Source organism: Anabaena sp. CCY 9910 (assembly GCF_963920875.1).
Lineage (GTDB): Bacteria > Cyanobacteriota > Cyanobacteriia > Cyanobacteriales > Nostocaceae > Trichormus > Trichormus variabilis.
The window spans coordinates 1-57671 of the sequence record NZ_CAWUDJ010000015.1 but is presented as its reverse complement, the minus strand read 5'-3'; the positions used below and the strand labels follow the sequence as shown (position 1 = coordinate 57671).

The window sequence follows — 57671 nt, the reverse complement described above, 5'->3', positions numbered from 1 at the left end:
AATTGCGCTAGGGCATACTCTACAGCAAATATCGCAGGTTGGGTATAAGCGGTTTCATCGATGCAGCTGCTTTCTGTGTCAGGATACAAAACTGACAGCAGTGGTTGATCTAAGTATGACCGCAAAATTTGATCACATTGGTCAATGGCAGCGCGGAAGGTCGGCTGGGTTGCATACAGTTGGCGACCCATGTTGATATATTGAGAACCTTGACCTGTGAATAAAAAGGCGATTTTCGGTTGCTGTTTGTTTTCGATTTTACCACTGACTAATTGTGAGGTTTTCTTCCCAGCCGCGTAAGCACCTAGTACGGTTTGTAATTGGATATGAGATTGAGCGATCGCCACTAAGCGATGATCAAAATGCGATCGTCCAGTATTGGCGGTGAAACAAATGTCTGTTAATGAAGCGTCAGGGTGGTTACCTAGATAATTCTCATAGTCTTTTGCTAAATCACGCAAAGCATTTTCACTTTTAGCTGAGAGTGTGAATAAATGCAAGGGACGTTCATCACTGACTGTCTCTTTAGGACTAACTAGAGGAGCTTCTTCTAAGATGATATGGGCATTAGTACCACCAAAACCAAAGGAAGATACACCAGCCAACCGCCGTTTATTACCTCTATTCCAAGGTAACAGTGTAGTAGCGATAGATAAATTCGTATCAGCTAAGGAAATGTGGGGGTTAACTTGTTTGAGGTGCAGATGGGGCGGAATTTCTTCATGGTGTAGTGAGAGGACAGTTTTAATTAAACCAGCAATGCCGGCGGCTGCTTCTAGATGTCCGATATTGGTTTTGACTGAACCAATCACACAGGTATCTCCAGGTGTGCGTCCTGGTGCGAGGACTGTTTTCAGGGAGTTAATCTCGATGGGGTCACCTAAAAATGTGCCTGTACCATGCGCTTCTACATAGCCAATTTCATGAGGTGCAACACCAGCATTTTGCATAGCTTGCCGAATTACAGCTTGCTGGGCTAGTCCATTGGGGGCGGTGAGTCCGTTGCTGCGTCCGTCTTGGTTCACGGCTGAACCTTTAATCACTGCCAAAATGCGATCGCCATCACGATAAGCATCACTCAGACGCTTGAGTACCACTACACCACAACCTTCGCCCCGCACATAACCATCTGCATCAGCATCAAAAGTCTTACAACGACCATCACCAGCCATCATTCCAGCTTGGGAAAATGTCACTGTCAACTGTGGGGTGAGAATTAAGTTCACACCAGCAGCTAAAGCCATTTCGCATTCTCCCTGACGCAGACTTTGACAAGCTTGGTGAACTGCAACTAAGGATGAAGAACAAGCTGTGTCTACTGCCCAACTTGGCCCGTGTACATCTAATAAATAGGATATGCGGTTAGCGGCAATACTAAAAGCGTTACCAGTTCCACTATACGCATCTAATCCAGACACTTGTTTGGCTAGCAATTGGGAGTAATCAAAATTACTAATACCAACAAATACCCCTGTGTTGCTTCCGGCTAACTTACTCGGTGCTTTACCTGCATTTTCTAATGCTTCCCAGCAAACTTCTAGAAGTAACCGTTGTTGGGGATCGAGAGATTCTGCTTCCCGTGGAGAAATGCCAAAGAATGGGGCATCAAATTGATCTACTTCCGAGATGAAGCCACCCCAGCGAGTATTCATTTTGCCTGGTGTAGCACGGTTGGGATCATAAAAAGCATTCACATCCCAGCGTTGTTGAGGAACTTCACCAATAGCATCTACACCATTGCGGAGTAATTGCCAAAAGGCTTCCGGATTATTTGCACCAGGATAACGGCAACTAATACCCACGATCGCGATGGGCGCAGCCCCGCCAGAGGCGATCGCATGATTGTCTGTTGGTTGCTGTGAGACTACCTTGGGTTGTGGCACTCCGTCGCCTAAATATTGAGCTAAAGCAGCGATGGAAGGATAGTCATACAACAGCGTTGTTGGCAATTCCCGTCCTAACCATTCCTGCAATTCTCCGGAAATTCTCACTGCTGCTAAAGAACCCAAACCATATTGTGCTAGAGGTTCGTTAACGTTGATTGTTTGAGCAGGAACTTGTAATTGTTCGCTCACTTTTGTTAACAACCAAGTTGCAACTGCTTCGGTATTGACTGTTTTTTCTACCTGTGGAGCAATTAATTTTTCTGATGGACTATGATTTTGAGCATCTGCACTCCACTGTGCAATTATGTCGAGACTTCCAGCTTCTAACTCAGCTTTACAGGTACTACGTCTGACTTTCCCAGAAGAAGTTTTCGGCAAACTGTTCGTTTTAATTAAAGCGATGGTATGAGTTTGTAAATCATGATGTTCGGCTACAGCCTTACGAATAGCAGCTATGACTTCATCAGCATTTAGCTTGCGGAGATAGCTACGTTCCACTTCTTGAACAATCACCAATTTCTCCACGTTGTTAACTTCAACTGCAAAAGCCGCACCACCTGCTGGACGTAGTGCTGGGTGACAATTTTCCACTGTAAATTCAATATCTTGGGGATAATGATTGCGTCCCATAATGATAATTAAATCTTTGAGACGACCAGTAATAAATAACTCACCATCCTGTAAAAAGCCCAAATCTCCAGTCCGCAGAAAAGGGCCAGTTGTATTATCTGCTAGGTAAGCATGAAAGGTATGTTGTGTTTGTTCGGGGCGATTCCAGTAACCTTGAGCAACACTAGACCCCGATACCCAAATTTCTCCTACCTGTCCATCTCCACAAGATGTCAATGATTCAGGATTGACAATCAGTACTGTTTGGTCTGGGCTACTTTTACCGCAACCCACAATGGCTTTACCACCAGCCGCCGTAGTCGTATCTATGACTTGGTTTTGTAACAAAGCTGTGGTATCTATATGTCGCACAATGGGAGCTTCAGATTTCCAACCCCCAGAGACAATTAAAGTAGTTTCCGCCATCCCATAGCAAGGATAGAAAGCTTCTCTCCGGAAACCGCAAGGCGCAAAAGTTTCTGCAAATCGGTCTAGAGTTTGTGCGCGTATTGGTTCAGCACCGGTAAACGCCACTTCCCAACTACTCAAATCCAGGCTTGCTAGTTGTTCGGGAGTAATTTGACGACAGACTAAGTCATAAGCAAAATCAGGGCCGCCACTGGTAGTTGCTTTGTAATGAGAAATGGCCTGCAACCAACGAAAAGGCTTTTGCAAAAAGGCGACTGGGGCCATCAAAGTCACCGGAAAACCACCATACAGAGGTTGCAGAACCCCACCAATTAATCCCATATCGTGGTACGGAGGCAACCAAATTACACCTTGGCTATTGGGTGTGTGTTGGTAAAAGTTATAAATGAGTTGGGAATTATGCAATAAATTGCCGTGGGTAATCATTACCCCTTTGGGTGTGCCGGTTGAACCTGAAGTGTATTGCAGAAAGGCCAAAGTATCACTATTAATATTGGGTTGTTGCCAATCTTCAGCTATATTTGCATTGAGATTATCAGTTGTGATCCAGGGTATCGCTGTCAAGGTAGGATTTTCTGCTAACTGTAAGGCCATCGAAGTTAATTCTGTAGATGTAGTCAGTGCGACTACAGCCTCGGCATCTGATACGATCGCCTGTAGCCTAGACATTTTTTGGTTACGTCGGGGTGGATAAGCCGGAACAGCAATAAAGCCAGCATATAAACAACCAAAAAAGGCAGGGATAAATTCCATTCCTGGTGGATAAAGTAACAAAGCTCGTGAACCTGGTACTCCCCGTTGCAAAAGTTGAGTTGCGATCGCCCGTGCTTTTTGATCTAATTCTTGATAAGTTAAAGAGATGCTTTCTGTTTCCCCATCAACAAGAAATGTATAAGCTGTTTGTGTAGGTTGATTTTGCGCTCTGTATCTTAATAAGTCTACTAAAGTAGAAAATTCAACATTATTGTTAGTAATCATTGGGTTTTTCCTCAAAATAAATCAAGTAAAGGTAATGAACAGAATTGATAATTAATAATAAAGTTAAGAAACTTTGAACTGTGCTTGCTGAACATACATTTGTACGTTCTCTAACAAAGCATTTACATCTATTTGTAGTTGCTGCAAATCCTGTTGAGGATTTATTGTCCAAGTATGTATCGCATCCCAACTAGCATTGAGAAAAGCACGCTGACAAGCATGACGGTCAATCTTTCTATCTGATTTCTTGGGTAAACTACCTGTCTTCAGAAGTACCACAGCATAAATTTGTAATCCATATTCTTCTAAAAGAGCAGTGCGAATAGCTTTAATTACTTCATCGACATTGAGAATCCGAGAATAGGTTTTCTTTACTTCTTGAACAACTACTAATCGTTCTTGATCATTAACTTCCACAGAAAATGCCACTCCAGCATTTGGTCGTAGAGATGGATGGCTTTGTTTCACACATTGTTCAATAGTTTGAGTACAATGATTGCAACCTCGAATACTAATTATGTTCTTGATAGATTCTTGTTTGAGGTTACTTTCATTAACCAGGTTAGGTAATTCTTTTTGGGCATTCTCAATTAATACTAAATAATTCATTGTTTCCTACTTCATTGTGAAAATAACTCCAGAAAATTCATTTGAGAATTTAAATCAGCGATATTATATATTACGGATCAACATCGTGAAATTATGCACTAGAAAAAGAATCTTCTCAAAAAATAATTCCCAATATCAAACAATAGATTTACATCTAGAAATAAACACAGGTAAATACAGATAAAAATAGACTTATCTGTATTTACCTGTGGTTTTTTAGCTGGTAATTAGCCTAATTTAGTATTAAATATTAAATCGATATAAGAAAGCTATTCATTAGTTTTTACGATATACAAGTTTGATATAATGAGTTTACGTGTATCGGTTTGAAACCGTTCTGCTGTTATTTTGTCAGGAATTGATGCTGCTAAAATTTCTATAAGTTGATTGGCAGAACAATCTGGAAAAGTTACTAATACCTTATTCATAATTAAGTTGGCGATTGGGCCAATAAAATTGGTAAATTCTTTTTTAATAACTTCCAAAATCTGCGAGTTACGATTGATAGATGTTTTTTCTAAAAAATCATGCGTATTAATATGAATATAATTTACGTTAGTAGCTTCACTTTTTCTTGCTATATGTCTGTTAACTTTTCTAGTAAAAATATTAATAATTTTTGCAGCTATTTTAGAAGTTTTTTTAAAAGCACAACCAGAAGATTCACTAGCAGGAGTTGTGTGTTTCTCCATATACTGTGGTAAATCTAAGTTGAGATAAATAGGTTTTGGCAATTTATCATGATATTGTCTCAGGGTGCGTTCTAGATTTTGTAAAATTAATAACTCTTCTAATGCCTTGTTGGTCTCTTTTTCTTGTTGACGAGTTTTAATTGCTTCTATGGGAGATGTAATTTTGAATTCAACCTGAGTTACAGTAGGGGAATTATTATGGAGCTTATTTAACTTCAGAATAATTTCTTTAGCTGATTGGAAGCGTGCCGTGGGTGATTCTATCAGCATTCTGTCGATAATTGCTGCTAAATCATCAGCAATATTGACTTGCGATCGCCATTGCCAATTTAGTGATTCGTCTAAGAGCAAATGTGGCATTTTTCCTGTTAATAGTACAACTGCACAAACACCAAGTGCATAGATATCACTAGAAGGATAGGAAATTCCTAAACGCAACTGTTCAGGCGGAGAATAGCCATACTTACCCACGACGGAAGTGTGAATGGAGTTATAAAAATTTATGGAATCAGGAGACATAAGTTGAGTTACATTCTCTTTTACTGCGCCAAAATCAATTAGCACAGGTTTCGATTGATGATGAGGTAGCATGATGTTCTCCAGTGAAATATCTCTGTGAATGATCTTGCGATCGTGGAGATAATCTAAAACTGGTAAGACATCTGTCAACCATGTTCTCACTTCTATTTCCGAAAAGGGCTGACCTGTTTCTGAGACACGCTCAAATAAAATTTCAGAATAAGTTCTCCCATCAATATATTCCTGCACAATAAAAGTGCGATCGCTATCCGTAAACCAAGCTAAAAATTGAGGAACTTGAGGATGCTTAAGCTTATATAAAACCTTTGCTTCACGCTCAAACAACTCTTTCGATTTACAAACATTTTTTTCTTGTGATGCTGTGGGGACAAACTCTTTCAACACACAGGGTTCATCAAATCGCTGATTATCTAATGCTAGATAAGTTCGTCCAAATCCTCCCTTACCAAGCAACTTCTGAATCTGGTAACGACCGTAGATTAAAGTTCCTGGCTCGATTTCGGTAATCATCTCTAATACGTTATTCATTTGGCGTAAACATGATTTTTTATTTAATAGTGTTGCATCCTCAAGAATTATGCAGACAATATACAGTGGGCGAATGTCTAAGTAAATCAATTAAGCAGCACGGACATCATTCTTTAAGTAACCATCTTCCATATAAATGATGCGATCAGCCATATCCAGAATGCGATTATCATGAGTGATTAAAAGAATGGAACAGCCTTGATATTTGGCACGTTCTTTTAATGTCTCAACGACTATCTGAGTGCTATTTTTATCTAGCGATGCTGTTGGTTCATCAGCTAGAATTAATTGGGGTTGAGTAACTAATGCTCGTGCAAATGCTACACGTTGTTTTTGTCCTTCAGAGAGTTGATCTGGATAATAATGAATACGGTGATTTAAACCCACTAATTCCAGCATAGCTTCTGCTCGACGGCACATTTCTTTACGAGACATATTACGAGCTAATTCCATAGTCATTTGTACATTTTGGCTAGCAGTGAGAAAGGGAACTAAGTTATGTTTTTGAAACACATATCCAATTTGACGACGTAGTTGCAGTAACTTTTTATTACCAGCTCGATATACTTCTTTACCAAAAACTTTAACGCTACCTTCTTGTACACTCCGTAAACCAGCCATCAGGCTTAACAAAGTTGTTTTTCCAGAACCAGAAGGGCCAGTCAAAATTACAATTTCACCAGGATTAATTGATAAACTAATATCAAATAAAACCTGTTTTCGTAATGAGCTTTTACCAAAGTAGTGGTTAAGGTGCTGAACAGATATGATAGAAGATTGAGACATAATTATGACCTAAAAATTCAATTACACTGCATCATTATTTGTTATGGCGATAAAGCAAAAAACAGCAGAAATTTAGATTTTAGATTCTGCGTTAGTGTAGCGATTCAGAGACAGAGTTAACTTTTAAAACAGGATTTTAGCTTGAACAGTATAATCTAAAATTGACAATTTCAAATCCAACATTGAAGGGAAAGCAGGATTTGAATTTAGCCAAAAAGTTCGGCTGGATCGGCAGAACGTAGTTTATTCATCGCTAGCATCCCAGCAATAGAACACATAATAATTGTGAGTAACATCACCATCACACCCCTAGTGATAGTCATAATCATCGGTAGACGAGTAGCTTCTTGAACAAAGCTATAGAGATACATACAAATAGCGAACCCAGGGATATATCCAATCAAGGACATTAAAAATGCTTGTTGTAAAACTACCTTTACTAGATATGAATTTGCATATCCAATAGCTTTAAATGTAGCGTAGATAAATATGCTATCGGAAATTTGTGTGTAGAGAATTTGATAAACAATAATCCCACCGAACACACAACCAATAACTGTTCCCATATTAAAAATAAATCCAATGGGTGTGGATTGTGCTAAAACATCTTTTTCTAGTTGGATATAATCTGCTAGAGTCATAATTTTTAGCTCTTGAGGTAAGTCTTGTGAGACTTTTTTGATGATGCTTTGTGGATCAACACCAGGGTTAACTTTAATCACTCCCATCTGCACTTTTTCTAATGGGTGATTTAAAATTTCAGAAAAAGTTAAATCACTGGTGATAATCACACCATCTGCTGTCATTACCCCACCTCCTAGAGAAAATAATCCTCTCACTTTAATTTGGCGATTGGATACATCTGTTGTTACTTCGCCATGTTTCTCTAAATTCTCAACAATGGGGCCAAATTCAGGTCGAGATAGTCGGTCAAATAATATGGTGTTAGCGGCTTTAATTACTTCTGCTTGTTGGTTGACTTCTGGTAAATTAAACACAGGTTGATCAGGTGTAAAACCAGCGATCGCAATTGGCCTGCTGACAAAAGTTTCAGGATTTTTGAAGTTAGTAACCGAAAAATAGAAAGGATTAACCGATTCTATCCCATCCACAGATGAGATGTTATACAGATAGCGTCGCGGAAACACCTTCATATCAAAAAAACGCTCTGTATCACGATGCAGTAATACTAAATCCGCTTGAATTTGTTTATGAAATACAACAGCATCTTCAAAAAGTCCGTCTCTAAAACCCAATTGAATAAACATCAACATTACTGCAAAAGTAACGCCAGTAATGGTAACTAATAAACGAGGTTTACGATGAATTAGTTGTAACCAAGCAACGGGAGTAATAGCAGCCATGATTTAAGATTTTTATATAAATTTAAACGTTAGTAGTGGTTTTAATTTTGACATCAACTTGCAGATTAATAAAATTAGCAGCTTCCTTAGTATCAGCCGGGTCTAAACGAATTTTGATTTCTGCAACTCTTGAGTCTATATTGATTGAAGGGTCATTGTTGACCACATTTCTCTTACCTATTTGAACACCGATTTTTTCCACAGTTCCAATCATGCTTTTAGGTAGTGCTTTACTCGATATTTCTGCTTTTTGACCTATTTTAATTTTGCTAACATCAGTTTCATAAATTTCTGCAACAACATACATCTGTTGAGTCTGAGCTAACTCAACTATGCCCTTTTCGCTAATAGTTTCTCCTGGAAAAGTATTGACATTTAAAATTTTTGCATTCATGGGCGATCGCACATAAGCTAGGGCTAAATTAGCTTTTGCTTCTAAAACAGCAGCTTTGGCTCTTTCTAACTCACTTTGAGCCACCTGTACATCTACAGGACGAACTTCTTTTAACTCTGCCAAACTAGCTTTAGCTTCTTGAATCTGTTTGGGAAACGATGATAAAGTTTGGTTGAGGGAACTTTGAGCTTCCTTGAGTTGTGCTTGCAAAGTTTCTACGGCTAGTAATTTAGTATCTTTTGTGACCGCAGATATAGCACCTTGCTCATACAACGACCGAAAACGTCCATATTCCGTTTCAGCATTTCTCAATTGTGCTTCTAAGCCAGCAATCTTAGACTTTTGAATGTTAATATCCCCTTGAAACTGGGCTTGTAAACTGGCAATGCGTGCTTGTTGAGCAGCAATTTCTCCTTGTTTTGTAGTTCCTGCTTGGGCTTGGATTAGTTGTGATTGAGCAACTCGAACACCCATTTGGGCTTTTGCTAGAGTTGTTTGCAGTTGACTGACGTTATCCAACACAGCAATGAGTTGTCCGCGACGAACATTATCGCCTTCTTTGACCAAAACCTGATCTAATCTGGCAGTCTGCAAAGCTGATGGCCCAGATAAGTTAATAATTTTATCCTTGGTTTGAATGCGTCCTAAAGCTGCCACTGTAGGGATTACAGGCTTTTGAACTACAACTGTTGGGGTAACATGACTCTGCTTTGTAGATTGCCAAGTAAAATTTGAGCTAGTAGCAAAAATATATGCTGGCACACCAATAGCCGCTAATCCTATAGGAACTATGAAAGCTAGTGTCAATTTTTTGGATTTTGGATCAAAGTTTATTGGTTTGCGAAAAATGTCCATTGGAGGTTAACCTCAATTAATATGCTTGCGATTGTGGGTAATTCGTGATTATTCTGGTTATTCGGCTAATTTTCTGGAGCATTAATTAACTTGATTTGCTCCTTTATCTTGATAGGGGGTAACCCAATTGTTTTATGCAGTTGCTTGACTAGATACTTGAGAAATGGAACAGGAAACAGAGAGAATTAGCCTGGTTATGCCATTTCACAAAAATCCTGAGAGACTATTTATAAAGTAAATATTAAGTAGGGTGTGTTACGGCTATGAAAGGATTTGGGACTCAGAGACAAGAAAATTTAGCCGTAACGCACCATCCGGCGGTGCGTTAGGCGCGAGGATAGTTATTTTGTGACCAATCATCAGGGAAATGAGCGCCTAACACACCCTACAACAATCTTATTTTTGCTTTATAAATAACCTCTGAGACGACTAACTCCCTCTGCTTGTTATGCTTTCTCTGCATCCCCTAAAAGTGAAATGGTATGACTTGCACTATTCCCTTGGAAGATTCATTTTGAATTTACGCTGGTACTAGCAACTGGGATTCATAGCATCGGGCAGTTGCCTTTCCACAAGTCTCAATGGTTTATACTGATAGGCGATAATCGTCGCCAACACGGTGAGTATTCCCATCACGATAAACATCAGACCGATACCACGTCCTTGACCAACACCAATAATTTTTCCCATACTTTCTGCTAACAGACCATTCTGAGCCATTAACGGCTCGAAGATTTTATCCGCTAATGGCCCAGCGACAGTGTAAGCCAAAGGCTGTGATGCGTTAGCGATCGCTCCTATTGTCGCAAAAACTCGACCTTGCAGACTAGAGGGTACTTTCTTTTGAAAAATAACTTGGGCTGAACTGTTAATAATTGGTAGACCAAAGAAAAACAGGAAAGCTATTAGGGCTAAGGCTAAAATCGATTGGTAAAACCCTGCACAGGTAATGCAGATCCCACCTAGCAGCATAAAAGTAAAGATACTGAGAGCTAAATACTGTGGCATTCTCACGGTACTCACAAGGATGCTGCTTACTAGCATTCCGATACCGCCAGTAGTCATAATTGTCCCCAAGTCTGTAGCCGAACCGAAGGACAATACTAGCGGCGTAATTAGCATCTGCACAATTCCCACCAGGAAATTGTTCACAGCAAAGAACAGTAGTAGTGCAAACAGTCCTCTTCTGTTAACTAGATAGACCAAACCGGAAGATGCTTCCTTCAACCAAGGAGTTTTTTCAGCGCGATGTCTATCAATGTACTGTTTGGGAAACGGAGCTAGTAACAGAGTACTCAAAGCAAACAGAAATGTCGCAAAGTCAATAAAGAGAATGCCATCAATTTCCAGAAACAGCAGCAGTATACCTCCTAACATTGGTGCAACTAACCGACCTGCGGCTTCCCCCACTTGCAACATACCGTTAGCTCGTGCCAGTTTTTCTGGTGGGACAAGCAAGGTAGTAGCTGCTGTATAAGCTGGCCATTGAAAAGCACCAAAACAAGAACTAATAGCAGCACCCACGTATATATGCCAAGTAGCCAAATCGCCTGTAGCTAACAAAATTGCAATTACCCCCGTAGAAATACCTGCTCCTAAGTCACTAAATAACATCATCCAACGACGGGGGAATTGGTCTACCAGCGTGCCAGCTACGGGAGAAATCAGAATCATGGGCAAGCTGGTAAAGAGGGAAATCAAGGCGAACTGTGTGACTGAGCCAGTTCGCTGGTATACCCATACACCCAAGGCAAAATTAGTTAGCTGCGAGCCGATGAGGGAAATCATCTGTCCAAACCAGATGATGGTAAAAGTTTGCATTCCTGTATTTTTTGGATGTTGGGTCATTTCGATACTCCTCATGAACCTACATTTGCTTGCTCAATGCAGATTCTTAGTTGTTTGGCAACCGATGAGATGTGGGGTTGAGTCATCATCGTCATATGATCGCCTGGAACAACGTGAATATCGACTTTTTCAGTCGAAAACTGACCCCATCCCCAGGCGGGATCTTGGCGCAACTCAGTTAATAGTGCCGCATCCTCTGCGTTCACTTCCCTCGCCCGCAGCAGTGTCAGGCGATGGGGATAAACTTCCTGTGGTGAATATTTGATACTAGCTTGTAGATTGGTCTCGAACACTTGCACCAACCCACGCACTTGCTTTGTCTCAGTACCAGCCGGGAGCAAACCAACCGCAATTAATTGTTCTTTGAGATATTCCAATTGTGCGTCGAGTTCTAGTGGCTGGAGTATTTCATAGCTGATATTTAAGCTTTTACCTGCCCAACGTTCAATCAGGCGAGCAGTTTCGGTCAATCGGGTTGCATCATCAACATCAATATATATAGGTTTGTCACTAGCAACCGGGGCTGGAGCGTCTAAAATCGCCACTAAAGCCACCTCATGTCCGGATTTGACTAACTGTTGAGCTATTTCATAGGCCACAATACCCCCAAAGGAGTGACCACCGAGAAAATATGGCCCTTCAGGCTGCACGCTTTGTATAGCCTGGATGTAATAAGCCGCCATCTCTTCAACACTGCTCAAGGGGTCTGATTCTCCATTTAAACCTGGTGCTTGTAAACCATAAAATGTTTGCTCAGAACCTAAATCACGCGCCAACTCATGTAAATAAAGGACATTACCACCGCCTCCAGGTAAGCAGAAGAAAGGATACTGGGAATTACCTGTTTGAATTTCTACTAAGGGAGACCAAGATGAGATTTCTGATGTTTGGCGAAGCAGATTAGCCAATTTTTCGATTGTGGGGTTTTGGAAAAGTGTGGCTAAGGCTAAGTTTTTACCAAACTCTTGGTTAATATGAGCCATCAAGCGCACAGCCAGCAGAGAGTGACCACCGAGTTCAAAAAAGCTATCTTTGATACCTACAGGATGGACGTTGAGTAGATTTTCCCAAATATTGGCTAATTTTAGTTCTAGGCGATCGCGTGGTGCGATAAATTCTACTTTGAGTGTATCTAGACGGGATGTATCGGGTTGCGGTAGGGCTTGGCGGTCTACCTTACCATGAGTAGTGAGAGGGATGACCTCTAGCATCACAAAGGCAGAGGGTATCATGTATTCGGGTAACTTAGACTGTAAAAATTGGCGCAGTTCGCTACTGGTGGGAGCTTGCTCTTTCGGTACAATATAGCCTACCAACCGTTTATCTCCAGGTTGGTCTTCTCTCGCAATTACAGTGACAGCATTTACTAGGGGATGTTGGGCTAGTAAGGACTCAATTTCTTCTAATTCAATACGGAAACCACGAATTTTCACTTGATGGTCAATGCGTCCCAAGTACTCAATATTACCATCGGGTAAATATCGCGCTAAATCTCCTGTTTTGTATAGGCGAGAATTAGGTTCATCGCTAAAAGGATTAGGGATAAATCGCTGTTGTGTTAATTCTGGACGATTGAGATAGCCCCTAGCTACTCCTGCACCACCAATATATAATTCGCCAGGAACACCAATTGGTACAAGTTTTTGCTTGTCATCCAGCAAATAAAGTTGAGTATTTGCAATGGGGCGACCAATTAAAATTGCACCTGATAAAGAAGTTTGCTCATCAACCTCATAAACACAACAACCAACAACAGTTTCGGTGGGGCCATATTCGTTAATGATTCTGGTCTTTGGGGCATTATCGCGCCAAAAGTTCAAGCTTTTACCCAATAATGCTTCGCCACCGATAATTAATGCTCTCGTTTCCGTGACACCTTCGTGATTAGGTAACATTTGATTGAGCATTTCCAGGTGCGCTGGTGTAATTTTCACCAAGCTATAGTTTTTATCAGATTGCAACAGTGCTGACAAAGCTTCAATTTCTTCCTTCTCAGGCAATAATACAACCCTTTTTCCGACTAATAACGGTGAGAATAAGCTGGTAATTGTCGCGTCAAACCCGATGGAAGATTGTACTGGCGCACCATAACCTTGGGCTAACGCATAAGCATTTGTACACCAACTCAGGTAATTAACTAAGCCTCTGTGGGGAATCATCGTTCCCTTGGGTTTTCCTGTAGAACCAGAGGTGTAAATGATATAAGCTAAATTTTCTGATGTAACATTGCTGACAGGGTTGTCAATGCTGAGTGTGGCATTTTCTGGTAAGTCTCGATCCAGACAAATTATCTGGGTTTTATGTTCAACAAATTTATCTACCAGTCTTTGTTGCGTTAACAGGATGGGAATTTGAGCATCTTCTAACATAAATCCCAGTCGTTCTTGGGGATAGGTGGGATCGAATGGTATATATGCACCACCAGCTTTGAGAATACCCAGGATACCAATCAGCATATCTAAGGAACGTTCTACACAAATTCCCACCAATACTTCTGGTTTTACTCCTAACTTTTGGAGGTGATGCGCTAGCTGGTTGGATTTGGCGTTTAGCTGTGCATAAGTAAGAGATTCGTGATTGAATTCAACGGCGATGTTGTTGGGGGTGCGTTCTACTTGTGCGGCAAATAGTTCATGAAGACATTTATCTTGGGGAAACTCTATTTTTGTATTGTTAAAATCAATCAATAATTTCTGGCGATCGCTTTCACTGATCATATTTAAATCAATGATTGCTGCTTCTGGGTTAGAAGTTACACTTGCGATTAATGTTAGATATTGTTCGGCGAGAATTTTGATACTATCCTCCGAAAATAAGTTGGCATCGTAATCAAAATTCACCACCAAATTATCTTGGCTATAACCGCTAGATAGCTTAATTTGGAATTTGTCGATGTTGGCAGATTTTTTATATTCCGAAAAGGCAATATTTCCATTTACATAGCTCTGTGACTGTTGTGTAAAATCAAAGCAGAAGGGGAAAAAGGGGCGAGCAGCAAATTTCTCATTAGTAGAGATGAAATTCTCCCAGTTAAAATACTCTTGCCATTTTTTTACAAACCGCAAAGACTCAGAAACTCTTTCCATCAGTTCTGAGAATTTTAAAGCATCCTCTAAGCGGGAGTGAATCGGTAAATATTTAGTTAAAAGTCCAAAAACTCCTTTTAATTCATCATATTCGCGTCCATCGCCAGCCGCCCCAATCACAATTTCCGACTGACCGCTTAACCGCCACAGTAGCACTTGCCAACAAGCTAATAAAATAGCTTCTGTTGAAGTATGATAACTTTCTTGCAGAATTTCTAGTTTTTCTACTGTATCGCGGTTCATCGCTAAACACAGCGACTGAGGTGCAAAGCTAATTTCTCCTGATGACTGATGATCATTTTTGATTTCAAAAGGAATTCGCAAATTTAACACAGAAGAAATATCTTGTTGTTGCCAATAATTTCTAGCTGTTTCTGTATCCTCAGATTCTAATAATTCATTCAGCCATTCAGAGACATCTGCATATTGCATTACTTCCTCTGAAATTTCTTCACCATCTAAACAAGCTGTATAAGCACGACCAATTTCACATATAAGATAGTTGAGTGTTATCTTATCTGCATATAAAGCAGGCAAGCTGATAAACAGTATATGCTGATCTGTCGCTAGCTTCCCTAAGACAAAATGTAAATTTGTCGCTTGTTCAAAATCAAAAACTCGGAGGCTGGCATCTTGAAAAAGTGTATCAATTTTGGCTTTTTGTACCTGAGAACTTAAACGACTCCAATCATATTCTGCTAGGGAAATATGGTTGTAAGTCGGAGCATCGCTAATTGATTGGAATGGGATATTCATCCCTGGTAAAGAATGAAAAGCAGTACGAAATATTTCATAGCGATCGCTAAGCTTTGCTAAAGCTAATTTCAGAATATCTGAGTTCAGATTCCCTATGATATTAATGGCAATTTGTGTATAGTAAGCTTGATAATTATCTTTTTGTTGTAACCATAAATGCTTTTGCTGAGGAGAAATACGAATCAGATTAGTCATTTCAGTCTGCATAAAATTGAAATCCTTTGTGAGAGTAAAACGTCAATTAAATTAATAAATACTGGTGATACAAGTTATGTAAATTGAAGCAAAACACCTGCATCAATGTTTTAATAGGAGTAGGAAAATCAATTTATGCTTTCATTCGCCGAATTTTAAATAAAAACTCCCAAATACTTACTGAATAAGCATTTGGGAGCATAATAAGTAGGGTGTTAACGCACCTAGAATGATCAGCAAGGTTCCGCCATCGCCACTACAATCTTTCGTTTTCCGACGAATGGCATCCTTCCATGTGCAGCCAACATATTGTCCAGCATTAACACATCTCCTTCCTGCCAAGGATAAATTACTGCTTCTTGACGATATATTTCCCGGATTTCGTCTAAAACCGAGACTTCAATAGGAGAACCATCACCATAATAGGCATTGCGGGGAAAATTGTCTTCTTTGAGTAATGCAGATAATGATTCGCGCACTTCTGTTTTCAAACTGGAAATATGGAACAAATGGGCTTGGTTAAACCATACCATTTCACCAGTTTTCGGGTGTTTGGCAACAGCTGGACACACTTGGCTAGTTCTGAGAGTATTGTTACCTGTCCATACAAAAGAAATACCCAACTGGCGACAATGACTTTCTACCTCAAATTTATTCGTGGTTTGAAAAACTTCTTGCCAAGGCAAATCGACATCGCCATAATTTCGCACATACATGACTTGCTTTTCCATAAACCGTTTTTTGATGGACGGGTTAATGCGTTCAAACACTTTACGGCTATCAGCGATTGGTGTTTCTCCGCCAATCTCTGATGCTTTCACACAGAAAAACCATATCTTCATGGGATAAACGGGAGAGTAAGCATTTTCGTTATGTAGTGGAATGATTTCATCTGCGGGATATTCAGTTGAAGTATAGATTTTATCGGTGACTTCTGTACGTGGTGTTGAGCGATAGGTGTAATCTAAGAGTTCTCCGGCGGATACTACTTTCACAAACTGTTGGAAATCTTCAACTGTATTGACATGGAAATTGCGAAAGAGTATGCCACCATTTTTCAGTAAGTTAGTTTCAATTAAATTACGGTTCTGCTGTGTCCAGTTGATTAAATTCATCCCATCTACAGCCGGGGAAATAACTAACGGTAGAGGATTATCTGAGTTGAGGGGTTCTATATTAACTAGTTTTTCAACTACTTTGCGTTTGCCAATTTGTAGTTTTTTAATGCTGTTTGTTGGTAATTCTACGTTGTTCATTTTGATTCGTTTGAGTTAATAGATTTGTTGGTTTTACATTCTAGGCACAGATGCTCAGATGAAAAGAGTGTCAGAGATATAAAGAATTAAAGTTCAAGATAGGAACATATTCTTTGCATCTCTGCTTTGGTAAAAATCATTCTTGGTCAGTAAATACGGTAAATTAAGCTGATTTACGCTTGAATTTGTGCAATTTATTAATTGCTGTCGCTGCCAGTTTTTGCTCTTTGATGAGTTGTTTTTGTTTGTCTGATTGCAGCAGTATTTCTGCTACTGTTTGTAACTTGGCATCAGGTTGTTCAGTAATTTTATTGGCGACAGTTGCAAAGTTTTCTAGAATATCCGCAATAGTTTCGTGAGTAAAGCGATTTCCTTCATAACTGAGTCCCACAGATATATTTTCACCAGGCATAATTACCAACATCAAGGGATATTTTGTGCGTTCATAATTACTGATGTTGTCGATTTTTAAGCCGCTACTAGAATTTTGCAAAGCAGGATCTACTGGGTAATTATAAAAGGCGACGTTAGTCTCAAACATTGGTGTCCCGCTAGCTATTTCACTTACTCTTTGAATTTCCACTAAGGGAGTGTAAGAATATTGCTCCCGTTCTACTTGCCGTGTGTGTAAATCTTTCAGCCAAGGTAATATTTGATCATCGTCTGATACTTGTACCCTCACTGGTAAGGCATTGATAAACATCCCTACCATAGTTTCTACATCGACAAGTGCAGGGGGACGACCAGATACAGTTGTGCCAAATACTACATCTTTTTGATTACTGTAATGGCTGAGTAATAGCGCCCAAATTCCTTGTACTAAAGTGTTAAGAGTGAGTTGATTTTGTCTAGCGAGAGATTCTAGTTGAGTTGTTAATGCTTGTGGTAATTGAATATGCTGCTCGTGATAAGTCTGCTGTTGTTGGGAATTGTGAACAATAGATTTATCTGCCATGAGCGGAGTTGGGACTGTAAAACCTTGCAGCGATCGCTGCCAAAATTCTTTGGCTTGGGAAAGGTCTTGTTGTTGCAACCAAGTTATATAATCCCGGAAGGGACGAGGCGTTTTTAAATATAAATCATGGCCTTGATTCGCAGCTTCATAGAAAGCAAAAGCTTCTTGAACCACGACAGGTAAAGACCATCCATCTATCAACAAATGATGGAATGTCCAGACAAATTCGTAAGTATCATCTGCTGTCTGAATGAGACTACAACGCATTAAGGGAGCTTGGTTAAGTTCAAAACCCTTGTTTCTATCTGCTGCGGTAAAAGCTGTCAGTTTTTCTTGTTGCTCGGTAGGCGATAGAGAACGCCAGTCATCAACCGCAAAAGGTAGATTGACAGTTTTGCAAACAACTTGGTGTGGCTGATCCAGATTGTCCCAAACAAAGAAGGTACGCAAAGCCGAATGACGCTCAACTACACGTTGCCAAGCTTGTGCAAACGCTGTGGTATTAATAGAGCCGTGGAGCGTGCAGCTTAGTTGTTCGCAATACACCCCCGACTCTGGATCATACAGGCTATGGAAGAGAATACCCTGTTGCATCGGGGAAAGGGGATAAATCGACTCAATATTTTTCTTGTGACTGGCTGTGTCACGGTTTGCCATTTCTGCAACTAAATTGTCCAGATATTCCTGAGTTAACTCAGCTTCGGGAAAATCTGAAGGTGTATAACCGCCAACATCAGTAGACTGACAATGATGGATAATCTCTGTAAGTGCATTGATGAAACCAGCTGCTAAAGCCTCAATAGTAGATGTTTGGTGAATGTTTTGGCTATAAGTCCAATTCAGTTGCAGCTTACCTGATACTACTAAGGCGTTAACTTCTAATAAGTGAGTGCGATCGCCCGATATACTTTGTTCATTACCCGCAGACTCTTGAGCCAATTTCCACGCTCCAGACTCCGATAACTCTTGGTCAAATTGTCCCAAGTAGTTGAAACTAACTTGTGCCTGGGGTGCAGTTGTGAGTTGATGGCGGATTGCAGGGTTGGGGTTGAGATAGCGGAGAATACCGTAGTTAATACCCCGTTTTTGGCAAGGGCGTAATTGTTCTTTAATGGATTTTAAGGTTTTACCCACATTGGCGATCGCTCCCAATTCTAATTTAATAGGGAACAGGCAAGTAAACCAGCCGACAGTGCGCGATAAATCGATGTCTGCAAACAGTTCTTCTCGTCCGTGACCTTCCAAATCAACAAGTAGGGAAGATTCACCAGTCCATTGAGCAAAGCTTTGCACCAAAGCAGTTAACAACACATCGTTAATTTGGGTGTTGTAAATTGCCGGCACTTCTTGCAGCAAAGCACGAGTTTTTTCTATATCGAGAGATACGGAAACTTGTGCAGATGAAGCCACAGTATTAACCGCTTGGGGATAGTCTACAGGCAAAGCTATAGAGCCGGATGACTGACCTAGCCAAAAGTCGAGTTCCCCTGCAAGTGCTTCTGAGTGGCTATATTCAGTCAATCGCTGCGACCATTCTTTGAAGGAAGTCGTTTTGGCTGGTAGTTGAACTGTTTCGCCACGATTGAGTTGCTGATAAGCATGAAATAAATCTTCTACCAAAATTCGCCAAGAAACACCATCCACAGCTAAGTGATGCACAATAATCAGCAACCGAGCAGATTGTGTAGCACCGAAGTGGAACAGGGCGGCTTGCATTAACTGTTGGGACAGATTTAAGCTAGCGTGTAGCTGATTTGCGGTAGTTTCCAGGGCTGTTTGTTGTGCTTGTGGGGCTTTTTCTGACAACTCTACACAAGTTAAAGCTACTGTGCTATCAGCATCCGCGTGAGTCTGTGACCAGCTTTCCCCTTCTTGAAGAAATCTCAACCTTAAAGCATCGTGGTGTAATAGTAATTGCTGCAATGCTGATTCCAAGATTTCTGGTTTCAGGTCATTTGGTACTTCCAACAACACCGACTGATTAAAATGGGCTGGTTGCGGTAGATTCTGGTCAAAAAACCAATGCTGGATCGGTGTTAAGGGTAACGAACCTGTAATTAAACCTTGTTCTGCCGTGATACTTTGTATCGTGTTTGCCACAGCAGCCAACTCAGCAATTGTTTGATGCTGAAATAACTGCTTGATATTGAGTTGAATTCCGGCTTGGTTGGCTCTGGCAATAATCTGCAAGCTGAGGATAGAATCGCCACCAATTTCAAAGAAGTTATCGTGAATCCCAACTTGCTGTAATCTCAATACATCTGCCCAAATCGCCGCTAACTTGTCTTCTTGTGGAGTACGTGGAGCAACAAAGTTAACTGCTAACTCAAGACGGGATTCTGGTGCAGGTAATGCACGGCGGTCTACTTTGCCGTTTGGTGTTAAAGGCAGAGTATCTAACATCACGAAAGCCGAAGGAACCATGTACTCAGGTAGCCGTTCTTTGAGGAATTGTCGCAGTTCACTAATTGTTGGTATTTGGTCGGGATTGGCAACTGTGTAAGCGACTAAACGTTGGCTACCAGGGATATCTTCACGGATGATAAGTATATTTTGGATTACGCCTGGATGCTGGCTGAGTAAGGCTTCAATTTCTCCCAATTCAATGCGGAAGCCGCGTAACTTCACTTGATGATCGATACGCCCTAAGTATTCAATATTGCCATCGCTTAAGTAGCGAGCGAGATCGCCGGTTTTGTAAAGTCTCGCTGCTGGTTCATGGCTAAAGGGGTGAGGAATGAATTTTTGTTGTGTCAACTCAGGACGGTTGAGATAACCTCTGGCTAATCCAATACCACCAATATGCAGTTCGCCTGGAACACCGATGGGTACAGGTTGTAAATATTGATCGAGCAAATATATTTGTGTATTGGCAATGGGACGACCAATGGGGGGTTTGTTCGTGCTGTTGCTGCTGCATTCTGCGATTGTGGCACAAACGGTAGTCTCAGTTGGGCCGTAAGCATTAAAGAAACGCCGACCACAAGACCAACGCTCGACTAAATCGGGAGGACAAGCTTCTCCTGCTACAATAATATTTTGCAACGCTGGGAGTTCATCAGCAGGTAAGACCGCTAAAGCTGAGGGTGGTAAGGTGATGTGGGTAATACCGTATTTTTGTAATAGCTGAATTAATGATGAACCAGGTAATAAAGATTCTTTTGTTCCCAGATAAAGTCTAGCTCCTGCACCCAGAGTCATAATGATTTCTGAAATAGAAGCATCAAAGCTAAAGGAGGCGAACTGAAGAATCCGGCTGGATGTTTGCACATCAAAAGTCTGAATCTGCGCTTTGGCTAAATTGCATAACCCAGTATGCTCTACCATCACGCCTTTTGGTTTGCCTGTCGATCCAGAGGTATAAATTACATAGGCTAAATTGGCAGTGGTAACTGTACTGGTGGGATTAGAACTATTATTTTTGGCAATTTCGTTCCAGTCTGCATCCAAACAAATTGCGATCGCTTGATGCTCTGGTAATTTCTCTACTAATCGCTGTTGTGTCAATAACACTGGTAATTGAGCATCATTGAGCATAAAAGCCAAGCGATCGCTCGGATAGTTAGGATCTAAAGGTACATACCCACCACCAGCTTTGAGAATTCCCAATAATCCCACTATCATCTCTAGGGAACGCTCAACGCAAATCCCCACCAATACGTCTGGCTTGACACCCAAGGTTTGCAATTGGTGTGCTAATTGGTTGGCGCGATGATTTAACTCTTTGTAGGTAATTTGCTGATTTTCAAAGACTACCGCCACCGCATCTGGTGTTTGTTCTACCCACTCTTCAAATAACTGATGAATACATTTACCTTGGGGATAATCAGTGGTGGTGTTGTTCCAATCTACAAGTAATTGATGCTGCTCGCTAGCACTTAATAATGATACTTCCGCAATTCGTTGTTGAGGATTAGCCACAATACTTTCCAGCAAAGTTTGGAAATGTCCTGCCATGCGGCTAATAGTTGTCGCATCAAATAAATCGGTGTTGAATTCCCATTCTCCTAAAAGTCCTGACTCGGTTTCTTGCATTGATAGCGCCAGATCAAATTTCGCTGTGCGATTTTCGATTTTTAAGAGATTTAAACTCAAGTTGGGTAATTCTAATTTACCCATCGGTGCATTTTGCATCGCAAACGCCACTTGGAACAATGGCATATGGGAGAGCGATCGCTCTGGTTGCAAAGCTTCGACTAATCGCTCTAAAGGTACATCTTGATGAGCATAGGCATCTAAAGCCACTTGTTTGACTCTTTGCAGTAATTCTGCAAAACTCGGATTCCCCTCTAAATTAGTTCGCAGCACTAAAGTATTGACAAATAAACCAATTAATGAAAGTGTTTCTTGGCGATCGCGGTTAGCAATAGGAGAACCGATGACAATATCTGACTGGTGACTATAGCGATAGAGTAAAGTTGCAAAAGCTGCCATCAGGGTCATAAACATGGTTGTCCCTGACTTTTGGCACAGGATATTTAGTTGTTTGGTGAGATTTTGGTCGAGTTCAAAATATAAAGTTTGACCTTGAAAAGTTTGCACTGGAGGACGCGGGCGGTCTGTAGGTAATTCTAAGATGGGGGGAATACCTGCTAACTGCTGCCGCCAGTAGTTGAGTTGATTTTCTAATACTTCACCTTGCAAGCATTGTCTTTGCCAATGAGCAAAATCAGCATATTGAATGGCTAATTCTGGCAGTGGAGACGGTTGATTTTGCGAAAAAGCGGTGTACAGAGTTGAAAATTCTTGAATAAATACCCCCATCGACCAGCCATCAGAAACAATATGGTGCATTGTCACCAGCAACACATAAGATTCTGGGGCTAATTGTAGCAACGTCACCCGTAACAAACAATCGTTCGCTAAGTCAAAAGGTTTTAATTGTTCCGCGATCGCTAAACGTTCTACCTCGGCAAACTGTTCTGCTGCTGGCAATATTTGTAAATTAATTACAGGAATATTTATTGTGAGATGAGGTGCAATTATCTGAACAGCATTGTCATCAACGTTTTTAATGTTAGTCCGGAGAATGGCATGACGTTGAATGATTTCGGCAATGATGTTTTCTAGGATAGATACTTGCAGATTGCCAGTAATTTCTACCGCAGCCGCCATATTATATGCAGCACTATTACCCTCCATTTGGTCAAGAAACCAAAGTCTTTGTTGGGGAAAAGATAAAGGTATTAATTTGTCGCTGCTAACAGCTTCAATGCGCGGCAATTTAGGTTTATTGTTGATTGTAGAAGATTGCTGTGCTAACAATTTTTGCAGAACAAGTTCGCGTTTTTGAGGCGATAGCTGTTCCAAACGCTTTAGTAATTCACTCATATATTTATTGCTAGGATTTAAACAGGTAACTTTGGTCAAGTCACACAACTTAAGTGGCTAGTGCCGGTCAAAATTTCTATAGGGTAAGCTCAATTGAGTTTATGCACTCACTTCTCGAAAATATGTTTTTTGGCTCTGCTGATTTTGCACGCATTGATCATAGCTTCAGCTTGTCTGGTAATTTTCAAACGAATTTGAGCAGCTATTGGAGATAAAAACCGAAGTCCCACTTATTTTTTTGGCAAAGCCAATATTTCTTCCTAGCAAAATTCCCTAAGTATAATAAACTAGACACAAGTGCTGTTCAAGTTTTCTTTATACTTTCGGTTTTATGTATAAATTTATACAAAAATAATTAATTTTAAGTTATGCGTTCACGTCAAAATATCACTGAACAGTTTACGACCTTCTTGCAATTCGATACCGACAAAGCAATTAGTTGGGCAGTTGATGCTAGACTGCACAGAAATCTAATTAACTGTCAAACACGTCTTTCACAGCCAGAAGTTTCCGAATCTTTTTGGGTGTGTTACTGGTATAAAGTATGGCAAGAAAAACCTGAGAGTTTAGCCAGGGGACATTTTTCAGCTTATTTACAAGAAGTCTGTTACTGGGCTGTTCACAAAATAGTTACTAATCTTTCCTCTACCCAACACACACTATCTGACTGCTTTCAAATGGTGATCATTCGGGTTGATAAGGTGTTGAAAGGGTTTAAACCCAACCTGAACTTTAACCTGAAAAATTATGCTAGTGCGATTTTTAGCAGCGAATTCAAAGAAATGCTGCGATCGCAAAACGAAATTGATATTTGTACTAATTGGCGATTGTTAAGAAAGTTAACTCAAAAGCGGTTAGTAGAGTCTTTACAAAATCAGGGAATCCATGAGGATGTTATCCAACGCTATGTATTAGCGTGGAAATGCTATCAAGCGTTATACGCTCCTAAGCAAATTGTCGGTACTCGCAAATTATCTAGACCAGATGATGCCACATGGACAGCGATCGCTCAACTTTATAATTTCCAACGTCAAACCCAACTTTCACAACCAGGGCCAGAGTGCAGTCAAGAAACCATAGAGAAATGGTTGATTATTTCTGCTCAAGCCGTAAGAGATTATTTATATCCCAATATGATTTCCCTGAATGTCTCAGTAGGGGAGGAAAATTCTGGAGATGAATATATAGATATAGTACCGCAACTCAAGCAGGAGTCCTTGATGACAGAAATTCTGGCTCAAGAAGAACTGCTCGATCGGCAATCACAACAAGCGCAAATTAGCAACGTCCTAGTTACAGCTTTAACTGAACTAGATCCAGAAGCCCACAATATCATCCAACTTTACTACAGAGAAGGCTTAACTCAACAGCAGATTGCTCAACAGCTAGGAATTAAGCAGTACACCATTTCTCGTAGGCTGGCTAAAGTCAAAGATTTTTTGCTCCTCAAACTTGTTACGTGGAGTCAACAATCGCTGCATATTTCTTTAAACTCGCTGGTACTCAACTATGTAAGCACCATTCTCGAAGAATGGTTACAAACTTACTATCACCATTCTCTCTCTGAATCAACATAGCAATTCTTATGGTTAGCTTAGATGCACTGGCTCTCAAAAACTCTACACACTTATGGCTAGAAATTTCGGAAACTGAGCAAAAAAAAATTTGGCAGCAAAGCCAAGCCTTTTCCTCAGATAGTCGGCGGTGGAGTGCCTATCTCAATCGCTTGAGCCTGAACACTTTTCTACCTTGGCTACAAGCCGAACACAATCCCGATGCGACTGCTTTTCCCCGACTGGCTGCGCTACCCAGTGTTTGGGAAGTAGTCAATGGTTTTGGGATTTCTTTCGGGACAAAACGTATGGTATTAATTCCTACGGAAGCAGTTGATTTAAGCGAACTGCGCGTTCCGCAAGAGTGGGTAGATATTCCTAGTTGGACAGCAGACTATTACCTAGCAGTACAAGTAAATCTCGAAGAAGGCTGCATCCGGATTTGGGGATACACCACCCATGCGCTACTGAAGAGTATGGGTACTTATGACGCAAGCGATCGCGCCTACTGTGTGGATGGAGAGAATTTGATTGCTAATCTTGGTATTTTGTGGATAGCAAGTCAACTTTGTGTGGAAGAACCCACACGTTCTGAAGAAACAGTACCTTTACAAGAGTTAGCGATCGCGCAAGCACAAAATTTACTGCAACGTCTTGGAAATCCGGCTCTAATTTTACCCCGTCTAGCAGTACCCTTTCCCACTTGGGGTGCGCTCCTAGAACATGGCGGTTGGCGGGAACATTTGTATGAACAGCGTCAAGGACAACAACAAAAGTGGTCAATTACCCAATGGTTGCAAGCTGGTGTATCAGATTTTGCACAAGCATTTGGCTGGCATAGTGTCGAGCTAGAGTCAAATTTTGCAGGAGCTAGAGGTTTAGAGTCAACAACTGAATTACCAACTTTAGTGCGAACACTCACTATTGCTGGGCAAGAATATGAATTGCGAGTCAAGGCAAAAAATAGTATTACAGATAGAGTCTGGCGATTTGAATTACAAAATGCAATGAGAGGTGAAATGATTGCCCAGGGAATAAAATTACGACTGTTGACAGAAAATTTACAACCATTTTATGGCAATCAAGTACAGGCTAATACTCCAGTAAATAAGCTATACCTGGAAGTGGCACTGGGTGATACTGAGGAAGGATTGGTATGGGAAATAGAGCCAACTCCTGAAGATTTTGAACACGAAATTTTGTTTTTTTGAAAGATGCAGTTGCTCATCATGACTTGGAGAAAAACGACATACAGACCATTGGTTATTAACTAATGCCTGTTATCAAGCTGGCTGTAGAAAAATGTATGAAGATCAAAATCGTCGGCGAAATACAGCGTAAGATTTATAAACAGGAGTTGCGGGCAACGTTGTCACCAATTGCAGGTATAGTCTACGCCAACAGCCATTTAGAGATTTAGCTTTAAGCAACTAGCCCAGCTCGTAAAGCACGAACAGCTATCTGAGTCCGATCACTAACACATAACTTATTGAGAATATTGCGAACGTGAGTCTTAACTGTACCTACGGAAACGTAGAGTTTTTCGGCAATCACAGCGTTAGAGCATCCATCTACAATCAGCTTTAAGACATCTAATTCTCTTCGAGTGAGCGGATATGTTTCTACAATGTGGCTATATTCTGGTGACAAGCCATTAATCGCTACCGTGTCTGGTCGAACGTTGGCAGCAGTTGTAGCTTTTTGGGTCTGCTGTAAAACGATCCGAGCGATTACTGGGTCAATCCAGGAATTACCATTAACAGTCAGATGCAAAGCCTCTACTAATTTATCAGTACTGGCATCTTTCATGCAGTAAGAATCTGCCCCCGCCGCGAAGGCTGCTAGAACAGTATCTTCACTATCCTGCATGGTCATAATTAAAATCTTGGTTTGAGGGGTTTGTTGTGTGTCCATTGAGTTGAAAAAGTGTTGAGTCAACTCAATGCCGCTCATATCAGGCAAGCCCACATCAACAATCGCAATATCTGGTTGAGTAGATTTAAGCAACTTCAGACCAGAGGCAGCATCTCTAGCATCACCAATGACTTCAATGCCATCTAATTTTTGCAAAGTAGCACGTAGACCAATTCGTGTCAGGTCATGATCTTCAATTAAAACTACGCGGATTTTATTCATTGCCCAACCTCACATTTTCGCTTCTATTAGACACAAAAGCTCTCTTTCAACAGCAGTAGAGCTTGTATCGATTGTTAGCATTGTAATGCTTGAGTCTGCTTGTTTCTATTCATCTCTAGATGGGTCTATCAAGTTAAATCATCTTTCCTTAGTTAGAGAATAAGTGCAATCTGAGAGTAAATCTAAAAAATTTATTAAATAATTCTAAGGTTAAAGCTTTTGATGAGCCAAAGCGATCGATCGCTTCACTCCACAAGCGCTACTTTGTCCCATTAAATCATCCCATCTCCTATGATAAATGGCTTCTTCAGCCGACATTAAACGTTTATATAACTTGCTATCTACTGGGTGAGCTTCTAGTAGACGATGAAATCTTGGAGTGTAACGTTTGGGGATAAGTACACCTGTTACCAGGCTAAACTTCCAATTCCTTCATGATTTGCAACCACTTATCTGGTGTCGACAGGGCTTGTTGGAGAAATTTGCTTGTCAGATTGCTAGCATTAGCTTGATATAGTAGGGTGGCATAGCTAAAACAACGAGCTGGTTTTTTGAACCCATCGTTACCATAAACAGAAATCAATTCCGCCAGCTTTTCCTCTACTTTCAAGATTATTTTGGGAGCAAGGGCAAGTAAATCGTACATCCACTGTTCCTTCTGGGCAATAAAAGCCGATAATTCTGAATTTGCAGAATTTCTAAACTCATCACAAATCGCCTGAATTTTTTCCCACTTATAACTACCCCAGGGTTTAGCCTTCATCACTGGCAACTGCCATTTAACTATCTCTTCTTGCCAATAGTCTTTAGCTGCTTGTACTTGAACAATTTCAAAACTAGGTAAAATTAGGGCTGTCAATGTCCCACCATGACAGGCTCCAGTATCAATACCGTAGGTTTTTTGGGGAATTATGAGGGGATGATCTCCAACAACGCGATGACCAAAAATTACTGGCTTAACACCAGTATATAACTGACTCCAAGAACTATCTCCATAGCGTTTTCCCAGGTGTTTTTCACCCGCAGTGCAACCACATAAAACCTCTTCCCTTTGTTCCTCGATGGGTATACCATCTTCCACCGCAGCATGAACGAAAATTGCCGATTCGGTTTCATGATAGTAGGGTAGATGACTAATCCATTCTAAAAATTCGCCATAGCTGTCGCCAAATTGTAATTTGACAATTTCCTGGGAGTAGGAAAGAGTTTGTCTGAGATGTTTGCGTTCGTGATTACCCATCAAGACGATGGTATTAGGACGATTTTTGAGAAAATCATACACCTTGACTGAGTCAACCCCGCGATCAACAATATCCCCCAAGGAGACTAAACAATCTTTTTCTGTAATTTCTACTTTGGCTAATAGTTGAAGCAATTCTGCATAGCAACCATGAATATCGCCAACTACAATTGTTCGCATAACTCAAGTTCAATCGAATAAATTTAGTGTAGCCTATATACTACTTTTTGTAGCATATAGGCAAAAGTTGTGAAGATATGGAAAGCCAGCAGATGAGAAGTAAAAGGGTTGTTAATTTTATCAGTGGACACCTTGATATAACTCAAGCAGAATTTGAGATCCATTACCGTCCTTTGATCGATCGCGCGATCGCTCAAAACGAATGTTTTGTTGTTGGAGATGCGAGGGGCGCGGACACCCTAGCGCAACAATATCTTTGGGGACGGACAGAGGCAGTAATTGTTTATCATATGTTTACCAGTCCTCGCAACAATCCCGGATTTTTAACCCGTGGTGGATTTCAAAGTGATGTAGAGCGAGATACACAAATGACGTTGGATTCTGACCGAGATATAGCTTGGGTAAGACCTGGAAGAGAGCGATCGGGTACACAAGCAAACTGCGATCGACGAATTTTACTAATATAGTTTGACGTAAAGAAGCATACCATCATTAAAATACTGAAAATCCTAAAAATCATGGCTTTTACCAACTGTCAACTGCCTGCTTATCAAAATTAATAATCAGTTCAGTAGGTACAATTAATGATGTGATTTTCGCCTGTGGAATAAATAGTTAGGTAAAAATGCAGTATATATCTTCGGTAATTTATTTTTCTATTTTGGTAATGATGGTAATAACGCCATTTGCAATGCCCTTTTTGTTAAGGCGGAAGGGTTATGTTACTAGTTTGCTATTAAGCAGTTTTCTATCTTTGATGACGTGCGTACTTCTAGTTACTTTGTTGGCATATTTACCAGATAATCAAGCCGAGATGCGGCTTGATTATCTGGGTTTTGATTTTAATGGCTGGTCAGACGAAGACCGACTCAGAAATATTGCTCCAGAATTCAGAGACGAAGCAATAAAACTTTATCGATCGATAATGGGCATTGGGTGGACTTTTAAAGCTATTACTGGGGCAGTTTTGCTCATTCCTTATCAAATTGTTGCTTCTGGCTTAGTTTTCATGGTGAGTCAGTCGAAAAAACATGGCAGTTAGCACCTAACCACAGTTTACAGTGGACGCAAAGGCGGTGGCTGTTATGCCAATAATTGTAGTAAATGCAAGACAATGTATCATCGAAATTTCAAACTTCTGGTTTTTCTGACTACCCCATTTCTTGGTATCGGAATTCTATTTTTACCAACTATTCCAACTTTGGAGGGTGCTAAATTTCTATTCTCTATAATTGGAAGTGTGCATCGAGATGCAAGATTTTAAATTGGTTAAATGCTAAGTTTTCACTTTCATGTAAATACAAAAGTTCATTCAACTAAGCAACCAGTAGGCTGATATAATTAACACCTTGGAGTTAAATTTTTCGCGTAATTGAAGACTCTGAAGTTAATTGAACATCAGCTAAATAATAAAGAGCGATCGCTGCTTGGATAAATAACTGAGTTAAATTCTGCCCCCAAACGCGATAAGCCCAGTCAGCTGTATGTTCAACTTCTTGAAACCCTGCCAAATTGCTTAAATCTGCGCTTTTCATGAATATTACTTCAGTGCCTTCTGCTGTTTTCTACTAGGAGTTATCTGCATAATCTGCGATCGCTTCTCGAACCACCCGATCAAAAAAAGCTGCGCCAACTTTCAATGCTTCTTCGTCAAAGTCAAAGGAAGGACTATGCAACGGGATGTTTTCACAACCTTGTTGACAAGCACCAAATCTGACGTAACACCCAGGAACGTGTAACAAGTAGAAAGAAAAATCTTCTGCTCCCATGCTGGGATAATCCATTGTGACTAATCCCTTGGAACCCAAAATATCAACTATAGCCCGTCGAGCAATTTCTGTTTCTTTTCCTGTATTAATGACAGGTGGATATCCGTGGCGAATTTCTACCTCTACTCTGGCATTGTGCAGTTCTCCTACGGCTGTAGCTATGCGCTTCAGTCCATCCATTATGTGATTCTGCACATCTAAGTTTGTGGTGCGAATAGTACCTTCTAGAATTGCTTCCTCAGCGATGACATTACCTGCACTACCAGCTTCTACTTTGCCGATAGTAACTACTGAAGGATAGGCGGGGTTGATTTCTCGTGAAACTAGGGTTTGCACAGCCATAATTAGCAGTCCGGCAACAACTACAGCATCAACAGCTTCATGGGGTCTAGCTCCGTGTCCGCCTCTTCCTTTGACACGAATAGTAAAGCCATCAGATTGGGCAGTAATGACTCCCTTGGCAACCATAATCTCGCCGACTTGGTAGTGACGGGTGACATGACCGCCAAAGATAGCATTTACTCCTTCTAAAGCACCAGCTTGAATCATCACTTTCGCGCCAGCACCCTTTTCTTCCGCAGGTTGAAAGATGAAGACCACGTTTCCTGGTGGCGGATTCTCTTTCAATAAAGCTGCTGCACCCAACACCATCGCCATGTGACCGTCGTGACCGCAGGCGTGCATCTTACCTGGGTGTAAAGAAGCAAAGGGTAACCCTGTATTTTCTTGTCCGGGGAGAGCATCCATATCAGCCCGCAAAGCAATTGTCGGCGCTCTTTGTCCAGCATTGATCAGTTTGGCAATGATGCCACTACCCACCCCGCCATACCAGAATGGAATACCTAAACGCTTAAGTTCATCTATAACGATGGATGCCGTCTTTTTTTCCTCAAATGCCAGTTCAGGATGGCTGTGTAAATGTCTGCGTAAATCTACCATTCGAGGGAAGACTTTCTCAGATGTCAGGACGTGAGCCATAACATATCTCCTTGTTATTCCTCCAACTGCATCATTTTGGCGCTTACAGGGTCAAAATCCTCTGGAAAAACTGTGTAGCTGTCATATTTGGCTGCATTTAAGTTAGCCCCGTTCAAATTAGCTCCTCTCAAATCTGCGCCTCGAAGATCAGCTTCACTCAAATTTGCTCCCACCAATTTGTCTTTAAACAAATCTGCACCACTGAGGTTAGCTCCCCTTAGATTTGCCTTTCTTAAATAAACTCCACTGAGATTAGCACCACTCAAGTCTGCTTTACTCAGTTTGGCTGCATCCAAGTTGGCTCCGCTCAGGTCTACTCCTTCTAAATAAGTTTCTTGTAAGTCAACTTTAGATAACTCAGCTGCGCGAAAGTCTCTTTCTCCTGTTTCATACTTTCTTTTGAGTTCATGAGCGCTTTTCACTGGTTGATTAGATAGGTTTTTCATAGTGAATTCACCAGTTTTTCTAAGTTAGAAGTGTTTAAATTTCTAGGTGCAACGTGACTCAAATTTTTGGCTTTAATTTAATGCTAAAAGAAAAATTCGAGAAAGTTGTGAAGTAGTTTAACTTTCCTCATAACTTTCTCAAATTTGTTACCTAACCTAAAAGATATCTTGCAAGCGGCGGTCAGTTATGGCTACCATGAGTCAAATCAAAACAAGATTCCGAAATCGCGCTAAAGCAGGGCAACAATTAGCTAACAAACTGACAGATTGTGCCCATAATCCAGATGTGTTAGTGTTAGGACTCGTGCGCGGTGGTGTACCTGTTGCTTTTGAAGTAGCCACAGCTTTAAATGTATCGTGGAATATTTGTTTGGTGAGGAAACTGACTGTTCCAGGACATAAAGAATTAGCAATGGGTAGCATTGCCTTTGGTGGTGTACGTTGCCTTAATTATGATGTTGTGAGTTGGTTGGGTATTTCGGGTAAAACAATTGATGATGTTGCGGCTAGAGAACAACGAGAATTAGAGCGATGCGACAGAGCTTATCGAGGTCATCTTTTGCCATTAGAAATTAGCAATCGCACTATCATTCTTGTGGATGATGGTATCGCCACTGGCTCAACCATGCGTGCTGCCATTGCTATTGTAAGAGAACAAAAGCCTCAGAAAATTATTGTTGCAGTTCCTGTAGGATTAGCTAAAACTTGTCAAGAATTAAGCCGCGAGGTAGATAAACTTATATGTTTAATAACACCAGAACCTTTGTATGCAATCGCTCTCTGGTATGAGAATTTTGCTCAAATTAGTGATACTGCAATTTACGAAATTTTGACACAGTAATTTGCAGTTAGTTCTTAAAATTTTATATACTTTTTTATCGTTTCTTCGTTGGTATTGACTTTTAGAGAAATAATAGAAATGGAAGGTAAAGGTTAATAATTCAAGTTCAAAATTTTCATATACATTGATTACTGAGTTGTAATTGCTGCTATATATGTCGCAGATATAACGATTTTTCCTTCCTGATTTAGTGTGGGAGGTGAGTAGAATGACTATTACAGCCACTCAACCAAAATTGCAGGTAGAAAAGGTAATTAAGAAAAAACGGTTATCTCAACATTCAACAGATATTGGTACTCCTCAAGTTCCCCTCCGTCAACTCCCAGTAAAAAAAGAGCATGAGTTGTTATGTGATTGGGAAAACGCATCTTAATTAGCATATTGCTTGAGCAATCTGTCAATCCAGGCAAGAGATACTTGAGAAATAGGAGAACACATGATCATTCCACTACAAATCACCTTTCACAACATCCCACCATCAGAAGCGGTAGAAGCAAAAATTCGCTCCTTAGCTGATAAACTAGAGCATTTTTATAACCGGATTACGAGCTGTCGAGTCATAGTTGATGCCCCACATCGACATCAACGTAACGGTAAACTTTATCAGGTGCGAATTGACATCACTGTGCCAACAGGGGAAATTGTTGTCAACCGTGACCCACCTGAACATCAATCCCACGAGGATATTTATGTAGCAATTCGTGATGCTTTTGATGCAGCCAAGCGTAAACTGCAAGACCACACCAGTATGCTGCGTCAGGAAACCAAAACTCATGAAGAACAGCCTCATGGACGAATTACGTCTTTGTTCTCTGATGAAGGCTACGGTTTTATCGAAACACCTGATGGTAGCGAAGTTTATTTTCACCGCAATAGTCTATTCAATGGTGATTTTGAGCAGTTGCAGGTGGGAGACGAAATTCGTTTTGCAGAGGAAGAAGGTGATAAAGGACCGCAGGCTAGTACTGTTAGATTGATTGGTAAGCATCGCCTACAAGGTTAGGCTGTTGATTTAAACCACTTTTTGAATAGTCCAGAGAACATCAACCACTTCCGCCTATGGCAAAGTCCGTCACTTTAGCATTTATTGGCGATGTTATGCTGGGCCGGGGTGTCAACGAAGAGATGTCCCGGAGGTCAGCAGAGTCCTTTTGGGGAGATGTTTTGCCGATTTTACGCGGTGCAGATGCGGTGATGTTTATATAAGTTGTGTTTAATACCTGTACTTTTAAGTTACACGCAAGTTGCCCTAGCTAAATGTGGAGAATTTACTGCTATCTGCCAGCGTATGCAGTTTCTTTGTGCAAGTTTCAATACCAGTATCATACAAACAACAGAAGGATTAGAAGTTAACTTGGGGGCTGGGAAAAACGCCACTATCAGTTCTAACCCTTCTCTATAAACACAGGAGATAAACAAATGAAATTACTCTCTCTTGCAGAACTCGAAACACTAGCAAAACAACCCAGAGAAGTCTGTGTATCGATTTTTCTCCCAACTTGCCATGCCGGGATGGACACCCAACAAAATCCTATCCGGTTTAAGAACTTAATTCGAGAAGCTGAAGAACGCCTGATTGAGCATGGTTGGCGTTCTGAAGATGCCAAAAACTTACTCGAACCAGTCAAAGAGCTAGATGATTATGAATTTTGGCAACATCAAAGTAATGGTTTAGCAGTCTTCCGCTCACAAGATTTTTTCCAATATTACTCTGTGCCTATAGATTTTACAGAACGAGTAACTGTAAGTAACCATTTTTACCTTAAACCTCTATTCCCCTTATTCCAGAGTGATGGACATTTCTATATCCTGGCTCTCAGCCATAATCTGATTCGGCTATTAGCAGGAACTCACCATCATATTGAAGAGATTGATTTAACTGGGGTACTACCAAGTCTGGAAGAAGTACTACGGTTTGAAGAACCAGAACGACAAACACCTTCCCATACAGGTACTCCAGGCGCAACAGGTGGACGACGCGCCGCTTCTGGTGGAGTCACGGTATTTCACGGTCATGGTGCTGGTGATGAGGATGAGAAGGAAAACCTCAGCCTGTACTTCCATCGGGTCAATGAAGCGTTGCAGGAGTTACTCAAAGCAGAACACGCTCCCTTAGTGCTGGCTGGGGTAGAGTATCTTTTGCCAATTTACCGAGAGGCAAATACTTATCCTAATCTCGTGGATACTGGGATAACAGGTAATCCAGAACTGCTATCACCAGAAGAATTACACACCCAAGCTTGGGAAATAGTAGAACCATTATTTTTGCAAGCACAGCAAGATGCAATCAATCAATACAGGGAACTGCTAGGAACTGGAAAAGCCTCCAGCCAAATTACGGAAACTATTCCGGCTGCTTGTCAGGGACGGGTTGACAAGTTAATTGTCGCCCTCGGTCAGCAGCAGTGGGGTACTTTTGACTCGGATACCCAAACAGTCCAGGTACATTCCGACGCAGAACCCAACGACGAGGAATTATTAGATTTCGCTGCAACTCAAACTATTTTAAATGGCGGTATTGTCTATGCAGTTGAATCGGCTGAAATGCCAGATGGTACCCCATTAGCTGCGGTATTTCGCTATTGATAGGTAAATTATGAACCTGAAGCAGAGAGGCATTCTAATAATCATCTTGATTGTGATTGTTGGTTTGTCTCTATCCAAAACACTGGTGCATATTTTGACCGAAGCATGGTGGTTTGATACTGTTGGTTTTTCCGAAGTATTTTGAACAAGGTTGACTTGGCAAATCCTTATCTGGATTGTCAAATGGATTCCTTGGTGTGCTGGTACTTGCCAAATAACCGTTTTATTGCATCACAAATTAGTCAAATGCCCGTCGTGTATTATCTTTTTTTCGTCGCCAAATTTTCAGTCCCTCAAACCACAAAATACTGAATACTCCAGAGGCGAGACTAATTATTAAATCATCAAAATGCAGAAAAGAAAAACGGAATAGATGCCGCAATACAGGAAAATACAGCACGAGTCCCATAAAAACTACTGCACCACCCAGTACCCACCACAGTGCTTGATTGGGAGTGCGTAACATCTCTGGAATGGTGCGCGACCAAGAGCGATTGCTCAAAATCATACTCAAATTCGATACAATTAAGGTGGTGAAAGCAAGAGCGCGGGCATCAAATTCTCCGTTTCCAGAATAATAAGACACAGCAAATACAGCTACTAGCACTACTAATACACTTAATCCTTGCAACAATGCTAATTTCAAAGTGCGACGGCTAAATAATGGCTCCTTTGGGTTGCGGGGTGGACGCTTCATCACATTACTTTCTTCTGGCTCTGCCTCAAACACTACAGTACAAGCTGGGTCAATAATTAGGTGTAGGAAGGCAATGTGGATAGGTAATAACACTAAAGGCCAATGAAAGATTACAGGAATCAACGACATTCCAGCAATGGGGATATGAACCGCTAAGGTATAAGCCATACCTTTTTTCAGGTTGTCAAATACTCGTCGCCCCAGCCTGACGGACTTGACAATGGAAGAAAAATCATCATCTAGCAACACTAAGTCCGCAGACTCCCGCGCCACATCTGTACCCCGTTCGCCCATTGCAATGCCAATATGCGCCGCTTTCAAAGCTGGGGCATCGTTTACCCCGTCTCCAGTCATCGCCACGATTTCCCCTGAGCGCTTCAAGGCATTAACAATCAGTAATTTTTGCTCTGGGACAACCCGTGCAAAGATATTCACAGTTTGAATCCGAGAAAGCAACTCGCCTTCTGGCATCTTTTCTAATTCTGCTCCTGTGATGACTTCAGTAGCGGGTGTCAGTCCGATTTGACGGGCAATATTTTGGGCTGTTGCTGGATAATCACCTGTAATCATCACAACCCGAATCCCGGCAGTATAACACTCAGTAATAGCTGACGCTACAGTAGGGCGCACTGGATCGGCCATGCCTACCAGTCCCAAAAATGCAAATACAAAGTCATGTTGTTTTTCAGGAAGAGAGTTTGGCTGATTGTTTGATTGATGTCGCCCGATCGCTTTCGCTATTCCCAAAACTCGCAAACCAGCAGCAGCCATTGTATTGATACGCTGCTCTAAGTCTCGCATTTGTTCGGCATTAAAGTGACATAGATCAGCGATCGCTTCTGGCGCACCTTTGGTAGCAATGACTAATCTATTTTCTGGCGATCGCCAAACACAAGACATGGCTAATAATTCACCAGACAGGGGATACTCGCGCAATATCTCCCAGTCACGATGTAAATGTTCAGTTCTCGCTAAATAGTCATCACCCACTTGTTTGAGGGCTTTTTCCATCGGGTCGAAGGGGTCTTTGCGACTGGCTAAAATCCCAAATTCGATTAATTCATGAAAGGTTTCTGGGAGTGCTTCCCGTTCATGCAACGCGACATCATAAAAATTGGGAGATACAAATAATTGCTGCACCGACATCCGATTAAAAGTCAGTGTCCCAGTTTTATCGACACACAGAACCGTAGTAGAACCCAGTGTTTCCACTACAGGGATGCGACGAGTCAACACCCTAGCTAAAGAAAATCTCCAAGCACCCAACGCCAAGAAAATCGCCAATACTACGGGAATTTCATTAGGCAAAATTGCCATCGCCAGTGCCAACCCTGCCAGAACCCCTTGTAGCCAATTGCTCGTAGATGCGCCATAAATTACGACTACAGCCACACAAATAGCGATCGCTACAAAGGTCAATTTACTAACAATGCGTCGAGTTTCCCTTTCCAGAACCGTCTGTTCCGGTTCCACAGTCTGCAAAGCTTTACCAATCTTGCCCATTTCCGTCTGCATACCAGTGGCATAAACTTGAGCAATACCCTGACCTTGGACTATCAGCGTTCCCGAATAGACAAAGGGCAAATCTTCACCACCAGGACGGTGCTGTGTTGCAGTTATCATGGTGTTTGCTAAATCTGTGCTGTCCCTAACTGATTGCTTGCGTACAGGCAAAGATTCACCTGTTAACAGAGATTCATCGACGCTCAAATGCGTAGACCACAGCACCACAGCATCCGCAGGAACTCTATCACCCTCTGACAAAACAATCACATCTTCACGCACCACTTCCCGTCCCGCAATCCGTTGGCGTTCTCCATCACGAATCACTAATGCACGAGGACTAGAGAGGTCGCGTAATGCTTCCAGTGATTTTTCAGTTTTCTGTTCCTGGTATAAGTTAATGCCAACAATGAAAAAAACAAAGCCTAATAGGATTAACGCTTCCTGAACATCACCCAGAAACAAGTAAATGACACCACAGCCCAGCAAAAGTAGGAAAATAGGCTCCTTGAAGATTTCCAGCGCAATTCCCCAGATAGTACGCTGTTGGGTAGATGGTAGCTCATTATACCCTTCTTGCTTCAGGCGATCGCCTACGGCTGATGCAGACAACCCCGTAATAGATGCGAGTTCAATTTTATCAGCCATTTTTCTCCCTGCGGCTTTGCGACTCTGCGTGAATTTTTCATTTTGTCAATCAGCAACGCTGTTTTTTGAATTACGTAGCTTGCTTTGCTACGCAACGCTACCGCGAACCGCGTAGCGGTATTACGAATTACGAATTACCAACACATCCCCACCTTCCAACTTAGCTGTGTAAGTTTGTAATGGTTTTGTTGCAGGGCCTCCCAACACCTTGCCATCTGGTGCAAATTTCGACTCATGACAGGGACAAACAAAAGATTTCTGATCTGCTTCCCAATTTACAGCACAACCTGCATGAGTACAGGTAGAATTGACAGCAATCAGACTCTTATTCTCAGTGGGATTACGTATGATAATTACATCCTGATTGAGAATATGACCTTTTTGATCTAACTCTGCTACAGTCCCTATAGCTTTAAAGCCATCAGAACGAGGTGGAGCATTACTTAACTTAGAAGGTGAAGATTGAGAAGAACAGGCGGCTATGGCCACAGGTAAGGAAGTAGAAATTGCCCCTAAACCCACCCAGCCAAAAAATTCACGTCGATTCATAACCTAGCTAACCTTCTCAAAAGGCTTTAAACAATTTTTACTATTTGTATCAAGTGTTGTATAACCAGATACAGGACAGACATATAAAGGACGATTTGCCTGTTTCCAAGAAGCGAGGTTATTCTTAGCTGTAGTGTAAAGTTTGGCGTGTCCCGTTTCTGCTTCTAAAGCGTAGTTAAAGGTTTGGACAGCAGCTTGATTACCAGCCTGTTTCGCCTCTTTAATAAAGCCGGGATACATAGTATCGCGTTCATAGGACTCACCTTTAATAGCCTGTGTCAGATTTTCAGCAGTAGATTTGACTACAGGTGTAGCAATATTATTTTTCGGTGTGCCGCCCATTCCCTGAATCACCTTGGCATGATTATCGCGGTGAATCGCTTCTGCCCGTGCGGCGGCGCGGAAGAGACTACCAACCTCCTTGTAACCTTCCGCATCAGCTTTTTGTGCAAAAGCCAGATACATTACATGGGCGTTAGATTCCCCATTGTAAGCAGAGATGAGATTTTTGACTGTGGTAGACTCAGGCTTAGTATTAGCTTGGGTAGCAGGTTGAACAACAGGCACAGATGGTTCAACAATTGCAACTGGAGTTTGTGGATTGCAACCATTTAAACCTAGAATACTTAGCGCAGTTGCTCCAGATACAGCAACAGTCTTAAAAAATCGCACTTTCTCTGTAAAACTCATGATAAAACTCTCCTATAGATGCAATGCCGCAGAATTAAGTGTGTAGAGGTATTTATTTAGGCGCTACCTGCGCCATAACTAACAACAGAGTTAGATATGCCGAGTTATCAGGGAACATCGATTTACCTCTACACAACTCATAGAGTAAAATAGAGAAAGTAAGGAACTAGTAAAGAAATTACTCAACTATGGGTAACTTCACCCGAAAACAACTTCCCACACCGACTTTACTCGTCACAGAAATCTCACCACCATGAGTATGAGTAATAGCTTGGGCAATAGCTAAACCCAAACCAGAACCACCTTGACGACGAGAACGGGCTTTTTCAGCTCGCCAAAAGCGATTAAATACAAAAGGCAGATTTTCAGGTGCGATACCAATACCAGTATCTGCCACTTCAATCACCACAAAATCATCCCTTTTAACGATTTCTACCCTGACTAAACCACCATTAGACGTATATTGCAGGGCATTTTCTAATAAATTCCCAAATAGTCGTTGTAACTGATGTGCATCCCCCTTTACCCACACCGCATCAATCAAGTTAGCCTCTAAAGTAATTTCTTGAGATTCTGCCTGCGGCTGTAAGGTATCAATTAAATCAATTAAAATTTCATCTATGGGTATGGGAATTGCGGTTTTAGGCAAACTTATAGGTGCAGAATCACTTCTGGCTAACAACAGTAAATCCTCTACTAAGTGAGTCATCTGCTTTGTTGCGCCCTCTATTATGTCGATTTTTTTGACATCACTGGGATGAATACGTTCTGGGTGATTTTGGATAACTTCTACAGTCGTTTTAATCGCCGTCAGAGGACTGCGTAATTCATGGGACGCATCCGCCGTAAACTGTTGTAATTGCTGGAAACTCTGCTCAATCGGTTGCAAAGCTTTACTCGTTAACCACCAACCTGTGCCACTAATTAAAACCATCCCCAAAACACCACCAATACCCAAACCCATCAACAGTCTCTCCAGTTCTTTTTGTATTTCAACTGTTGATGCACTTACACGCACATAACCTAAAAGTTGTTGATTTTTTCCTGAAGAATAAACCGGAACAGTTAATATCCTGATGCCATTTTGCTGCCACGAGTGAAAATTAGTCAGAAATGGTGTTTGGGGAAATTGCTTTCCTGCCTTTCCTAATAATTGCTGCCCAGCATCAAACCATTCCACACTCTGACGATATAACCGTAAATCTTGCCAAGGAATATCTAAATCCCCATCATTATCTAAAATTCGCGGCATCTTGCGGTTTACAGCCATCTTATCCACCTTAATAGCCGATAAATTATGAGCTGCTGCATCCGCCAACGTCAACAACTGCCTATCTAATTGCTGACTGAGACTATAAGCAAAAAAGTGATACACTACCACCGATGACAGTCCCATAACTACCATCATTGCTATTAAATAAGATAAGAGTAGTCGCCAACCGGTAGCACGAAACTGGGGGTTAGTTAAAATATCTAACCGCCGCCAAGGTACGGTAAACTTTCTAACAACAACCCTGCTTTTATTTCTAGAAGTTTTGGTTAAGCCGATACCCAAGCCCATAAACAGTTTCGATAAAATCATCTTTTGCTCCTGCGGCTTTGAGTTTTTGACGTATTCCTCGAATATGTACCTTGACTGTATCTTGTCCAGGTGGATCAATAGATGACCACAGGTGATCAAGAATTTGATGACGACTGAGAATGTGCCCATTATTACGGAGAAAAAGTTCTAGTAATTGGTACTCCTTAGGTGTCATTAATAACAATTGCTCTTTGTAAGTAACAGTACAGTTGGCTGGGTCAAGCCGCAGTCCGCCCCACTCCAAAAAAGTCGATATTGTCGTATTTCCACGTCGCAGCAAAGCCCGAATACGTGCTAGTAATTCTTTTAAATCAAAAGGTTTGATGACGTAATCATCTGCACCCGCATCCAAACCTAGTACTTTATCAGTACTGCTATCTCTCGCAGTCAACATCAGTACTGGCAGCCCATAACCACGCTGACGTAATCTTTGACACAATTCTATACCATTCAATTTTGGTAGCATCACATCCAGAAGGATTAGATCATAGTCAAATGCTGTTATGAAGTCCCATCCTTCCTCACCGTCACCAGCTACATCAATCGCGTAATTATTGTCAGTTAAGGCTTCTGTAAGAGATGCAGCAATCCGTTCATCATCTTCAACTAATAAAAATTTCATTGCATAATCACTATTACAGTATTTCTTATTAAGAGACTATTTGTAAAGTAAATCTTAAGTAGGGTGTGTTACGGCTATGAAAGGATTCGGGACGGAAAGACAAGAAAATTTAGCCGTAACGCACCGCCTCACGGATGGTGCGTTAGGCGCGAGGATATTTATTTTGTGACCAATCATCTGGGAAATCAGCGCCTAACACAACGCCAGTTGCTACAACGGAGGGAACCTCCGCAACGCACTGGCTCCCCTACAGTAATTTTATTTTTTCTTTATAAATAACCTTTAATTGTTTCCAGACATTATATAAGTAATCAAGTCAAGTCTAAAATCAGACATGAATGAAGTATATGAGGATTTTTACCTTGGTGGTACATCTTTCCAAGTTCTTTACTTTTCCTGTCTTATGCTCAAAGTTAGTTTGAGGTTAAGTAGCACATTTATTTTAAACAAGTATTGTTAAACCTCCAACCTCAGCAATATTGTATTCATTCAAGAGGTTCTAATGGTTAAGATCAATCAGTCTCGTGAATTTCGGAAACTCCATCGTAACATTGCGCCGATTTTATTCATTCCTCTACTGCTGAGTGCGTTGACTGGTATTGCTTATCGTCTGGGAAGAAGTTGGTTTGGGATACCTAAAGACACTGCCGAGATTTTCCTGGCAATTCACCAGGGTACTTTTTTGGGTAAACCACTAGAACCAGTTTATGTATCCTTGGTAGGGCTGGGACTAGTGGGATTGGTAATTACCGGATTTGGTATGATTCGTAAATCGAAGCAATCTCGATTAAATAAAGCACAATCTAAACTGACTGTCCGAACCATTCACAGTATTGTTGCACCTATTATTTTTCTACCCTTATTAGCTAGTGCTGTTACTGGTATTGCTTACCGAGTTGGCGAAAGCTGGTTGGGATTATCAGAAGAACAAATTGAATTATTAATGACAATTCATCAAGGTAGCTATTTCGGGAGTTTTGGCAAACCTATTTATGTTTTTCTTGTTGGTTTAGGACTGATTGCTATGCTATTTACAGGCATCAGTATGACAGGAATTTTTCGCAAGCGTCGTTCCCCAGTTCCAGAAAGTGAACAAATAGATGATTAAGCATTTACAATTTTCTGATTTTTAAGTTATTTAAGTGAATGTATTTGCCTATACTAGAAGTATATTCACTTGGGTTGAACATAATAAATATCTACCAATGTTAAGAATAAAAAAACAGAGATGTTTTTAATTCTGAAGATTGACAAGTGTATGGCTGAAATGGTTTAAGCGAAACTTTGAGTAATGCAGGTGCTTGGGCAAAAACTTCTTCTAAATGTGCCTTGTGGAGAGAAGCAAAACACTTAGTAGATGACCTTATCGTCTATGTCTCAGATTTCTGCGCCAAGCAGCTTTTCTTAGTTCTTCTGCGCCTAAAATAATTGGCGGACATACTAGCAACAGCAACCATTGCCAAGGTGCTAGGGGTGCAGTGGAAAAAAATCTACTTAAGAATGTGCTGTTGGTAATCAGTATGACTAACATCCATTCGATCGCAATTCCTAACCAAATCAGAGGATTGGAAAATAATCCTAGCCGCCAAATAGAAGTGCGTTCGGAACGGCAAGCGAAAACATTACCATCCTGACAGGCGACAATGGTAGCTAAGGTCATGGTTGTAGCTTGAGCATATATGGCAACGGTGGCGGCGTTGGCTGAGTGCGATAAAATACTGGGCGTGACGGCTTGTAATTGTTGTAAGTTATATCCGTAACTCCACCAGACGAGGAAGAATGCTGTCATTCCCAGAATCGCTTCCAGTAGTCCTAGAAAACAATAGGCGCGTAAAAGTAGGGAACGGTCAAGAAGCGATCGCGATTTTTTCCGAGGTGGTTGGTGCATTGTACCAACTTCTGCTTTTTCTGCACCCAAGGCTAAAGCCGGTACTAAGTCAGTACCTAAATCAATGGCGAGAATCTGCATAATTACCAAGGCGGGGGGAACTTTCAGGGCTACCATTAGCAAAAAAGGCACTAGTTCCGCTACATTCGATGCCAAGATATAAGTCATAAATTTGCGGATGTTTTGATACACGGTGCGTCCCTGCTCGATCGCGCTCACAATGGTAGCAAAGTTATCATCTGTAAGCACAATATCGGCGGCTTCCCGTGCTACATCTGTGCCATTCATCCCCATCGCTACTCCTATATGAGCGGCTCTTAAGGCTGGGGCATCATTAACTCCATCCCCTGTGACTGCAACTACATCACCTATATCTTTGTAGGCTTGCACCAATCGTAACTTGTGTTCCGGAGACATCCGCGCAAATACCAACCCAGAACGATATTTGACAATTTGCCGCAGTTGTGCGTCAGATAAATTTCCCATGCCTTCACCGGTGACTATCCGTACCGAGTTGTTGACCAGTCCAATTTGACGGGCGATCGCTTCCGCCGTTAAACCATAATCACCTGTCACCATACTTACCTTGATTCCGGCAGCATGGCATTCAGCGATCGCATCACTTACTTCTGGACGGGGCGGATCAAACATCGCCACTAAACCAATAAAGGTTAAATTCTGCTCTAGGTCTTGCGATCGCCAATCTAACATCTCCCTCCCACCACGCCGCGCCGCCACTCCTAGCACCCGAAAACCTTGGGCGGCTAAACTATCGTTGGCTGCCACCACTTGATTCCAGTCGTCTTGGTTGATGTCTGCAAGTGTGCCATTTCTTAAGATATATGTGCAGTGGCGTAAGACTTCTAACGGCGCACCTTTAGTAAAAGCTAAGTTCGGCAAGTCACCAGTCCATACCTTTGAGGCGCGCCAATCTAATATTACTGTCATCATTCGCCGCCGCGAATCAAATGGCACCTCGCGCAAGCGTGGCAGTTGTGTTTGCAAGGTTTCCAAATTTAGCCCAGCCTTAGCAGCAGCGACTAACAAAGCTGCTTCTGTGGGATCACCAATCTCTTGCCAACGGCTAGGGGCTGTCAGATGAATCAGACGGGCATTAGAGCAAAGTGCTGCCCCTGTGAGTAACAAATTGACTTTCCAGGCGGCAGCAAAATTCTCCGGCATCTGGACTTTCCCGACTGTAGGGTCGTATCCTGCCCCAGTGACTTCAATCAGGGTGGGTGAGATAGCCAATGGTGTTTCCGGCAGTTTATTGCCAATGGGCTGCCAGGGAATCCAGAGATAATGCACTGTCATTTCGTTTTTGGTCAATGTGCCGGTTTTGTCTGTACAGATGACCGTAGTAGCACTTAAAGTTTCCACAGCCGACAGCCGACGCACTAGAGCATTGCGCCGTACCATCCGCCGGACTCCAATTGCTAATGATAATGTGACGGTTGGCAATAATCCCTCCGGCACTAAGGCGACAATGATACCGATCGCAAACATAAAACTCTCTTTCACTTCCATCCCCACCAACAGAGATGTCAGCAAAAATACCAATACTCCCATCGTCAGAGCGATCGCTGTAATTACCCGTACCACTTGTGCCACTTGCACTTCTAAAGTGCTAGGTTCGCGTTGCACAACGGTTGTGAGATGTGCCACATGACCAAATTCTGTTTGTGCGCCTGTGGCATAGACTATAGCTACCCCTCGTCCTGATGACACTGTTGAACCTGCTAACACCAGATTGGGAATTTCCGCCAGATTAGTTGGTTCTTGTAAAGGTTGTTCACCGGCTGGTAGAGTCTTACCGCCTCGAATAGAGGCAACTTCCTTCACCCTTACTGGATAAGCATTGCGAGCCACAGGCAGAGATTCACCAGTCAGCACAGAAACATCGAGATAGAAACTTTCAGACTTTACCAGACGCGCATCAGCCGAAATGCGATCGCCTTCTTCCAATTGCATAACATCCCCACGCACCAGTTCCCGTGCTGGTATTTGCTTGAGTTGACCATCTCGATACACTTTTACCTGCATCGGTAACACATTCTTGAGTGCTGATAATGCTTGTTCTGCCTGAAACTCTTGCCAAAAACTAAAGACGGCATTAATCCAAATCACAGCCCAGATTGCCCATCCCAGTTCTGGAGTGCGGGAAATAAATGCCAAAATTCCTGCTACCCATAACAATAGAGCCATAAAGTGGGTGAGTTGATCCGTAAAGCGAAGCCACATTGGGCGCTGGGGCGTTTCTGGCAGTTCATTCGCACCATAACGCTCAAGGCTTTGTGTTGCCTCATATTCAGTCAAGCCGTTCTCAGTAGTTCCCAATAACTCATAAACTGCTGCAATGGGTAATGTCCAGACTGGTTGATTCAATGACATTATAATTCCCAGATTTTGTAGTGTTTGTGTATAAAAATTTGGGGCGTTGCTGATTAGTGGGATGATTTTTGTCGGGCTACGCCCCGCTAACGCGGAACCCGCAGGGTAGGCGCATTCGCTCAAAGCGTTCCCAAAGGGCAGAATCAATATTCTGCTTTGTATACAAGTCTCAATTCATCCCGCATTGATGCAACGCCAAATTTGGTTATTTATGAATAGTACCGTCAGGCATAATTGTCCCAGTTAAAAAGGCTTCACTCATATCTGTGGCATTTAAATTTGCCCCAGTCAGGTTCACCTCACTCAGATTTGCTTCGCTTAAATCAGCACCACTCAGGTCAGATTCTCGCAAATCAGCTTTCCACATCCTGACTCCGCTCATTTTGGCATCACTCAGGTTTACACGCTGCAAGTTTGCGGCGCTCATTAATGCCATATGCAAACTAGCCTCACGTAAGTCTGCACCACAAAGATATGCACCACTAAGGTCTGATTCATTGAGGTTAGCTGTTGTTAGTGTAGCTTCACACAAATTAGCTCCACTAAAAATAACTTCAGATAAATTTGCGTGTTCTAGGTTTGCACCTTGAAGATTTGCTTGACACAGATTAGCTCCATTCATGGAGGCTTTGGCTAGGTTAGCTCCCTGTAGATCAGATCTACCAAAGTCTACACCCCCCAAGTTAACACCCTGTAGGTCTGCTTTTGGTAATATGATGCCTTGGAAGTTTCGTTCTCCAGCTGCATATCGATTGAGAAGTTCTTTAATGTCCATATTCTTATAGTTTTAGTGAAACTTGAGTTTTTTATTGATGCTGCTGTAGTAACAATCTTTCGTCAGCATCCAAAGCTGTTAGGGGATTTTCTGTTTGTAAGATACTGCAACACGAGGGTCAACTACCCCAGGTGGGACTTTCAAATGCAGATGTGTGCCAGTACATTTCCCAGCGTACAGAAATTTATCCTCAAGACCGATACGACCCTTGACTATATCCATAAACTCCTACCTCCTACACCTCTACCCCAATCCTATCTACCTGAGATAGTGCATAAACCATTCACTCGCTAGTTGCGCGACTGCGGTTAATGCGCCTGGTTCTTCAAATAAGTGGCTGGCACGGGGGATAATTACTAAGCGTTTTGATGTTTGTAATTGCTCTAGAGCATCTTCATTCATTGCTATTACTGGCAGATCGTACCCACCAACAATCAACAATGTTGGCGCTTTGACATGAGGTAAGGCTGAAGGAGCTAAATCTGGTCTTCCACCACGAGAAACAATAGCCTGCACTGTTTCTGGGCGTTCTGCGGCGGCGACGAGGGCTGCACCGCCGCCTGTACTAGCACCAAAGTAGCCTACTTTCAGATGTTGAGTATCTGGGTTATGTGTCAGCCAATCTGTAGCCCCAACTAATCGTGAGGCTAACAAACCAATATCAAAGCGCAAATGTCTTGTTCGCAGGTCAATTTCTTCTTCTTCCTGCGTGAGCAAATCAATTAATAAAGTTGCCAGTCCCGCCTGTTGTAAAACTTCGGCAACATAGCGATTGCGGGGACTATAACGGCTGCTACCACTACCATGAGCAAATAACACTATGCCTGTAGCACCGTTGGGAATCACTAAATTACCTTTGAGCTTTACTTCACCGACTGATACTGACACCGCATATTCTTGGGGTTGGTGTGCTAATGTCCTATCCATCATGGGTATTACGAATTACTTGTAGTTAATTTTTGCCTTGTCAAGAGTTCACATACTTCTGCGTGGGTTTTTTGCCGAAAATCCTCATACCACAGAGCGATGCCTGCGGCGGGCTTCGCCAACGCATCCAAATTTTTTGGCATCATTACGCATACAATCCGATCTACACTATCTAGAAAGCGTTCAACCAGAGATTTACCCAAAGGAATGTTGAGTTTCTGGGCAACTGCGGCAGCTAAATCAGGGTTAGCTGTGCCAGCAATTCCTTCTACTGGTAAATAAGTTTCTTTGCCAGAAAAATAGGCAATACGCCCAGAATCATCTAACCAAACTTCTTCTAACTCACCCAAACTATTAGCTGTTGAGCGATCTATTGCTATCCAACCGATAATTTGACTGCAACGCACAACATTGAGCATACTTTTTCTCCAATATTCTCTATTTCTCTTGGAGTTTGATTAATAAACGCAGTATTTCACCTTTTGCCATGTTGCTGTTGGGAAGGTGAAATCTACTTTGAGGTTATCAACAAAATGTGAGGAATATGTGAGGAATTGTTTGGAACTTGAACTCACATAATTCAATCATGTTTACCTCGCAAAAATGGAATTGGACAACCAGTAATCAATGAAAAAACAGTTCATTTAATACCACATCCTGCTCAAGTTTATATTCTGCAACTAGATATCTATGATCCTCAATCATCAGAAAAAGAGCTATTTAAAGGTGCAAATTTATCTATTAGAGAGTGTTTGAAAAGTTATGAAATGTACGATTTTATGCCAAACGTCGTACCATAATACGAATCATAGCAAGATAGATCAAAGTCTCTGAGATTTGAGGCAATAGCTAGTAGTCTTTGTTCCAAAGCTAACAACCAGTGAGCCAAGCAAAAGTAGATTCCACAACCCAACGTTTAGGTAACAAAACAAAGCCCTTGTATTCATGGGGTCGCAGCACTTGTATTCCGCCTCTGTATATGAAATATTTATATTAATGAACACAAAATACTGTTTATCGCCCAATTTATAGTAGATTATATACCTAGAGCAATTTATCTGCTGCTAGATGTGACTTAAATCTGGCAAGTTTCAGTAGGAAGATGTAAACAGCTAAAAACCATGATGAAGATACGGAAATTTTCTTGGGCAAAGTTTAAGAAAAACAAACTACTTGCTCTAGGAGTAGCAATTTGCGCTTTTTTGTTACTCACTCCCATGTTGCATTTACCAGCCAGGGGAGCTGCGACTAGTACTAAGATCCAGTTCGTTGCTCCTAACTGGGTGGCCGAGAATGTCAAAGATCCTAATCTGAGAATTTTGGATGTCCGAAATTTACCTTTAGACTATATCGATGGACACTTACCTCAAGCAGTTAATATTGCCGATACAGCCTTTCGCGGCCCAAGAGAAGGTCTACCAGTACAATATTGGGACAATCAAAAATTAGGACAAATATTTGCTAATTCAGGAGTCACAAATAATAATCGTGTCCTTGTTTACTCTGATGGCAGAGATGTACTAGGGGCAACGATGGTAGCTTATTTGCTAGAACGTTCTGGAGTGCAGGATATAGCTGTATTGGATGGTGGCTACAAAGGTTACGCGGCTGCATCGGCAACAGTAACAAAGGAATTTCCTAAATACAAAGTAGGTCGATTTATAGTTAAAGATAATCCTGCTGTGCGTGTCTCGTTAAGTGAAGTCAGAAAACTGATTGGGAAAAAAGGCGTTACATTCATCGACCCCAGACCAGCAGATTTATTCCAAGGAAAGGAAAATCTTTGGGTACGAAATGGACATATTCCAGGGGCGCGAAATATTCCTTGGCCTACTTTTACAGATGCTCAAAACCCCCACAAACTAAAATCTTTAGATGAAATCAAACAAATCCTAGCTGACAAGAAAATTACTCCTGCTGATAACATCATTGTTACTTGCAGTACAGGACGGGAAGCAACTCTGCAATATGTGGTATTAAAACATTTGCTGGGTTATCCCAAAGTTAGAGTTTATGAAGGTTCTTGGACTGAGTACAGCACTCAATCAGACTTACCTGTTGCCACTGGCCCAGAACAGGTAAGCTAGATGGACGTGGGATATTGGATATTCGTGGAAATTTCCTGTTCAAGAAAGCTACTCATGAGAAAATCCCACAACCAAACATGAAAATGTATTTCTCCTACACCTATACCCCCATTTTCAAGTAAGAGGATAAAAAGATGAAATTTGCAATGCTATTTTTTGCTGTGTTACTAACTACTTTTGGTGTAGTGAACACAGTCCAAGCCAGCCAAGCTGCTAATAATTCAGATCAAGACAGTTTAGTAGCTTGTAGAAGGAGTAAAGACGGTCAAACAACCGATGACAAAAAAGATAGTTCTAGAGCTTAATTTATTTCCATAAGACAGAAGCTTCAAGAAATAACCCAACACTTAAACAGGTGTTGGGTTTTCCTGCTTACCTGACTAAAAGCAAGTTATATCTGGCAAGACTAAATTATGAGTAATGGGGTTGAGAATACGTTGACATCTAAATCTCAGTTATTACCTCCCAGACCACAAAAATTAGTTGTGGCGATCGCATTATTTATCTTTACAGTCGGATCTGTTTTATTGAGTAAATATGGCTGGCGACAAAGTGTATTATTCCTCATCGGTGGTTTGTTGGGTGTGAGCCTGTATAGTTCTAGTTTTGGCTTTGCCTCTGCTTATCGCAAACTGCTGTTGAATAGAGATGTGCGGGGAATATATGCTCAGTTGTTAATGCTAGCGATCGCTACTGTGTTATTTGCGCCAGTATTAGCTGCTGGTAAGGCTTTCGGTCAAGAAGTAGCAGGAGCGATCGCACCTGTGAGTGTATCAGGGGCGATTGGTGCATTCATCTTTGGAATCGGAATGCAATTAGGTGGAGCTTGTGGTTGCGGTACACTCTACACCATTGGCGGAGGTAGTTACACTATGCTCATTACCCTGATCACTTTTTGTCTAGGCGCATTCTGGGCTAGTTTGACTAGATATCTTTGGGCTGGTTTGCCAAAAGCCGAACCAATTGTTTTAGGTGAAACTCTCGGTTGGACAGGTGCAGTAGTCTTACAGTTGGGTATATTGTTGCTGTTAGCTGGGGGGCTTTGGTTGTGGAGTAAAAACAGCAAATCAGCAGAACATCCCTCACCCACACGCTCAGGATTTTTATTTGGCTCTTGGTCAGTATTTACAGGTGCGATCGCCTTAGCTGTACTTAATTGGTTAACCCTGCTTATTTCTGGCGAACCTTGGCGAATTACCTGGGGGTTTGCTCTATGGACAGCCAAAATCGCCACCACATTCGGCTGGAATTCCTCCACGAGTAAATTTTGGGATGGCGATACAGCATTATCAAATAGTGTGTTTGCAGATGTCACCTCCGTGATGAATCTAGGTATTATCTTAGGTGCATTATTAGCAGCAGCCTTAGCAGGAAAACTCACACCACAAACTCAAGTTAGCCCATCAAAAATTCTTGCTACGGTGATTGGTGGATTAATTATGGGTTATGGTGCTTTTACAGCTTTTGGGTGTAATGTCAGTGCCTTTTTTAGTGGTATTGCTTCCACTAGCATACATGGTTGGGTTTGGATTGTTTGCGCTTTATTAGGAACGGCAATTGGTATTAAACTGCGTCCTCTGTTCAGTTTGCCAAATTAAGAGACTAAGAGAGTGTTTGAAAAGTCGAAAAGTATACTAGAAACCCCTCTCCAAACCTCTCCCCAAACCTCTCCCCGCCACGGAGAGAGGCTTTGAAAACCCCATTCCCTTGTAGGGAAGGGGAGGCTCAAGGGGTTAGGTTTTTAAGATTTTGGCGTTAATAATGATACTTTTCAAACATCCTCTAAGGCAAGCAGGGGGGAGAAAGAGATTTTTTTGCTGTTATTAACCTTGCAAAGTTGACGCTCAGAATTATTTTAGTTTATGGACTGTTGACAGATGAAAGTTAACAGTCTGACAATTTTGGATGCTAAAATACTATAAGTCTATCGACTTATGCTTGTTTGCAGAAATATATTGCCTAACAGTAATTTTATATGTCTGAAAAATACCGTTTTGAAACTTTGCAAGTCCATGCTGGGCAAGAACCAGCTTTAGGAACTAATGCCCGTGCTGTACCGATTTATCAAACAACTTCATACGTTTTTGATGATGCCGATCATGGAGCGCGATTGTTTGCTCTGCAAGAGTTCGGCAACATTTACACAAGGATAATGAATCCGACAACAGACGTGTTTGAAAAGCGTATTGCAGCTTTAGAAGGGGGTGTGGCAGCATTAGCCACTTCTAGCGGTCAAGCGGCGCAATTCTTAGCTATCAGCACGATCGCTCAAGCTGGAGATAATATTGTTTCCACCAGTTTTTTATACGGGGGAACCTATAACCAATTTAAAGTTTCTTTACCACGTTTGGGAATAAATGTCAAATTTGTCGAAGGCGATGATGTAGAAACTTTTCGTCAGGCGATCGACGATCGCACAAAAGCATTGTATGTGGAAACTATTGGCAATCCCCAATTCAATATTCCCGACTTTGCGGCATTAGCCCATATAGCCCATGAACATGGTATTCCCCTGATTGTTGATAATACCTTTGGGGCTGGGGGCTATTTGGCTCGACCAATTGAACACGGTGCAGATATTGTAGTTGAGTCTGCAACTAAATGGATTGGTGGTCACGGCACTTCTATCGGTGGCGTAATTGTCGATTCTGGTAAATTTAACTGGGGTAACGGCAAATTTCCCATATTTACTGAACCATCACCTGGTTATCATGGGCTGAATTTTCAAGAGGTATTTGGTGTAGGTAGTTCCTTTGGGAATATTGCCTTTATTATTCGCGCCAGAGTAGAAGGATTAAGAGATTTCGGCCCTTCCTTAAGTCCATTTAACGCATTTTTACTATTGCAAGGATTAGAAACACTTTCTTTGCGTGTAGATCGCCATGTCTCCAACGCCTTAGAATTAGCCCAGTGGCTAGAACAACAACCCCAAGTAGCATGGGTAAATTATCCCGGACTTCCCCATCACCCCTATCATGAACGAGCCAAAAAATATCTGAGACACGGATTTGGTGGGGTATTAAATTTTGGCATCAAAGGGGGGCTAGAAGCAGGTAAAACCTTTATTAATCATGTTAAATTGGCAAGTCACTTAGCAAACGTGGGTGATGCTAAAACCCTTGTCATTCATCCTGCTTCCACAACCCATCAACAGTTAAGTGATACAGAACAAATTTCCGCCGGTGTCACACCTGATTTGGTGCGTGTATCTGTGGGAATTGAACACATCGACGATATTAAAGAAGATTTTGGGCAAGCATTTCAGAAGATTAGTCAATAGTCATTGGTCATTGGTCATTGGTCAATAACCCCTCTGCAACAACTTCCCACCTAGTTAGTATTAGATGAATTATCAGGACTTCATTTCAGAACAAACTGAGTATTATCATTTACCAGTGCCATTTGAGTTAGAAGGCGGCGGGGTTTTAACTGGGGTTCAGGTCGCCTATCGGACTTGGGGAAAGTTAAACTCAGCAGGTGATAATGGAGTACTGATTTGTCATGCTTTAACTGGTTCTGCTGATGCTGACGAATGGTGGGAAGGTTTGTTGGGTGCAAACAAAGCACTAGATAGCGATCGCGATTTTATTATATGTAGTAATATTTTGGGCAGTTGCTACGGTACAACAGGAGCAACAAGCATCAATCCCCAAACTGGAATCCCTTACGGTGCATCATTTCCAGCAATTACGATTCGGGATATGGTGCGCTTACAAGCTGCACTAATTCAACATTTGGGAGTTAAATCTTTACAGTTAGTTATTGGTGGCTCACTGGGTGGGATGCAGGTACTAGAGTGGGCTTTATTATATCCAGAAATTGTACAAGCGATCGCACCCATTGCTACTTCCGGTAGACATTCAGCTTGGTGTATTGGCTTGAGTGAAGCTCAAAGACAAGCTATCTATGCTGATCCCAACTGGAAAGGGGGTAACTACACACTAGAACAGCCACCGAGCCAAGGATTAGCGGTAGCGCGGATGATGGCGATGAGTGCTTATCGTTCTTGGCAAAGCTTTACAGCACGTTTTGGAAGACAATATGATGTAACGGCTGATCAATTTGCGATCGCTAGCTATCTCCAACATCATGGTCAAAAGCTAGTGCAGAGATTTGATGCTAACACTTACATCACTCTCACCAAAGCAATGGATAGCCATGATGTTGCTCAAGGTCGAGACTATAAATCTGTTTTGCGAAGCATTAAACAACCTGCTTTAGTTGTGGCTATTGATTCTGATATTCTTTATCCGCCGACAGAACAACAAGAACTCGCAGATTTCATTCCTGATGCTCAACTAGGTTGGCTACAATCCAGTTATGGTCACGATGCTTTTTTAATTGATATAGCCACCCTCAGTCAGCTAGTGATTAACTTTCGACAATCTTTAAGTTTAAAAACCTTCTTTGATGTGAAAACCTAGCTCAGAGCCATCATAGGGTAGCTTGCTTTTTGGCAACGATTTATGATAGCTTTCTATGTAAGCTAAATACGGCAATTCCATCAATTTACAGTAGTTTTGTAACGAACTCAATCACCAAAATCAGCCAATTAAAAGCTGAGTCAAGGTAAAGTTAGGCTTTCCATGCAAATCAAAACTGTTGGTATTTTAAGTCCAGGTGATATGGGGCAGGCCATAGCATCTGTTCTCAATCAAAATGGGCTGAGGACAATAGCTGCTCTAGATCATCGCACTCAACGAACTCAGCGATTAGCAGCCGCCGCTAATATTCAAGATGTGGGTTCTCTTACACAATTGGTAATAGAATCTGATGTGGTGTTATCAGTTTTAGTCCCCGCAGCCGCCGCAGAAGTAGCCCAGCAAGTGGCTGAAGTCATAAGTAATGTAGGGAAACAAATTCTCTATGTTGATGCTAATGCAGTCGCACCCGCAAAAGTCAAAAGTATTGCCCAAATCATCGAATCATCAGGTGCAACATTTGTAGATGCTTCCATCATCGGCCCGCCTCCCAGAGTTCCCGGTAGTACTCGCATATATGCTTCTGGTAAACAAGCCGTAGAATTTCAACAACTGAGTAATTATGGATTGGATATCCGAGTCATCAGTGATGAAATAGGTCAAGCTTCTGGGTTAAAGATGTCTTACGCAGCTTTAACAAAAGGATTGACAGCAATTGCTACAGAATTACTCATTGCTGCCCATCGTTTAGGCTTGGATGAGCAACTATGGAACGAAGTAACTAATAGCCAACCTGCACTTGCTGGTATATTACTACGTTCCATTCCATCTATGACACCAAAGGCACATCGTTGGGTAGGGGAAATGGAAGAGATTGCAGAAACTTTCAAAGAGTTAGGTCTGACTGAGCAGATTTTCTACGGAGCAGCCGATATTTATCGCTTAGTAAAAGATACCTCTTTAGGTAAGGAAACACCAGAAGAAAGCGATCGCGATCGCCGATTGAAAGACATCATCACTACTCTTTCTGATGAAACTATTAGTTCGTCAGCCCAAAATGTCTAGGCTAAGGGAAGCTTAAACCTATGGCGATCGCAATTTTTCTAAAAACCTCACTAGCGGGGGAAGCTTGTTCACTAATGGCGATGGGATTTCCGCTATCACCACCACTACAAATGCGCGAATCGATAGGGATTTGTCCTAACAGTGGTGCTTGTAATTCCGTTGCAAGTTGTTCACCGCCACCACTACCAAAAATATAGGTGCGTGAACCACAATCCCCACAAGTTAAGTAACTCATATTTTCCACAATCCCCAGCACAGGCACACCGACTTGGCGGAACATATATATATTACGTCGCACATCTGCAACAGCTACTTGCTGCGGAGTTGTCACTAAAATCACCCCACAAATAGGACTTTCTTGAATAATCGTAATTTGAGCATCACCCGTACCTGGGGGTAAATCTATTAATAAATAATCTAATTCTCCCCATTCCACATCATTAATAAATTGGGTAATAATTTTGTGCAGTACAGGCCCCCGCCAAGCCAAAGGACGATTTTTTTCTGCCAGTAAACCCACCGACATTAATTTAATTCCTTGCACTTCTAAAGGTAAAAACTTATCACCTGTAGGAGTCTGAATTACCTCAACATCAGCTTGTCCTAAACCCAGCATTTGCGGCACATTCGGCCCATAAACATCTGCATCCAATAGCCCAACTTTTGCCCCTTGTAAACTTAAAGCGGCAGCTAAATTTACAGCAGTAGTTGATTTACCAACACCACCTTTACCACTAGAAATTCCCAGAGTGATTTTCACCCCAGGAATTGTACAAATTTGAATATAAGTCTTTTTACACCAAGATAAAGATGCTAATTTAGCTTCAACTTCTGTTTTTAATTGCTGTTGATGAGAACCAATATATAAACGCAAGTAAACATATTGCTCAACTATGCGGAGATTCCGCACCATTCCCAAACTAACAATATCATTGTTTAAAACTGGTTCGATGACTTGTTTAAGTAGTTTGACGACTTCTTGCTGATAAGAATGAACTTCTGCTTGCACCATTATTGCCAAACCTCTTGAAAAGTTTCATGAAACCATAGCATACTAACTTTAAAAACACTCTGCGTTTCTCCGCGTTTACTTAGCGTGACTCTGCGTTAAAAAACAATATCTGTTTGTATCTTGTTAATCGCTCGTTGTGCTTGAATAGCAACCTCCCTATCAGGGTCATCCAAAGCTTGTTGCAGAGGGATAATAACATCAGAATGAGCAAAATTACCAAGAGCAATTACAGCTTCTTTGCGAACATCTGCATATTCATCTGTTAAAGCTTGAATTAATTGCGGCATAACTTGAATATCTGGAATTTTTTGTAAGGCTTGTGCTGTTGCTTTCCTGACTTGCCAATGTTCATCACTTAAAGCAGTTTCTAAGGCGAAAATTGCCTGATGATTTGCATGAATAGCTAGAGATTTAGCCGCATTACGCCGCACTTGCCAGTCATGATCATTAGTCAGTGCTTGACTGAGTTTATTAATTACTTCTGTATCTTGCAAATGTCCCAGAGTTAAAGCAGTAGCCCGTCGCACAACTGCTGATTCATCAAAGATTAAATCTAAAGCTTCTGGGCATTTTTCTAGTTGATTGAGATATCGCAATGTAGTTATTGCAGCTTCTCTTAATTCGGGATGATCTGATTGTAAAAATGGTAAGATATCTTGTAAATATTGAATATCATGAATTTTACGCAGCAGCACTAAAATATTCAGTTGTGTATTGATATCATCAATTTGTAGTTTATCTAGTAAAAGTAATAAATCATCTTGACTAACTAACTCATTTAAAGCTGATGCAGCTTCAGTCCGAATATCTTCATCTTGCGAACTCAAGCATTCAATTAAAGCCGGAATCGCCACAGGATTAGCAATTTCCCAAAGGGCAGATATAGCTATTTTCTGGACAGCAATATTGTCATCTTTAAGGGCAATAATTAAAGCATCAATGCTCTCTTCTTCACCGAGATGTTGTAAAGTTTTAACGGCTACTAAGCGGTCATTAACATCAGGCGATCGCAACATTTCCAACCATTGATTTAATTCAGAATCAGCACTTATAGACATCCTAAATCCTCTCCACAACTCTTACTCTCCGCGCCTCTGCGCCTCTGCGTGAACTTACATTCTTCTTAATACGACATAACTACCGCAACAAAAAAGGAATTTGCACCGTAATAGCATTAGTAGGACATTCCTTTTCACAAGGTAAACAAAACCAACACTCATCATATTTCATATAAGCTTTCCCCGTCTCTGGATTCTTAGCCAACACATCTAAAGGACAAACCTCAATACAAGCCGTACATTTTTCCAAACATTTTGATTCATCAACAATTACAGGAACATCTACTCTTTGATTGATTAAAGCCATAACATCATTCCCCAACTTTGTAATTTAGACATTAAACTAATTGCTTATAAAAAGCTAAAGACTGTTTGATATTGGTATAACCAATTTTTTCATAAAATAAATGTGCCTCTTTGCGGATAATATTAGAACGTAAAATTACTCCATCACATTCTTTCAATACAGCCCATTGTTCGATATACTGCATTAAATAACGCCCAATTCCATGATGACGATAATCTTTATCTACCACTAAGCCTAAAAGAATTGCTTGCTTTGGCATAATGAGTAAATCACAAATATGAGCGTGCGCCCAAGCAATTACATATTCATTTGCTAAAGTTGCAACATAAACAATATGTTCTGCATCATTTTGAATTTTATTCAGACGTTGCTCTACCTGTTGAATTGTCAGGGAGTATCCTAGTTGTTCACCAAGTATAGTAATTCTTTCTGCATCTTTAATATTAGCTTGTTTAATTGTAACTTCTTCAACTAAAGCAACTTTATTTACCATAATTATTACCTATCACGATTTATCGAGTGTTGTATAAATAAAGCGATAGCCTATATCAATTTCTTGCAGATTATGAATTACGCCTAATGTGAATTAAGAAAAAAGGCGGGAGAAGTAAGAAGATGAAAGT

47 protein-coding genes and 1 pseudogene (1 of these 48 running past the window's edge) are annotated in these 57671 nt (G+C 41.4%); 18 read left to right on the top strand and 30 right to left on the bottom strand.

Annotated elements, in window-relative coordinates; genetic code table 11:
- The 10 genes from ACM5QX_RS13520 to ACM5QX_RS13475 form a co-directional block, all read right to left on the bottom strand.
- Positions 1–3902, bottom strand: partial view of a beta-ketoacyl synthase N-terminal-like domain-containing protein gene (locus ACM5QX_RS13520; RefSeq protein WP_414753970.1) — the 5' portion only. It extends 1069 nt beyond the left edge of the window; the window shows 3902 of its 4971 coding nt (coding positions 1–3902); it begins with the start codon at positions 3900–3902; its stop codon lies off the left edge, out of view.
- A gap of 63 nt (positions 3903–3965) precedes the next feature.
- Positions 3966–4511 (bottom strand): hypothetical protein, encoded by a 546-nt coding sequence (locus tag ACM5QX_RS13515; protein ID WP_414753969.1) that lies wholly within the window; start codon positions 4509–4511, stop codon positions 3966–3968.
- Between the two features lie 269 nt (positions 4512–4780).
- Positions 4781–6271 (bottom strand): serine/threonine protein kinase, encoded by a 1491-nt coding sequence (locus ACM5QX_RS13510; protein ID WP_414753968.1) that lies wholly within the window; start codon positions 6269–6271, stop codon positions 4781–4783.
- A gap of 90 nt (positions 6272–6361) precedes the next feature.
- Positions 6362–7057 (bottom strand): DevA family ABC transporter ATP-binding protein, encoded by a 696-nt coding sequence (locus tag ACM5QX_RS13505; RefSeq protein ID WP_414753967.1) that lies wholly within the window; start codon positions 7055–7057, stop codon positions 6362–6364.
- 206 nt (positions 7058–7263) lie between these two features.
- Positions 7264–8421: an ABC transporter permease DevC gene (gene devC, locus ACM5QX_RS13500; protein WP_414753966.1), complete on the bottom strand. Its 1158-nt coding sequence runs from the start codon at positions 8419–8421 to the stop codon at positions 7264–7266.
- 22 nt (positions 8422–8443) lie between these two features.
- Entirely contained in the window at positions 8444–9670 is a 1227-nt protein-coding gene (locus ACM5QX_RS13495) for an ABC exporter membrane fusion protein (protein ID WP_414753965.1), read from the bottom strand.
- A gap of 531 nt (positions 9671–10201) precedes the next feature.
- A complete protein-coding gene (locus tag ACM5QX_RS13490) occupies positions 10202–11518 on the bottom strand; it encodes an MFS transporter (RefSeq protein ID WP_414753964.1) in 1317 nt (438 codons plus the stop codon).
- 11 nt (positions 11519–11529) lie between these two features.
- On the bottom strand, positions 11530–15567 hold the full coding sequence (locus ACM5QX_RS13485) for a non-ribosomal peptide synthetase (protein WP_414753963.1): 4038 nt from the start codon (positions 15565–15567) through the stop codon (positions 11530–11532).
- A gap of 221 nt (positions 15568–15788) precedes the next feature.
- A complete protein-coding gene (locus ACM5QX_RS13480) occupies positions 15789–16811 on the bottom strand; it encodes a TauD/TfdA family dioxygenase (RefSeq protein WP_414753962.1) in 1023 nt (340 codons plus the stop codon).
- A gap of 163 nt (positions 16812–16974) precedes the next feature.
- Entirely contained in the window at positions 16975–23097 is a 6123-nt protein-coding gene (locus ACM5QX_RS13475; protein ID WP_414753961.1) for an amino acid adenylation domain-containing protein, read from the bottom strand.
- Positions 23098–23465: 368 nt separating this feature from the next.
- Between ACM5QX_RS13475 and ACM5QX_RS13470 the strand changes: the two genes are divergently transcribed.
- From ACM5QX_RS13470 to ACM5QX_RS13460, 3 genes are all read left to right on the top strand, one after another.
- The gene (locus ACM5QX_RS13470) at positions 23466–24674 is read left to right on the top strand and encodes a sigma-70 family RNA polymerase sigma factor (protein ID WP_414753960.1); all 1209 of its coding nucleotides are present in this window, start codon (positions 23466–23468) and stop codon (positions 24672–24674) included.
- An 8-nt stretch (positions 24675–24682) separates the two neighbouring features.
- Complete coding sequence (locus tag ACM5QX_RS13465) at positions 24683–25861, top strand: DUF1822 family protein (protein ID WP_414753959.1); 1179 nt, start codon at positions 24683–24685, stop codon at positions 25859–25861.
- 62 nt (positions 25862–25923) lie between these two features.
- Positions 25924–26070, top strand: coding sequence for a hypothetical protein (locus ACM5QX_RS13460; protein ID WP_153228404.1), 147 nt, complete (start codon positions 25924–25926; stop codon positions 26068–26070).
- 2 nt (positions 26071–26072) lie between these two features.
- On the opposite strand, the gene ACM5QX_RS13455 is transcribed toward ACM5QX_RS13460, so the two are convergent.
- Both ACM5QX_RS13455 and ACM5QX_RS13450 read right to left on the bottom strand, forming a co-directional pair.
- Positions 26073–26786, bottom strand: coding sequence for a response regulator (locus ACM5QX_RS13455; protein WP_414753958.1), 714 nt, complete (start codon positions 26784–26786; stop codon positions 26073–26075).
- Between the two features lie 415 nt (positions 26787–27201).
- Positions 27202–28206, bottom strand: coding sequence for a metallophosphoesterase (locus ACM5QX_RS13450; RefSeq protein WP_414753957.1), 1005 nt, complete (start codon positions 28204–28206; stop codon positions 27202–27204).
- 77 nt (positions 28207–28283) lie between these two features.
- Here ACM5QX_RS13450 and ACM5QX_RS13445 point away from each other — a divergent pair, with 77 nt between their 5' ends.
- On the top strand, positions 28284–28673 hold the full coding sequence (locus tag ACM5QX_RS13445) for a hypothetical protein (protein WP_414753956.1): 390 nt from the start codon (positions 28284–28286) through the stop codon (positions 28671–28673).
- Positions 28674–28831: 158 nt separating this feature from the next.
- Positions 28832–29248, top strand: a complete 417-nt coding sequence (locus ACM5QX_RS13440; RefSeq protein ID WP_414753955.1) for a hypothetical protein — start codon at positions 28832–28834, stop codon at positions 29246–29248.
- Between the two features lie 313 nt (positions 29249–29561).
- On the opposite strand, the gene ACM5QX_RS13435 is transcribed toward ACM5QX_RS13440, so the two are convergent.
- Genes ACM5QX_RS13435 through ACM5QX_RS13425 form a run of 3 tightly spaced genes read right to left on the bottom strand, consistent with a single transcriptional unit; the run spans position 29562 to position 31399 of the window.
- Positions 29562–29741: an archease gene (locus ACM5QX_RS13435; RefSeq protein WP_414753954.1), complete on the bottom strand. Its 180-nt coding sequence runs from the start codon at positions 29739–29741 to the stop codon at positions 29562–29564.
- A gap of 33 nt (positions 29742–29774) precedes the next feature.
- Positions 29775–30953: a M20 metallopeptidase family protein gene (locus tag ACM5QX_RS13430; RefSeq protein WP_414753953.1), complete on the bottom strand. Its 1179-nt coding sequence runs from the start codon at positions 30951–30953 to the stop codon at positions 29775–29777.
- A 14-nt stretch (positions 30954–30967) separates the two neighbouring features.
- Complete coding sequence (locus tag ACM5QX_RS13425) at positions 30968–31399, bottom strand: pentapeptide repeat-containing protein (RefSeq protein ID WP_414753952.1); 432 nt, start codon at positions 31397–31399, stop codon at positions 30968–30970.
- A 187-nt stretch (positions 31400–31586) separates the two neighbouring features.
- Between ACM5QX_RS13425 and ACM5QX_RS13420 the strand changes: the two genes are divergently transcribed.
- From ACM5QX_RS13420 to ACM5QX_RS13395, 6 genes are all read left to right on the top strand, one after another.
- The gene (locus ACM5QX_RS13420) at positions 31587–32240 is read left to right on the top strand and encodes a phosphoribosyltransferase (RefSeq protein WP_414753950.1); all 654 of its coding nucleotides are present in this window, start codon (positions 31587–31589) and stop codon (positions 32238–32240) included.
- Positions 32241–32448: 208 nt separating this feature from the next.
- A complete protein-coding gene (locus ACM5QX_RS13415) occupies positions 32449–32613 on the top strand; it encodes a hypothetical protein (protein WP_414753949.1) in 165 nt (54 codons plus the stop codon).
- 63 nt (positions 32614–32676) lie between these two features.
- Entirely contained in the window at positions 32677–33243 is a 567-nt protein-coding gene (locus ACM5QX_RS13410) for an HPF/RaiA family ribosome-associated protein (protein ID WP_414753948.1), read from the top strand.
- A 56-nt stretch (positions 33244–33299) separates the two neighbouring features.
- Positions 33300–33446, top strand: coding sequence for a CapA family protein (locus tag ACM5QX_RS13405; RefSeq protein ID WP_414753947.1), 147 nt, complete (start codon positions 33300–33302; stop codon positions 33444–33446).
- Positions 33447–33659: 213 nt separating this feature from the next.
- Positions 33660–34826: a hypothetical protein gene (locus ACM5QX_RS13400; RefSeq protein ID WP_414753946.1), complete on the top strand. Its 1167-nt coding sequence runs from the start codon at positions 33660–33662 to the stop codon at positions 34824–34826.
- Positions 34827–34836: 10 nt separating this feature from the next.
- Positions 34837–34971, top strand: a complete 135-nt coding sequence (locus ACM5QX_RS13395; protein ID WP_414753945.1) for a hypothetical protein — start codon at positions 34837–34839, stop codon at positions 34969–34971.
- Between the two features lie 93 nt (positions 34972–35064).
- On the opposite strand, the gene ACM5QX_RS13390 is transcribed toward ACM5QX_RS13395, so the two are convergent.
- From ACM5QX_RS13390 to ACM5QX_RS13370, 5 genes are all read right to left on the bottom strand, one after another.
- Entirely contained in the window at positions 35065–37674 is a 2610-nt protein-coding gene (locus ACM5QX_RS13390; protein ID WP_414753944.1) for a cation-translocating P-type ATPase, read from the bottom strand.
- 120 nt (positions 37675–37794) lie between these two features.
- On the bottom strand, positions 37795–38223 hold the full coding sequence (locus ACM5QX_RS13385) for a ubiquinol-cytochrome c reductase iron-sulfur subunit (RefSeq protein WP_414753943.1): 429 nt from the start codon (positions 38221–38223) through the stop codon (positions 37795–37797).
- A gap of 3 nt (positions 38224–38226) precedes the next feature.
- Positions 38227–38913, bottom strand: coding sequence for a rubrerythrin family protein (locus ACM5QX_RS13380; RefSeq protein ID WP_414753941.1), 687 nt, complete (start codon positions 38911–38913; stop codon positions 38227–38229).
- A gap of 178 nt (positions 38914–39091) precedes the next feature.
- Positions 39092–40495, bottom strand: coding sequence for a sensor histidine kinase (locus tag ACM5QX_RS13375; RefSeq protein ID WP_414753940.1), 1404 nt, complete (start codon positions 40493–40495; stop codon positions 39092–39094).
- A complete protein-coding gene (locus tag ACM5QX_RS13370; RefSeq protein WP_414753939.1) occupies positions 40440–41117 on the bottom strand; it encodes a response regulator transcription factor in 678 nt (225 codons plus the stop codon). Before ACM5QX_RS13370 ends, ACM5QX_RS13375 begins: the two co-directional genes overlap by 56 nt.
- Positions 41118–41619: 502 nt before the next feature.
- Between ACM5QX_RS13370 and ACM5QX_RS13365 the strand changes: the two genes are divergently transcribed.
- Positions 41620–42225, top strand: a complete 606-nt coding sequence (locus ACM5QX_RS13365; protein ID WP_414753938.1) for a PepSY domain-containing protein — start codon at positions 41620–41622, stop codon at positions 42223–42225.
- 255 nt (positions 42226–42480) lie between these two features.
- Here the strand turns inward: ACM5QX_RS13365 and ACM5QX_RS13360 are convergent, their stop codons facing one another.
- From ACM5QX_RS13360 to ACM5QX_RS13335, 6 genes and pseudogenes are all read right to left on the bottom strand, one after another.
- Positions 42481–45396, bottom strand: coding sequence for a cation-translocating P-type ATPase (locus ACM5QX_RS13360; protein ID WP_414753937.1), 2916 nt, complete (start codon positions 45394–45396; stop codon positions 42481–42483).
- Positions 45397–45601: 205 nt separating this feature from the next.
- Positions 45602–46171, bottom strand: a complete 570-nt coding sequence (locus ACM5QX_RS13355; RefSeq protein ID WP_414753936.1) for a pentapeptide repeat-containing protein — start codon at positions 46169–46171, stop codon at positions 45602–45604.
- Positions 46172–46249: 78 nt separating this feature from the next.
- Complete coding sequence (locus ACM5QX_RS13350) at positions 46250–46393, bottom strand: hypothetical protein (RefSeq protein WP_414753935.1); 144 nt, start codon at positions 46391–46393, stop codon at positions 46250–46252.
- Between the two features lie 36 nt (positions 46394–46429).
- Positions 46430–47098 carry a dienelactone hydrolase family protein gene (locus ACM5QX_RS13345; RefSeq protein WP_414754021.1) on the bottom strand — a complete coding sequence of 223 codons (669 nt, stop codon included), beginning with the start codon at positions 47096–47098 and terminating at the stop codon, positions 46430–46432.
- A gap of 8 nt (positions 47099–47106) precedes the next feature.
- Positions 47107–47517 carry a hypothetical protein gene (locus ACM5QX_RS13340; RefSeq protein WP_414753934.1) on the bottom strand — a complete coding sequence of 137 codons (411 nt, stop codon included), beginning with the start codon at positions 47515–47517 and terminating at the stop codon, positions 47107–47109.
- Between the two features lie 358 nt (positions 47518–47875).
- Positions 47876–48058, bottom strand: a pseudogene (locus ACM5QX_RS13335) (transposase); the annotation flags it as partial.
- Positions 48059–48219: 161 nt separating this feature from the next.
- On the opposite strand from ACM5QX_RS13335, the gene ACM5QX_RS13330 reads away from it, so the two are divergent.
- The 6 genes from ACM5QX_RS13330 (at position 48220) to ACM5QX_RS13305 (ending at position 54671) form a co-directional block, all read left to right on the top strand.
- A complete protein-coding gene (locus ACM5QX_RS13330; protein WP_414753933.1) occupies positions 48220–49185 on the top strand; it encodes a sulfurtransferase in 966 nt (321 codons plus the stop codon).
- 134 nt (positions 49186–49319) lie between these two features.
- Positions 49320–49490 carry a hypothetical protein gene (locus tag ACM5QX_RS13325; protein WP_185478725.1) on the top strand — a complete coding sequence of 57 codons (171 nt, stop codon included), beginning with the start codon at positions 49320–49322 and terminating at the stop codon, positions 49488–49490.
- Positions 49491–49598: 108 nt separating this feature from the next.
- Positions 49599–50783, top strand: a complete 1185-nt coding sequence (locus ACM5QX_RS13320) for a YeeE/YedE family protein (protein ID WP_414753932.1) — start codon at positions 49599–49601, stop codon at positions 50781–50783.
- Positions 50784–51160: 377 nt separating this feature from the next.
- Entirely contained in the window at positions 51161–52465 is a 1305-nt protein-coding gene (locus ACM5QX_RS13315) for an O-acetylhomoserine aminocarboxypropyltransferase/cysteine synthase family protein (RefSeq protein ID WP_414753931.1), read from the top strand.
- Between the two features lie 64 nt (positions 52466–52529).
- Entirely contained in the window at positions 52530–53609 is a 1080-nt protein-coding gene (metX, locus tag ACM5QX_RS13310) for a homoserine O-acetyltransferase MetX (RefSeq protein WP_414753930.1), read from the top strand.
- Between the two features lie 162 nt (positions 53610–53771).
- A complete protein-coding gene (locus ACM5QX_RS13305) occupies positions 53772–54671 on the top strand; it encodes a DUF1932 domain-containing protein (protein ID WP_414753929.1) in 900 nt (299 codons plus the stop codon).
- Position 54672: 1 nt separating this feature from the next.
- Here the strand turns inward: ACM5QX_RS13305 and ACM5QX_RS13300 are convergent, their stop codons facing one another.
- From ACM5QX_RS13300 to ACM5QX_RS13285, 4 genes are all read right to left on the bottom strand, one after another.
- The gene (locus ACM5QX_RS13300) at positions 54673–55683 is read right to left on the bottom strand and encodes a P-loop NTPase (protein ID WP_414753928.1); all 1011 of its coding nucleotides are present in this window, start codon (positions 55681–55683) and stop codon (positions 54673–54675) included.
- Between the two features lie 95 nt (positions 55684–55778).
- The gene (locus ACM5QX_RS13295) at positions 55779–56741 is read right to left on the bottom strand and encodes a HEAT repeat domain-containing protein (protein WP_414753927.1); all 963 of its coding nucleotides are present in this window, start codon (positions 56739–56741) and stop codon (positions 55779–55781) included.
- Between the two features lie 79 nt (positions 56742–56820).
- On the bottom strand, positions 56821–57048 hold the full coding sequence (locus ACM5QX_RS13290; protein WP_053455107.1) for a ferredoxin family protein: 228 nt from the start codon (positions 57046–57048) through the stop codon (positions 56821–56823).
- Positions 57049–57079: 31 nt separating this feature from the next.
- A complete protein-coding gene (locus ACM5QX_RS13285) occupies positions 57080–57541 on the bottom strand; it encodes a GNAT family N-acetyltransferase (protein ID WP_414753926.1) in 462 nt (153 codons plus the stop codon).
- Positions 57542–57671: the final 130 nt, after the last annotated feature.

Bases quoted from the DNA above. Each gene is read 5' to 3' on its own strand.
- ACM5QX_RS13300 (WP_414753928.1), bottom strand. From the start codon at position 55,683: ATGGTGCAAGCAGAAGTTCATTCTTATCAGCAAGAAGTCGTCAAACTA.
- ACM5QX_RS13355 (WP_414753936.1), bottom strand. From the start codon at position 46,171: ATGGACATTAAAGAACTTCTCAATCGATATGCAGCTGGAGAACGAAAC.
- ACM5QX_RS13290 (WP_053455107.1), bottom strand. From the start codon at position 57,048: ATGGCTTTAATCAATCAAAGAGTAGATGTTCCTGTAATTGTTGATGAA.
- ACM5QX_RS13390 (WP_414753944.1), bottom strand. From the start codon at position 37,674: ATGGCTGATAAAATTGAACTCGCATCTATTACGGGGTTGTCTGCATCA.
- ACM5QX_RS13305 (WP_414753929.1), top strand. From the start codon at position 53,772: ATGCAAATCAAAACTGTTGGTATTTTAAGTCCAGGTGATATGGGGCAG.
- ACM5QX_RS13480 (WP_414753962.1), bottom strand. From the start codon at position 16,811: ATGAACAACGTAGAATTACCAACAAACAGCATTAAAAAACTACAAATT.
- ACM5QX_RS13375 (WP_414753940.1), bottom strand. From the start codon at position 40,495: ATGATTTTATCGAAACTGTTTATGGGCTTGGGTATCGGCTTAACCAAA.
- ACM5QX_RS13440 (WP_414753955.1), top strand. From the start codon at position 28,832: ATGCAGTATATATCTTCGGTAATTTATTTTTCTATTTTGGTAATGATG.
- ACM5QX_RS13475 (WP_414753961.1), bottom strand. From the start codon at position 23,097: ATGAGTGAATTACTAAAGCGTTTGGAACAGCTATCGCCTCAAAAACGC.
- ACM5QX_RS13410 (WP_414753948.1), top strand. From the start codon at position 32,677: ATGATCATTCCACTACAAATCACCTTTCACAACATCCCACCATCAGAA.
- ACM5QX_RS13505 (WP_414753967.1), bottom strand. From the start codon at position 7,057: ATGTCTCAATCTTCTATCATATCTGTTCAGCACCTTAACCACTACTTT.
- ACM5QX_RS13420 (WP_414753950.1), top strand. From the start codon at position 31,587: ATGGCTACCATGAGTCAAATCAAAACAAGATTCCGAAATCGCGCTAAA.
- ACM5QX_RS13295 (WP_414753927.1), bottom strand. From the start codon at position 56,741: ATGTCTATAAGTGCTGATTCTGAATTAAATCAATGGTTGGAAATGTTG.
- ACM5QX_RS13285 (WP_414753926.1), bottom strand. From the start codon at position 57,541: ATGGTAAATAAAGTTGCTTTAGTTGAAGAAGTTACAATTAAACAAGCT.
- ACM5QX_RS13435 (WP_414753954.1), bottom strand. From the start codon at position 29,741: ATGAAAAGCGCAGATTTAAGCAATTTGGCAGGGTTTCAAGAAGTTGAA.
- ACM5QX_RS13400 (WP_414753946.1), top strand. From the start codon at position 33,660: ATGAAATTACTCTCTCTTGCAGAACTCGAAACACTAGCAAAACAACCC.
- ACM5QX_RS13460 (WP_153228404.1), top strand. From the start codon at position 25,924: ATGCCTGTTATCAAGCTGGCTGTAGAAAAATGTATGAAGATCAAAATC.
- ACM5QX_RS13380 (WP_414753941.1), bottom strand. From the start codon at position 38,913: ATGAGTTTTACAGAGAAAGTGCGATTTTTTAAGACTGTTGCTGTATCT.
- ACM5QX_RS13365 (WP_414753938.1), top strand. From the start codon at position 41,620: ATGGTTAAGATCAATCAGTCTCGTGAATTTCGGAAACTCCATCGTAAC.
- ACM5QX_RS13450 (WP_414753957.1), bottom strand. From the start codon at position 28,206: ATGCGAACAATTGTAGTTGGCGATATTCATGGTTGCTATGCAGAATTG.
- ACM5QX_RS13470 (WP_414753960.1), top strand. From the start codon at position 23,466: ATGCGTTCACGTCAAAATATCACTGAACAGTTTACGACCTTCTTGCAA.
- ACM5QX_RS13320 (WP_414753932.1), top strand. From the start codon at position 49,599: ATGAGTAATGGGGTTGAGAATACGTTGACATCTAAATCTCAGTTATTA.
- ACM5QX_RS13455 (WP_414753958.1), bottom strand. From the start codon at position 26,786: ATGAATAAAATCCGCGTAGTTTTAATTGAAGATCATGACCTGACACGA.
- ACM5QX_RS13325 (WP_185478725.1), top strand. From the start codon at position 49,320: ATGAAATTTGCAATGCTATTTTTTGCTGTGTTACTAACTACTTTTGGT.
- ACM5QX_RS13385 (WP_414753943.1), bottom strand. From the start codon at position 38,223: ATGAATCGACGTGAATTTTTTGGCTGGGTGGGTTTAGGGGCAATTTCT.
- ACM5QX_RS13315 (WP_414753931.1), top strand. From the start codon at position 51,161: ATGTCTGAAAAATACCGTTTTGAAACTTTGCAAGTCCATGCTGGGCAA.
- ACM5QX_RS13465 (WP_414753959.1), top strand. From the start codon at position 24,683: ATGGTTAGCTTAGATGCACTGGCTCTCAAAAACTCTACACACTTATGG.
- ACM5QX_RS13370 (WP_414753939.1), bottom strand. From the start codon at position 41,117: ATGAAATTTTTATTAGTTGAAGATGATGAACGGATTGCTGCATCTCTT.
- ACM5QX_RS13415 (WP_414753949.1), top strand. From the start codon at position 32,449: ATGACTATTACAGCCACTCAACCAAAATTGCAGGTAGAAAAGGTAATT.
- ACM5QX_RS13495 (WP_414753965.1), bottom strand. From the start codon at position 9,670: ATGGACATTTTTCGCAAACCAATAAACTTTGATCCAAAATCCAAAAAA.
- ACM5QX_RS13350 (WP_414753935.1), bottom strand. From the start codon at position 46,393: ATGGATATAGTCAAGGGTCGTATCGGTCTTGAGGATAAATTTCTGTAC.
- ACM5QX_RS13485 (WP_414753963.1), bottom strand. From the start codon at position 15,567: ATGCAGACTGAAATGACTAATCTGATTCGTATTTCTCCTCAGCAAAAG.
- ACM5QX_RS13330 (WP_414753933.1), top strand. From the start codon at position 48,220: ATGATGAAGATACGGAAATTTTCTTGGGCAAAGTTTAAGAAAAACAAA.
- ACM5QX_RS13445 (WP_414753956.1), top strand. From the start codon at position 28,284: ATGGAAAGCCAGCAGATGAGAAGTAAAAGGGTTGTTAATTTTATCAGT.
- ACM5QX_RS13395 (WP_414753945.1), top strand. From the start codon at position 34,837: ATGAACCTGAAGCAGAGAGGCATTCTAATAATCATCTTGATTGTGATT.
- ACM5QX_RS13515 (WP_414753969.1), bottom strand. From the start codon at position 4,511: ATGAATTATTTAGTATTAATTGAGAATGCCCAAAAAGAATTACCTAAC.
- ACM5QX_RS13405 (WP_414753947.1), top strand. From the start codon at position 33,300: ATGGCAAAGTCCGTCACTTTAGCATTTATTGGCGATGTTATGCTGGGC.
- ACM5QX_RS13345 (WP_414754021.1), bottom strand. From the start codon at position 47,098: ATGGATAGGACATTAGCACACCAACCCCAAGAATATGCGGTGTCAGTA.
- ACM5QX_RS13490 (WP_414753964.1), bottom strand. From the start codon at position 11,518: ATGACCCAACATCCAAAAAATACAGGAATGCAAACTTTTACCATCATC.
- ACM5QX_RS13340 (WP_414753934.1), bottom strand. From the start codon at position 47,517: ATGCTCAATGTTGTGCGTTGCAGTCAAATTATCGGTTGGATAGCAATA.
- metX (WP_414753930.1), top strand. From the start codon at position 52,530: ATGAATTATCAGGACTTCATTTCAGAACAAACTGAGTATTATCATTTA.
- ACM5QX_RS13425 (WP_414753952.1), bottom strand. From the start codon at position 31,399: ATGAAAAACCTATCTAATCAACCAGTGAAAAGCGCTCATGAACTCAAA.
- ACM5QX_RS13430 (WP_414753953.1), bottom strand. From the start codon at position 30,953: ATGGCTCACGTCCTGACATCTGAGAAAGTCTTCCCTCGAATGGTAGAT.
- ACM5QX_RS13510 (WP_414753968.1), bottom strand. From the start codon at position 6,271: ATGAATAACGTATTAGAGATGATTACCGAAATCGAGCCAGGAACTTTA.
- devC (WP_414753966.1), bottom strand. From the start codon at position 8,421: ATGGCTGCTATTACTCCCGTTGCTTGGTTACAACTAATTCATCGTAAA.
- ACM5QX_RS13360 (WP_414753937.1), bottom strand. From the start codon at position 45,396: ATGTCATTGAATCAACCAGTCTGGACATTACCCATTGCAGCAGTTTAT.